This window comes from Janthinobacterium sp. SUN211, assembly GCF_030587315.1.
In the GTDB taxonomy this organism is placed as follows: domain Bacteria; phylum Pseudomonadota; class Gammaproteobacteria; order Burkholderiales; family Burkholderiaceae_D; genus Janthinobacterium; species Janthinobacterium kumbetense.
The window spans coordinates 115,344-169,913 of the sequence record NZ_JAPWIC010000007.1 but is presented as its reverse complement, the minus strand read 5'-3'; the positions used below and the strand labels follow the sequence as shown (position 1 = coordinate 169,913).

The window sequence follows — 54,570 nt, the reverse complement described above, 5'->3', positions numbered from 1 at the left end:
TCGCGCGGCGGTTTCTTTGCCCTGCGCCTGGCGGCCGAGCTGCCGCAACAGTTCGCCGCCGTCGCCTCGGTGGGGGCGCCCATGCCGGAACCGGTACGGCAGCATCACAAGAAGGCGGACAAGGTCGGCATGCTGCTGATACAGGGCACGGCCGACAAGGTGGTCGCGTATGGGGGCAAGGATGGCGGCTATCTGTCCGCCGAGGATACGTTCGATTACTGGCGCCAGTACAACGGCATCGAAGGTGCCAGGCCGCAGCCGCGTCTGCTTCCTGGCCCCGCGGGCGACGCCACGCAAGTGAGCTGGCTGGAGCAGGGCGCCGCTGGCGCCAGCGTGGCCTTGCTCACCGTCAAGGAAGGCGGCCACACGTGGCCGGGCGCCGATGCCTTCAACGTCGGCCTGCCCATCGGCAAGACCACGCGCGCCATCGATGCGAATGAGGTCATGTGGGAGTTTTTCAGCCGCCATCGCCGTTGACGCCATGCTAGGATGGCGGCGCATGGCGTAACCATCAGGCAACAGGAAAGGCAGACACAGTGGCATTATCAACAGCAGGCATCGCGGCCATGGCCGCGGCAATCTTTGCCAAGCCCGGCGCGGCCGTGGCGCAGGCGTATTCGCAGATGGAAAGGGAAACGCTGTATTTCCACTCGCCTGCCGAGCTGTGCGCGTATGCGGCCAGGCTGGAAGCCGAAGGGGCCGGCGAGGTGCTCCTGGCCGTGCATTACCCGGACATGGCCGGGCACTTTGCCCCGCGCCGTATCGCCCTCGACCCGGCCAAGTGCGGCGGCCTCACCTACCGTTACGTGTGCGAAGGCTGGGGCGTCATCCGCGTCTACCTGCGCCTGTCCAGCGGCAAGGGACTGGCGTCGCATGTGAGCGCAAATTCGCAAAAGCGCGCGGAAAAATGGCAGCCCCTTTACCCGGACTTTGGTCAGACCGATGCCTGGGACTGGGCCGCCGTGGGCCGCCATGAACGCCGCCTGATCCGCGTGCTGAAGCAGGCCGTGGCGTACGATGCGGCGGCGGGAGGCTCGGCATGACAGGCGTGACGCCCATCCACCCGGCCGCCATCTTTTGCCGTTCCCTGGCGCAGCTGTCCGCCATGCTGGACAAGACCGGCACCGCGCCGCACATGCTGGCGGCGCGCCTGCACCCCGACATGCTGCCGTTCGCCCAGCAAGTGCGCGCGGCCGTGAGCTTTTCCCTGCGCGGCTGCTGTCCGCTGGCGGGGCTGGCCGTGGCCGATTTCAGCGCCGCCGCCAGCCTGCAGGAACAGATCGCACACACCATGCGCTACCTCAAGGACATTCCCGTGGAGCGCTTTGACGGGCCGCCAGACCGCATCTGCCGCGACCGCGCCGGCTTCGCCGACATCGTGCTGCCGGCCGATGAATTCTTGCAGCTGTACATACTGCCGAATTTCTATTTTCACTTCAGCATGGCGTATGCGATTGCGCGCAGCGCCGGCGCGGCCATCGGCAAGGGCGATTTCGATGGCTATCACGCGTATGCGCCGGGGTTTTCATTCGAGCGGCCTGCCGCGCCGTAGTTCCTACAAGCCCGCGTCTTTCCACGACGCCAGTCCCAGCCGCTTCAACAGCCGGCCCGACAGCCCGCAGCTCCAGCAACTGATCTGGATTTGCCGCTGCCGTGCCGGGTCCGCATGCCAGGCTTGCACGGCGTAGTCGAGCAGGGCCTCGCTGAGGGCAGAGTTGTCGGCGACGGGCGGCAGGCGCGACATCAATTCAAGCACGCCTTGGGCAGGCTCCTTGATCTGCAGCAAACCGGCCAGCAGGGCGCGCAGCACGGCGCCGTCGATGTTGCTGCTCGCTTGCGTGAAACGCTGCTGCCAGCACGGGCTGCGCGCCCGCCACAGGGCCAGCAGCTCGGGCACGTCGGCCGCTTGCAGTTGCCCGATCAGCTCGTCCGCCTCGAGAAACAGGTCGAGGCGGTCGTATTCATCGTCGTCGCTGCACAGCAGTGCATCCAGCTCGTTTAACAGACTCATGCCACCACGTTCGTCGGTGTACCCCGTTCGAACGCTTCCACGTTGCCGATCAAAATGTCGGCCAGCTTCTGCATGGCTTCGCCGCTGGCCCAGGCCGTGTGCGGCGTGAGGATGAAGTTGGGCAGGCGCAAATTGAGCAGCGGGTTGTCGGGCGGAGGCGGCTCCTTGGACAGCACGTCGAAACCGGCGCCGGCGATCACGCCGTTTTTCAAGGCCTCCGCCAGTGCCGCTTCATCGACGAGGCCGCCCCGCGCCGTGTTGATCAATAGCGAGGTCGGCTGCATGCGCGCCAGTTCCTTTGCTCCGATGATGTTGCGCGTGGTGTCCGTCAGCGGCAGGTGCAGGCTCAGCACGTCGGAACCGGACAGCAATTCGTCGAAGCCCACTTCCTTCACGCCATCTTCATTGATGGGCGAACGGTTGTGCACGATCACCTGCATGCCGAAGGCGCGGCCCAGCTGGGCCACGGACTTGCCCAGCGCGCCGTAGCCCAGCAAACCCAGGCGGCTGCCGGCCAGGTCGCGGATCGGGTGACCGAACAGGCAGAAGCGGTCGGACGCCTGCCACAGTCCCGCTTCCACGTCCGCGCGGTAGGCAACGAGCTGGCGGCGCAGGGCCAGCATCAGCGCCAGGGTATGTTCGGGCACGGTGGCGCGCGCATAGTCGCGGATATTTGCCACGACGATGCCCCGCTCGCGGCAGGCAGCCAGGTCGAGGATATCCGTGCCGGTGGCGGCCACGGCGATCATTTGCAGGTCCGGCAACTGCGCCAGCTCGGCCGCGCGCAGTGGCACTTTATTCGTAATGGCGATGGTGGCGCCTTGCAGGCGAGCCACCGTCTGTTCGCTGCCCCTGGTGTGCGCATGTTCTTGCCAGCTGTGGGCGAAGGCGGGCGGGCGCACGGTGGCGATCAGGCTGTCGCGGTCGAGAAAGACGATGCGGTGCGGGTGCGGCGATGTGCTTGCTGCGGTCATGGCTGGGCCTCGGTCTGGGTGGCGCGCGCGCTGGGAAGGCTGCTCTTGCCTTTCAGTTGCGTGGCCGGGTGGTTGGTAAACATGTCGGCGACCCATTCGACAAACACGCGCACCTTGGCCGACAGATGGCGGTTGGGCGGATAGATCACGTGGATGGGCAGCGGGTCGGATTCCCATTCGCTGAGCAATTCCACCATTTTGCCTTGTTCTATCAGGGGCGCAAGCATGAAATGCGTCATTTGCACGATGCCCAGGCCCGCCAGGCCGGCGGCCGTGTAGGCATTCGAGTCGTTCAGGGCGATATGGCTGGGCATGGCGATCTGGATGCGGTCGCCGGCGCGCGTGAAATCCCAATCGAAGGTTTTACCGGTCTTGGCGGAGAAAAAATTCACGCCCCGGTGCTGCGCCAGGTCGTCCGGATGCAGCGGCGTGCCGTGCTGTGCCAGGTAGCCGGGCGAGGCGCACGTCATGAAGTGCAGCACGCCGACCCGGCGCGCGATCAGGTTCAGGTCGCCCAATTCGCCGCCGCGCACGGCGCAATCGACGCCTTCCTCGATCAGGTCGACGGGGCGGTCGCTGCAGCCCAGTTCCAGCGAGATGTCCGGGTAGCGGGCAAAGAAGTCGGGCAGGGCGGGGATGATCAATTCGCTGGCCAGGGCCGTGGGCGCATCCACGCGCAGCCGCCCGCTGGGGCTCAAACGCGTGCGCGACAGCGATTCCTCCGCCTCGCGCACGTCCGACAGGATGCGCACGCAGCGCTCGTAATAGGCGGCGCCATCGGATGTGATGCTGACGTGGCGCGTGGTGCGGTTGAGCAACTTAACCGACAGGCTCGCTTCCAGCGACTGGATCAGGGTCGAGACGGTGGCTTTCGGCAGCTGCATGTTTTCCGCCGCGCGCGTAAAGCCGCCCGCATCGACGACTTGGATGAAAACTTCCATGGCTTGCAGCTTGTTCACTTGATTCCTTATCACTTTATGCTTGATTATTCATAATCCTGAACAATCAATTCGTCATTGCACTCTTTATCAGATTGTAGATCAAGTCTATAGTTGTTGTACTGCAGCATAAATGTGATTGCCGCAGGAAGTTCACAGGAGAAAAATCATGGCTCATCGGAATGGAATCTTTGCAGTGCTCGCTCTCGCTATGAGCTCGCTCGCTTTGGCCGCGATGGTATCGACGGATGCATACTCGATGGCGGCGCAAAGCGAAGCCAGCGGTTATAGCGCCCTGACCCATGAAGTGGGCGGCGTCGCCCTGTTGTGCCTGAACGACACGGTGCTCGATGCTGCCGTGCAGCCGGTGGTGGCGCAATGAGTTTTGCCGACACCGCTGCCGAACTGGCACCTGGCCAGGCGCTGAAGATACGCGATATCCAGGTGCAGGGCGCGCAGGATGCGCTCGGCGCGCGTGTCTACACGGCCGGCGTGCCGGGTGCCAAGCAGCCGAACCTGATGGTCTTCTTCCATGGCGGCGGCTTTGTCGACGGCGACCTGGACGACGCGGACGACTTCCTGCGCTGCCTCGTGCTGAGCAACCCCGACCACGTGGTGCTGGCCGCGAACTACACCTTGGCCCGTGTGCGGCCATTCCCCGCTGCCGTGGAAGACGCGCATGCCGTGCTGCTGTGGGCAAAAAAGAACAAGTCCAAGCTGGGCTGGACGGGCAAGCAGATGGTGGTGTCGGGCATCGAGGCGGGCGCCAACCTGGCCGCCGTATGCGCGATGATGTCGCGCGACCGGGGCGGACCGCCCCTCGCGGGCCAGGTGCTGATCATGCCCATGCTCGACCCCGGCCTGTCGACCTGCTCGATGCGCTCCTTGCCGACCTGTCCCGACCTGGCCGAAGTGGCGGACCAGTGTGCCGCCGCCTACCGCGGCTACCTGCCGAATGCCGCTGACCGTACCCACCCGTACGCGTCGCCATTGCAGTCGAGCCGCCTGAAGAACCTGCCGCCAGCCTTGATATTGTCCAGCGAAGACGACCCATTGCGCGACGAGGCTGAACAATACGGCAGCAAACTGATCGCCTGCGGCATCAAGACGACCGTGCGGCGCATGGCCGCCGCGCCGCTGCAAGACGCCACCGCCCGCAATGAGTGCGCGTGCAAGGTACAGGTATTGAGCGAAATTAGCAGTTTCGTCGCCGGACTGGGGCAGGAGCCCGAGTCATGACGCCGCCATCCGCGGCACCGCAAAAAAACTTACACTAATCAGTTTACTTTTTGAGTTTTGGTTGCTACACTACGCAGTGTAGTTCCCTTCCTGCCTGAGTTGTGCGTTCGCACAGCCAGCTTCGTCGTCCCCGTCCGCTTTTAAGCAGCTGGCGGCCTGTTTACCTTTGATCGAGCGCCGTCGGGCGCCATGGCACCACCATTCACTTTTTAAGCTGGGTTGCTTCCTGCCGCCCATACCATTAGAAATTTTCATAAAACAGGGAAATAAAATGAAAAACGTTCAACAATTTTCCACTCTGCTGAAGCCCCTGGCTGCCTCGCTCGCGCTGGCAGGTCTGGTGGCCGTGAGCCTGGCCGGCTGCGATTCGGCCAACAGCAAGGTGCCCGACGCGCCAGCGGCCGGCGGCCCGCCCATCTCGGCCGCCGCCGTGGTGGAAAAACAGATCACGGAAACGCAGGAATTCTCGGGCCGCCTGGAAGCGATCGAGCGCGTGGAAATCCGCTCGCGAGTCGGCGGCTTCATCACGGCCGTCAATTTCAAGCCGGGCAGCGAAGTCAAAAAAGGCGACGTGCTGTTCGTCATCGACCCGCGCCCATTCCAGGCCGAAGTGTCGCGCGCCGAAGGCACGGCCGCCTCGGCCCGCGCCAAGGCGGAACTGGCCAAGCTGGAACTGTCGCGCGCTGAAAAGCTGCTGGCGGAAAAAGCCATCGCCCAGCGCGAATTCGATGAAAAGGCATCGGGCTTGAAAGAGCTGGACGCGAATGCCCGCTCGGCGCAAGCCGCCTATGAAGCGGCCAAGCTGAACCTGTCGTACACGCAGGTGCAGGCGCCGATCAGCGGCCGCGTCAGCAAGGCGGAAATCACCGTCGGCAACCTGATCGACGCTTCCGCCATCCTCACTTCCGTGGTGTCGACGGACCGCATCTACGCCAGCTTCGACGGCGATGAAGATACGTATCTGCGCGTGGCCGGCACGGCGCAAAAGGGCACGCCCGTCACCGTCAAGGTGGGCCTGGCCAATGAAACGGGCTTCCCGCATGAAGGCAAGCTGGAATTCGTCGACAACCAGCTCGATCCGGCCACGGGCAGCGTGCGCATGCGCGCCACCTTCGCCAACGCCGAGCGCCAGCTGGTGCCGGGCCTGTTCGCGCGCATCCAGCTCGACGGCGGCAATGGCCCGCAGGCGCAAAGCACGGCGCTGTTGATCAGCGACCGCGCCGTCGGCACGGATCAAAGCCGCAAATACGTGTACGTGGTGGGCGCCGACAACAAGGCCGAATACCGCGCCGTCAAGCTGGGCCCGAATTCGGACGGCTTGCGCGTGGTGCGCGAAGGCTTGAAGGCTGGCGAAAAGATCGTCGTCAACGGCTTGCAGCGCGTGCGTCCCGGCGCGCCCGTGACGCCGCAGATGGTGGCCATGGACTTCGACCCGACCGCGCCTGTCGCTCCCGCAAAACCTGAAGTAAAAGACGCCAAGATCGCCGCGAAAGCAGCATCGACTTCCAAGGAATAAACATGAATTTTTCCCGCTTTTTCATCGACAAGCCGATTTTCGCGGCGGTGCTGTCGATTGTCATATTCGTGGCCGGGCTGCTGTCGATTTTCGGCCTGCCCATCTCCGAATATCCCGACGTCGTGCCGCCATCCGTGGTGGTGCGCGCGCAATACCCGGGCGCCAACCCGAAAGTGATCGCCGAAACCGTGGCCGCGCCGCTCGAAGAGCAGATCAACGGCGTCGAGAACATGCTCTACATGTCCTCGCAAAACACGTCTGATGGCGCGATGATGCTGACCGTGACCTTCAAGATCGGCACCAACGTCGAGCAGGCCGAGACGCAGGTGCAGAACCGCGTGCAGCGCGCCTTGCCGCGCCTGCCCGAGGAAGTGCGCCAGATCGGCGTGACGACCGTCAAATCGTCGCCCAACCTGACCATGGTGGTGCACCTGGTCTCGCCGAACAAGCGTTATGACGACATGTATCTGCGTAACTACGCGGTGCTGAACGTCAAGGACCAATTGGCACGCTTGCCCGGCATGGGCGACATCCAGATCTTCGGCGCCGGCGACTATGCCATGCGCATCTGGCTCGACCCGCAAAAGGTAGCGGCGCGCGGCATGACGGCCAATGACGTCGTCGACGCCATCCGCGAGCAGAACGTGCAGGTGGCTGCAGGTGTCATCGGCGCCTCGCCGGCGAAAAACTCGGACTTCCAGCTGACCGTCAATACCCAGGGCCGTCTGCAGACGCCCGAGGAATTCGGCGCCATCATCGTGCGCACGAATGCCGACGGCGCCGTCACGCACCTGAAAGACGTGGCGCGCGTGGAAATGGGCGCCAACAGCTACTCGCTGCGTTCGCTGCTGAACAATAATCCGGCCGTCGGCATGGGTATTTTCGAAGCGCCGAATGCCAACGCGCTGCAATTGTCGTCCGACGTGCGCGCCAAGATGGACGAACTGAAGAAAGACTTCCCGCAAGGCGTGGAATACCGCATCGAGTACGACCCCACGCAGTTCGTGCGCTCGTCCATCGAAGCCGTGATCCATACCTTACTTGAGGCGATTGCCCTGGTGGTGCTGGTGGTGATCATCTTCCTGCAAACCTGGCGCGCCTCGATCATTCCGCTGCTGGCCGTTCCCGTGTCGATTGTCGGTACCTTTGCCGTGATGCTGGGCTTTGGCTTCTCGATCAACACGCTGTCGCTGTTCGGCCTCGTGCTGGCCATCGGTATCGTCGTCGATGACGCCATCGTGGTGGTGGAAAACGTCGAGCGCAACATCGAGGAAGGCTTGTCGCCGCGCGACGCCACCATCCAGGCCATGAAAGAGGTGAGCGGTCCTATCGTCGCCATCGCCCTGGTGCTGTGCGCCGTGTTCGTGCCGATCGCCTTCGTGCCAGGCTTGTCCGGCGAGTTCTATCGCCAGTTCGCGCTGACGATCGCCATTTCGACCGTGATTTCCGCTTTCAGCTCGCTGACCCTGGCGCCAGCCCTGTCGGCCGCGCTGCTGAAACCGCACGATGCGCCGAAAGACGCGCTGACGCGCGGCATGGACATGGTCTTCGGCCGCTTCTTCGCCTGGTTCAACCGCTTCTTCGGCCGCGCTTCGCACCGCTATGAAGCGGGCGTGAAGGGCGTGCTGGGCCGCAAGAGCGCGTCGCTGGGCGTGTATGCGCTGCTGGTCGTTGCCGCCATCTTCACCTTCAAGTCCGTGCCGGCCGGCTTCGTACCAGCGCAGGACAAGCAATACCTGGTGGGCTTTGCGCAATTGCCTGACGCCGCTTCGCTGGACCGCACGGAAGATGTCGTGCGCCGCATGTCCGACGTCATCAAGTCGGTGCCTGGCGTCGAATCGACCATCGCCTTCCCCGGCCTGTCGATCAACGACTTCACCAACGCGCCGAACGCCGGCATCGTGTTCGCCACCCTGAAACCGTTCGACGAACGCAGCAGCAAGGAATTGTCGGGCGGCGCCATCGCGGCCGAGATCAACAAGCGCCTGGGCGGTATCCAGGACGCCTTCATCATGGTCTTCCCGCCACCGCCCGTCAACGGCCTGGGTACCATCGGCGGCTTCAAGATGATGATCGAAGACCGCGGCAACCTCGGTTACGACGCGCTGTACAACGCCACCCAGTCGCTGGCCGCGAAAGCGTACCAGACGCCGGAACTGGCGGGCGTGTTCTCGGGCTACCAGATCAACGTGCCGCAGCTGTTCGCCGACGTCGACCGCGTGAAAGCCAAGCAGATGGGCGTGCAGCTGCAAACGATTTACCAGACCTTGCAGATCAACCTCGGTTCGCTGTACGTGAACGACTTCAACCAGTTTGGCCGCACCTACCAGGTGCGCGTGCAAGCCGATGCCGCGTTCCGTTCGCATGCCCAGGATATCGCGCAGCTGAAAGTGCGTAATGACAAAGGCGAAATGATCCCGCTGTCGTCGTTGATGCGCGTCAAGGATAGCTATGGTCCGGACCGCGTACAGCGCTACAACGCGTATGCTGCAGCCGATTTCAACGGCGGCGCCGCGCCTGGCGTGTCGAGCGGCCAGGCGCAAGCCGCGCTGGAACGCATCGCCAAGGAAGTGCTGCCGCAGGGGATTTCGTATGAGTGGACGGAGCTGACCTACCAGGACATCTTGTCCGGCAATACGATGATCTATGTCTTCCCTCTGTGCGTGCTGCTGGTGTTCCTCGTGCTGGCCGCCCAGTATGAAAGCTGGACCCTGCCGCTGGCCGTGATTTTGATCGTGCCGATGTCCATCCTGTGCGCCTTGCTGGGCGTCAAATTGACCGGTGGCGACAACAACGTGTTTACCCAGATCGCGCTGTTCGTGCTGGTGGGGCTGGCGTCGAAGAATGCGATCCTGATCGTGGAATTTGCCCGCGAACTGGAAGAGCATGGCCGCACCGTCGTGCAAGCGGCGCTGGAAGCGTGCCGCTTGCGTCTGCGTCCGATCCTGATGACGTCGATCGCCTTCATCATGGGCGTGGTGCCCCTCGTGTTCTCGCACGGCGCCGGTTCGGAAATGCGCCATGCGATGGGTGTGGCGGTCTTCGCCGGCATGCTGGGCGTGACCTTCTTCGGCCTGTTCCTGACGCCCGTGTTCTATGTATTGCTGCGCACCCTGGCGCAGCGTTTTGAGAAAAAACCAGCCGATGCTGCCGCCAAGCCTGCCGCCGCGCCAGCATTGAACCTGGAAGGAGATATATATTGAAAACCAAGGAAATCATCTGGCGCGTCAAGCCTGTGCTGACCGCCATGGCCGCAGCCGTGCTGCTGGCCGCCTGCGCGGCGCCGGAGTTCAAGCAGCCGCAGATCGAGACGCCGACGGCGTTCAAGGAAGTGCAGACGGCGGCGGACGGCACGCGCTGGAAGCAGGGCGTGCCAGCCGAGCGCCAGGCGCGCGGCGAGTGGTGGCTGGCCTTCAATGATCCGGCCCTCACAAGCCTGATCAGCGAAGCCACGCAGGCCAATGCCAACCTGGCCGTCGCCGCCGCCCGCGTCAAGCAGGCGAGGGCGATTGCCGGCATCGCCGAAGCGGACCGCATCCCGCAAGTGGGCGTGAACGTGGGCGGCCAGCGCAACCGCGCTTCCGCCGTGTCGCTCGGCTTGCCGAACGGCGCGCCGGTGGCCGCGACGAATGTCTACCAGGCGAATCTCACGGCCAGCTACGAAGTCGATTTGTTCGGCCGGGTGGCATCGAATGTCAGCGCCTCGCGCAGCGATGCGCTGGCCGTGGAAGCGACTTACCGCTCGGTGCTGCTGTCCTTGCAGGCCGACGTGGCGCAAACCTACTTCCAGCTGCGCGCCACGGATGCGGAACTGGCGACACTGGCCCAGACGGTGAGCCTGCGCGAGGAAAGCGTGCATGTGAACCAGCGCCGCTATGACCTGGGCGACATCGGCGAATTCGATTTGTCCCGTGCCCGCACGGAGCTGTCGACCACGCGCGCCGAAGCCATCGGCCTGCAGCGCCAGCGCGCGACCAGCGAACATGCGCTGGCCGTCTTGCTGGGTAAACCGGCCGCCAGCTTCACGGCGACCGTCAACCCGCTGCAGGACAGCGGCTTCCTGCCCGTGATCCCGGCCGGCATGCCGTCGTCCCTGCTGGAACGCCGTCCCGACATCGCATCGGCGCAGCGCACCATGGAAGCGTCGAATGCGCGCATCGGCGTGGCGAAATCGGCCATGTTCCCTGCGTTGACCTTGAACGCTTCCGGTGGCGGTGCGTCCGATACGTTCTCGGACATCTTCAAGTGGAGCAGCCGCTCCTGGCTGCTGGGCGCCCTGATGTCGATGCCAATCATCGACGGCGGACGCAATAAAGCTGCCGTGAGCCGCAGCGAAGCGCAGCTGGAAGAGTCGGTGGCGACGTATCGCCAGAGCGTGCTGGTGGCGTTCGCCGAGGTGGAAGACAACCTGGCCGGCCTGCGCATCCTGTCGGGCCAGACGCAGCAGATCGACGAAGCCGTCGTTTCGGCGCGCCGCTCGGCCGACCTGGCGCAAAAGCTGTACGACGCGGGCCGTTCCAGCTACCTCGATCTGCTGGACGCGCAGCGCAACCTGGCGGCCATCGAGCGCAATGCCGTGCAATTGCGCGGCAACCGCGCCGTCACCACGGTGGCGTTGATCCGCGCCCTGGGCGGCGGCTGGGGTGAGACGGAGCCGCAGGTGGCGGCCAACTGATTTCCGGCACCGCGGGCTGGCATGTCCGGCCCGCGGCAAGGAAAACATCGTCAAAACGGCGTCGTGCGCTTGCACGGCGCCGTTTTTTTGTTTTCAGCGAGTTGAATCCGTTTGCGGCAAGGCCGCGTAAGTACTCCTGCAATCACGCAAATGCAGTCATCCAGGAGATACCATCATGCGCACCTTTATTCCCGCAGCACTGTTTGTCACCGCCTTTACTTCCCTGCTGGCCGCCAGCGCCCCGTTTGCCGCCGACATGACGACCATGGTGGGCGGCCAGAGCATGTATCCCAGCAAGGACATCGTCGACAACGCCGTCAATTCGGCCGACCACACGACCCTGGTGGCTGCCGTCAAGGCGGCCGGCCTGGTCGATACCTTGAAAGGCAAGGGCCCGTTCACCGTGTTCGCGCCGACGAATGCGGCCTTCGGCAAGCTGCCGGCAGGCACCGTCGACACCCTGGTGAAACTGGAAAACAAGGCGACCCTGACGAAAATCCTCACCTATCACGTGGTACCGGGCAAATACGACTTCAAGGCGCTGGCGAAGGAGATCAAGATGCATGATGGTAAGGCGACCCTTCCCACGGCCAGCGGGGGCAAGCTGATGTTCGCCATGAACGGCATGCACAACATCGTCGTGATGGACGAGGGCGGCAATAGCGCCAACATCAGCACCTATGATGTGTATCAATCGAATGGCGTGATCAATGTCATTGACACGGTCTTGATGCCGAAATAAGCGGACGAAAGAGAGTACGAAATAGCGGACGAAAAAAAAGACAGGGAAGCCCCTGTCTTTTTTGCCTGCATGGCGCCGATTACTTGGCTGGCGCTGCTGCTGGTGCGGAAGCTGCCGCTGCGGCCGGAGCTGCTGGCGTTGCCGGTGCTGCCTTCTTCGCCTTGTGATGCTTGGCTTTCTTGTGCGCGGCCGGTTTGACGGCGGCTGGCGCTTCAGCCTTGGCTGCTGGTGCGACGGCGGCGGCAGAAGCTGCTGGAGCGGCCGGTGCTGCAGGTGCGGCTGGCGTCTGGGCGAAAGCGGCGGTGGCGAACAGGCTGGCGATCAGGGTGGCGATAACTTTTTTCATGATGAAATCCTATAAGGTAATGGTGCGAATAAAAATCGGGTGCTGATGGACTGGATTACTTGCTTGCTGCAGGCGCTGCTTCAGCGGTGGCCGACGCCAGTTTGGCATCTGCCTTGGCCTTGGTTTTTTTCGCAGTGTGATGCGCCTTGGCCTTGGTGGTGGCAGCTTCCGTTTTTGCGCTGGCGACTTCCGTTTTCGCGGCGACGACAGCTTTCGCTTCCTTGGCGTCCGCTTTCACGACGGCTTGCGCTTCCTTGGCATCCGCTTTCACGACGGCCTTGGTGTGGGCTGCTTCCACTTTGGCGGGAACCGAGGCTGCGGGAGCTGCTGGCGTTTGGGCAAAGGCAGCAGTTGCGAACAGGCCGGCGATCAGGGTAGCAATTACTTTTTTCATGGTGCAGTCCTCAGTGGTGGTTTGTCTGGTATGTCTGTTGGTGCCGGGATGATTCCCGTGTCACTGAGCATAAAACGCACCCCCGGACGCTTGCGTTGACGGTCATTACAATCGCTTACATCTGCGTGGCATCCGCGGCCAAAATGGCTTTCAGGATGTCTTCCGAACGGCGCTGCCCGTAGCCCTTGCCGTAGGCGCTCGATGCGATGCTCACCACCATGCGGCGCGCCGGTATCACGTAGATCTTGTTGCCGCCATTGCCCGAGGCGAAATGCACGGCGATCTTTTTCCCGGCCACGTCCTGCGTCTTCGCGTACCAGAAATAGCCGTAGCTGTCGGCATAGCGGTCGACGGCGCCGATGGCCACGCGCGGCGCCAGCGCTGCCTTGAGCCAGGCGGCGTCGATCACTCTCTTGTCGTCAAATACGCCGTCGTCCAGCACCATCTGGCCGATTTTTGCCGTATCGCGCGCGCGCAGCGACAGGTTGCCCTGGCCTTTAGGGTGGCGTGCCACGTCGCGGCCCCAGCTCCAGCGCGTGATGCCCAGCGGCGCGAACAGCGCCTTGGCGGCGTAGTCTTCCAGGTCGGCGCCGCTGGCGTTTTCCACCACGCGCCCGGCAATGTACGAACCCAGCGAGTTGTAGCGGTAGATGCTGCCCGGCTTTGTTGCGGCCGGCACGCCGCGCACGAAGGCGGCGGGCTCGGGCGCTGCATCGAGCTTGTCTTCATTGCCGGGCGAGTGTTCGTCTTCATCGAAGGCGGCCAGGCCCGAACGCATGGTCAGCAAGTCGTCGAGGACGACCTTGCCCGCCGGGCTGGCAGCGACTTCGGGCCAGTAGCCGCCCACCGTTTTTGTTGTCGCCAGCTGGCCGCGCGCCACGGCCGCACCGACCAGCAGCGCGGTGATGCTCTTGCCGGCCGAGCGGATGTCGTGCAGGGTGTCGGCCGTCTCGCCGTTGTAATAGCGCTCGGCGACGATGGCCCCGTCGCGCAGCACGACGACGGCACGCAAGTCGCCATGGCTGTCGCCATCCTGGGCTTGCAGGACTTGATCGAGGGTGGCGGGGGCGTTGTCCTGCGCCAGGACAGGGCACGTCAGGAAGAGGGCGCTCAATAGTGAAAACGGCAGGCGGCGCATGGACAGCTTTCGTGGCGATGGTCGGATTGCCAGTGTCGCCCAATTGCGCCGTTTTGTCGTGTGCAAGCTGGCCTGTTCGATGAAGTTTGCGTGAAGGCGCGCCGCACGAGCGCCAAGCAAAAAGGACAGCCGAAGCTGTCCCTGGTACGCGAAGTGGCCACGCAAGCGCAGACCCGGCGGATGCGCTTGCGTGGCTACATTTGGCTTACTTTGCCGGTGTGGCAGCAACTGCGGCGTCCGCTTTTGCCGCATCCGCTTTTACCTTGGCTTTGCCGGCCTTGTGATGGGCCTTGGCCTTGGTGGCTTTGGCGTCGGCCTTGGCGCTGGCGACATCGGCTTTCGCATCGGCTGCGACGACCGCTTCCTTGGCGTCCGCTTTCACGACAGCCTTGGTTTCCTTGGCCTCTGCCTTGGCGACGGCTTTCGTGTGGGCCGCTTCCGCCTTGGCGGGAACCGACGCTGCCGGGGCGGCAGGGGTTTGGGCGAAGGCTGCGGTAGCGAACAGGCCGGCGATGAGGGTAGCGATAACTTTTTTCATTTTATTTTCCTGGCAAGTGGTAAGTGATGGTGTGTCGATGATTACTTGGCGGCTGCTGGCGCTGGTACAGATGCTGGCGCTGCAGCGGTGGCCGAAGCCAGTTTTGCGTCGGCCTTGGCCTTGGTTTTCTTGGCTTTGTGGTGCGCCTTGGCCTTGGTGGCAGTTGCTTCCGTTTTTGCGCTGGCCACTTCCGTTTTCGCGGCGACGACGGCTTTCGCTTCTTTTGCATCCGCTTTCACGACGGCTTGCGCTTCCTTGGCGTCGGCTTTGACGACAGCCTTGGTGTGCGCCGCTTCCACTTTGGCGGGGACCGACGCTGCCGGGGCGGCAGGGGTTTGGGCAAAGGCTGCGGTAGCGAACAGGCCGGCGATCAGGGTAACAATTGCTTTTTTCATGGTGCAGTCCTCTGTGGTGGTTTGTCTGGTATGTCTGTTGGTGCCGGGATGATTCCCGTGTCACTGAGCAGAAAACGCGCCCCGAAAGGTTATGGTTGACCTTGTTTACACTTTCTTACAATCAGGTGATTTAAGCGACGTTCATTGAGGAAGGCGGCATGAAAATGCAAAAAGACAGCCGAAGCTGTCTTTTTGTGTGGCGCTGAAAATGCGCGGAGGGACTTACTTGGCTGCTGCTGCGGTCGCTTCAGTCTTGGCTTCGTCAGCCTTGGCTTTGGCTTTTTTCGCTTTGTGATGGGCTTTTGCCTTGGTGGCGGCTGCGTCGGCCTTGGCGCTGGCGACATCGGCCTTGGCATCGGCGGCGACGACTGCTTCTTTCGCATCGGCTTTGACTACGGCTTTGGTTTCCTTGGCTTCTGCTTTTGCCACTTCCTTGGTGTGCTTGGCTTCGGCCTTGGCAGGCACGGCTGGCGTTTGAGCAAAGGCTGCGGTAGCGAACAAGCCGGCGATCAGAGTAGCGATTACTTTTTTCATGGTGCAGTTCCTCGAGAAGTGGGGTTGTAGTTCAGGAGATGCATTTCCCCTGTCACTGTGCCAAAAACGCGCCGCACGGCAATCGCGTTGACAACGATTTGATCTAATTACAAACACTTACATTTGCCGGGGCAGGTGCTCTGTTAGCTGGCGTACCGCGCCAGGTGCCGCGGCGGCCTAGACTCAAGGCCACGCGCCGTTCCGGGGACGGTGTCAAGCTCAAATGTGGGCTGCGCCAGGAATTCGTCACCGGCGGCGGCCCGATCGACAGGGAGAAGACGATGCAGAACACATCCACGCCGGACGGCGCCTTGCCGGCCAGTTTCAGGGTCAGCCATGCGGACCGGGTCATCGACAGGGACAGCGGCGCCAGGAAGATCGACCTGGTGCGCTACTACGCGCTGGTGGGCAGGCTGATGCTCGTGCACCTGCGCGGCCGGCCCGTGTCGCTCGTGCGCGCGCCGGCCGGCGTGGGCGGCGAGCTGTTCTTCCAGAAACATGCGGAGTCGTCGGCCATGCCCGGCGTCAAACAGCTCGATGCCCGGCTGGACCCCGGACACCCGCCCATGCTGGCAGTGGCCAGCCTGCAAGGCTTGCTGGCGGCGGCGCAGTGGAATGTGGTGGAATTCCACACGCAAAATGCGCTGGCCAGCGCCTACGACACGCCGAACCGCCTGGTGTTCGACCTGGACCCGGGCAAGGGCGTGGCCTGGCCCGCCATCCGGGAAGCGGCCGTGCTGCTGCGGGCCTTTTTGACGCAGCTGGGCTTGCCCGCGTTCCTGAAAACCAGCGGCGGCAAGGGCTTGCACGTGGTCGTGCCGATCCGCCCGCAACACGACTGGGAGACGGTGAAGGCGTTTTCGCAAGCCATCGTGGCGCACATGGCGCAGCACATCCCGGCGCGGTTTGTCGTCAAGAGCGGTCCCGCCAACCGGGTCGGCAAGATTTTCATCGATTACCTGCGCAATGGCCGGGGCGCCACCACCGTGTGCGCCTGGTCGGCCCGCACGCGTTCGGGACTGGGCATTTCCGTGCCGCTGGCCTGGGAGGAGCTCGACCAGCTGAAGGCGGGCGACCAATGGAACGTGGGCAATGTCCACAGCCGCCTCGACGTGGGCAACGCGCCGTGGAATGGCTATGCGCGCAGTGCGAAGGGACTCGATGCGGCGATGAAAAAGCTGGCCTTCAGTCCTCTTGCCTGAACGGCAGGACGGCGCGCGCCAGCTGCAGCGCTTCCTCGATGGCCGCGTTGAGCAGGGTGATTTCGACGGGCTTGGTCAGGTAGCGGAAAAACCCCGCGGCCAGGCCATGCCGGATATCGCCCTTCATGGCATTCGCCGTCAGGGCGATGACGGGGATGTGCGCCGTGCGCGTATCGTTGCGCAGGATGCGCTGCGCCTGGTTGCCATTCATGCCGGGCAGGTTGATATCCATCAAGATCACGTCGGGGCGGCGTTCCAGCGCCAGCGCGATGCCCTGGCGCGCGTCGGTGGCCGAAATCAAGCGCAGGTGGGGCAGGAAGCTGACGATGTCTTCCACCAGGCGCAGGCTGGCCGGATTGTCTTCCACGTACAGCAGCAGCGCCTGGCCGCCGGCATCGTCCCCGGCGTCGACGGCATCGCCGGCGGCTACGGGCAGGCATTCCGTTTCCGCCTGCCCGGCGGGCGGCGCAGCCATCGTATCGAGTTCGATCCAGAACACGCTGCCCACGCCGAGGCAGCTGTGCACGCCCATGTTGCCTCCCATCAGCTCGACCAGGCGCTTGGTGACGACCAGGCCGATGCCCGTGCCTTCCTCGCTGCCCGCCTCCTGTCCCAGGCGGTTAAACGGCTGGAACAGCTCGGCCATCTGCGCATCGTCCAGTCCCTTGCCCGTGTCGCGGATGGCGATGCGCACGCGCTGCGCCTCGGGCTGCGAGACTTCCAGCTCCACCTTGCCGGCCGGACGGTTGTACTTGATGGCGTTTGACAGCAGGTTCAGCAGCACTTGCTTGAGGCGCGTATGGTCGGCCCTGAGCGTCAGCGCCTCGCAGGCTGGAAACACCAGGTGAATCTGGCGCTGCTGCGCCTGCTCTTCCACCATCACGCGCACTTCCTCGATCAGCGCGGGCAGCGTCACCGCTTCCATCGACAGGCTCAGACTGCCCGATTCGATCTTCGCCAGGTCGAGGATTTCATTGATCAGGGTGAGCAGGTGGCGGCCCGAGGTGACGATGTTTTGCACGAAGGTGCGCTTTTGCAGCGCGGTCGCGGGCAGGGCTTCATTGGCCAACAGCTGGGCGAAACCGAGGATGGCGTTCAGCGGCGTGCGCAATTCATGCGACATGCTGGTGAGAAAGCGGTCCTTCGCCTGGCTGGCCCGTTCCAGCTCGATTTTCTGTTCGTTCAGCGTGCGCTCGATGCGCTTGCGTTCCGTGATGTCGCGGATGGCCGACGAAACCAGCATGCCTTCCTCCGTTTCCAGCGGCGACAGGCTGATTTCGACGGGAAACTCGGTGCCGTCGCGGCGCAAGCCGTACAGTTCCAGGCCCGCGCCCATGGAGCGGGCGCGCGGCGCCGTGGAAAAGGCCTGGCGGTGGCGCGGATGGTCGGTCGCGTAGCGGGCCGGGATCAGCACTTCCACATTGCGCCCGAGCAACTCCGCGCGCGAGTAGCCGAACAGGCGTTCCGTTTGCGAGTTGACGAGCACGATCTCGCCATCGCCGTTGACGATGACGATGGCGTCCGGCGCCGATTCGAGCAAGCCGCGGAACTTTTGCTCGGCCCGGCGGCGGTCGCTGACATCGCGGATGGCGCTGATGACGAAGGTGCCGATCTCCGTCTGGATGGGCGACAGGCTGATTTCCACGGGGAATTCGACGTTGTCTTTGCGCAAGCCCAGCAATTCCAGGTCGGCGCCCATGGTGCGCGTGCGCGGCTGGTCGAAATAGCGCGCGCGGTGCCCCACGTGGGCATGGCGCAGGCGCTGCGGCAGCAGGCTATCGATTTGCCTGCCGCTCAATTCGCCTTCTTCATAGCCGAACAGATGCTGCGCCTGCTGGTTGGCCAGCACGATGGCGCCCGTCGCATTGACCATGATGACGCTGTCCGGCGTCGATTCGAACAGCACGCGGTAGCGCACGTCGACGAACTGGGCGTCGCGCGCCGCCTTCAGCAAGGTCGTGTCCTTCATGGTGGAAATCAGGTAGCGGGGGCCGTCCGGCGCGGTTTGCACGGCTTGGCAAGCCACGTCGACGTAGATGAGTTCGCCATCCTTGCGCCGCCGCAGCGATTCGCGGTCGTAGCTGCCGTGCAGGGCCAGCTGTTCGGCGATCAGCGGGCCTGCCTCGGCCTGTCCCGGCAGCGAGATCAGTTCCCACAGCGTGCGGCCCAGCGCTTCGTCGCTGGCATAGCCGAAAATGCGCTGCGCCCCCGCCGTCCAGCGCACGACGACATGGTCTTCGCTTGTGATGACAACGCCGCCAGGGGCGCCGCTGAGGATAAGCTGATCTAACTCGGCATCCATTTTTTCCGCACGCATGACAGGGCTTGCCGGGTGGCAGGCTGTGTGCATAACGTAGCGAGAAGCTTGACCAAAGTCAATGCATTTATCTTCCTGGCGATGCTGCCGCAGCGGGTGCGTGGTTCAGGCCGTCTTGCGCAAGTTCCCGCGCGCCATCGCTCAATCCCCTGCGCTGCCGGTGACGGGCAGGACGATGCCGCTGATATAGCTGGAACAGGCGGGCGAGGCCAGGAAGACGTAGGCGGGCGACAGTTCCTCGGGCTGGGCCGGGCGGCGCATGTCCGTGTCCGCGCCGAATTGCCGGATGTCCTCGGGCGACTTGTCGGCCGGGTTGAGCGGCGTCCACACGGGGCCGGGCGCGATGGCGTTGACGCGGATGCCCTTGTCCAGCAAGTTGCCGGCCAGCGCCATGGTAAACGCATGGATGGCGCCCTTGGTGGTGGAATAATCGAGCAAGTGCTTCGAGCCATGCAAGCCCGTCACGGAGCCCGTGTTGATGATGGACGCGCCGCGCTGCAAGTGGGGCAGCACGGCCTTGGCCATGTGAAAGTAGCCGTAGACATTGGTTTTCATGGTGAGGTCGAAGCGTTCCTCGCTCAGCTCCAGCAGCGATTCGGCGTGTTCCTGAAAGGCGGCGTTGTTGACCAGCACGTCGATATGGCTGAACTTGTCCAATACCTGGCTGACGGCTTGCTGGCAAAAGCCCTGGTCGCGCACGTCGCCGGCAATCAACAGGCAGCTCTGGCCTTCCGCTTCCACGTAGCGCTTGGTTTCGTGGGCGTCCGCGTGTTCGTTCAGGTAAATGATGGCGACGTCGGCCCCTTCGCGCGCATACAACACGGCCACGGCGCGGCCGATGCCAGAATCGCCGCCCGTGACGATGGCCACCATGCCGGCCAGCTTGCCGCTGCCGCAGTAGTCGGGCGCCAGGAAACGGGGTTGCAGCTGCATCTGCCCTTCGACGCCCGGCTTGTCCAGGTGCTGGGCGGGCAGGGGAGGCGCCGGCTGGCTGCGGCTCCCCGTCTGCACGGGGGATTTGCTATCCCGTTTGTCTGCCTTGGCGGCATCGCGGCCGTCTTGTTCCTGCTGGATGCTGCGCTGCAAATTGCCGGCGGACTGGTCCTTGTTCTCGTTCATGCTGGCCTCCCTGGAAACGACTATCCAGTATCGGCGCGGCACCCGCATCGAACGGTGCGCTTGCTAACAGAGTGGCGCAAACGGGTGCAAAGTTATATGATGGTTGACATAAATGTGGGAGGGCAGCATGAAAGTGAGCAGGGAGCAGGCGGCGCTGAATCGCGAGCGCATCGTGGAGGTGGCGGCAAGGTTGTTCCGCGAAAAGGGCTATGACGGCATCGGCGTGGCCGACCTGATGAAGAACGCGGGCCTCACGCATGGCGGCTTCTATGGCCATTTCGCGTCCAAGGAAGACTTGATGATCGAGGCGTGCCAGCATGCCTTGAATAAGTCGCTGGAAGGCTGGCGGGCCAAGGTCGCCAGCGACCCGCAGCGGGCGCTGCCGGCGATTATCGACAACTACCTCACCCCGAAACACCGCGACCAGCCCGGCGGCGGCTGCCCGGCGGCAGCCATGGGCGTCGACGTGGCGCGCATGTCGCCCGGCGCGCGTCCCGCGTTTACCCAGGCCACGCAGCAGCAGTTCGCCTTGCTGCAGGGCTTGCTGCCCGACGGCGCGCCGGATTGCACGCAGGAGCGGCGACGCCAGCAGGCCATCGCCACGTTTGCCGCCATGGTGGGCGCTATGGTGCTGGCCCGTTCCGTCGATGACGCGTCCCTGTCGGGGGAAATCCTCGATGCCGTGAAGGCGCAATTGCTGCAAGACTGATCCCGTGCCCCCTGTCAGCCGGCCTCGTCGCATGATAGGCTTCGGTTTTCAGATTTCGGGATCATTCATGCTGCTCTGGCTCAGGCAATACCGGCGTCCTCTGTTGGCCGGAGACATCACCGCCGGTATCGTGGTCGCCATGATGATGGTGCCGCAAGGCATGGCTTACGCGCTGGTGGCCGGCTTGCCGCCCGTGGTGGGCATCTACGCCAGCATCCTGCCGCCCGTGCTGTACGCCCTGTTCGGCAGCAGCATGACGCAATCGGTGGGCCCCATGGCCATCGTTTCCCTGATGACGGCCGCCGCCCTGGCGCCGCTGGCCGACCCCGGCTCTTCCCTGTATATCGTGCTGGCCGCCCAGCTGGCCTTCATCAGCGGCCTCGTCCTGCTGCTGTGCGGCGTGCTGCGCCTGGGCTTCATGGCCAGTTTCTTGTCGCGCCCCGTGATCAGCGGTTTCAGCAATGGCGCCGCGATATTGATCATCTGGGGGCAGATCACGCCGCTCCTGGGCGCTACCTGGCCCCATTGGCACACGCCGAGCCTCGTGCTTGGGCTGTCCGGCCTGCTGTTCCTGTGGCTGGCCAAGCGATACGCGTCGCGCCTGCTGAGGCGCTGCGGCCTGAACCCGGTGGCGGCCGACGTGGGCGCGCGCCTGGCGCCGATGGCGCTGGTGCTGGCCGGCATCGCGCTCGTCGCCTATGGCGGCCTGGAAGCGATGGGCGTGCAGACGACGGGCCACGTGCCCAGCGGCTTGCCGGGCCTGAACCTGGCCACCTCCGGCGCCCATTGGCGCACTTTGCTGTCGCCAGCGCTGCTGATCGCCTTCATCATCTTCCTGATGAGCATGTCCGCCGCCCAGACCCTGGCGCAAAAACGGGGCGAAAAACTGCATACCAACCGTGAACTGCTGGGCCTGGGCGCGGCCAACGTGGCCAGCGCGCTGTCGGGCGGTTTCCCCGTTACGGGGTCGATTTCGCGCTCGGCCGTCAATTTCCAGGCGGGCGCGAACACGCCGCTGGCCAGCATCATCACGGCCGGCTTGCTGGCGCTGGCGCTGGTGGCGCCCACGGGCTGGCTGGCCCTGCTGCCGCTGCCCGTACTGGCGGCCACCATCATCTTTGCCGTGTCCAGCCTGCTGGACTGGGATACCTTGAAACTGTCGTGGCGCTACGACCGCAGCGATGCGCTGGCCCTGCTGGCGACCACGGCCGGCGTGCTGGTGCTGGGCGTGGAAGCGGGCGTGGTGATTGGCGTGCTGTTGTCGATGGGCACCCTGATCTGGCGCGCCAGCCGCCCGCACATCGCCGTGCTGGGGCGTATCCCGAACAGCGAGCACTTCCGCAACGTGGAGCGCTATGAAGCGCAAACCTTGCCGGACGTCTTGCTGCTGCGAATCGATGCGGGCTTGTTCTTCGGCAATGTCGAGGCCGTGACGGAGAGGGTGGAAGACGAATTGCGCGGCCACCCGACGGCGCGCCACCTGGTGCTGGTGTTGTCAGCCGTCAACCAGATCGACAGCACGGCCTTGCTGGGCTTGATCGAACTCAACAGCGCGCTGGCCAAGCGCGGCATCAGCCTGAACCTGGCCGAAGTGAAGGGCCCTGTGATGGATCGCTTGCGCCAGAGCAGCTTATTGAAAGACCTGAGCGGTAAGCTGTACCTGAGCACGGCGCTGGCGACAAACGATTTGAGCGGGAAAAAGAGTGGAGAACCGGCATGACGATGGAATTGAATCTGCATGGCGAACCGCGCGCCGTTGACACCATCGCTGCGCTGGAACAGGCGCTGCAGGAGGCGCGAACTCTGGCCCAGTGCGAACTGTGGCTGACCCTGGCCACGGATGCGGAACAGGGCCCGGCCCTGTGCATGCTGCGCAATGGCGGCAACGCCTGGCTGATGTATCTGTCGGGGCAAGACGATCTCAGTTACCACTCGCTGGGCGACGAGGAGGCGGACGGCGGCTGCAGCTACCTGTTGGCCAATGGCCAGGTGGACGAGTATCCGGAAGCGTGGTGCGTGGAGGTGGAGGAATGCCAACGGGCGTTTGTTGCTTTCTTCAAGAAAGGCGGGGCGCGGCCGGCCGCCATCGCGTGGGAGGCGGATTGAGATGCCGCAAACCATCATCGCCGACATCGACAAGGACTTGCTGGCCGCGCTGGACGCCAGGGCAGAGTTATTGACGCTGCACGCCATCCTGCTGCGCTACAAGGCAAGCGGCGTGATGGCCGCGCAAGTGGCCGCCTTGCTGCAGGAACTGCGCCCGTCTATGGAGGACGGCGCTCAGGAAGGGCCGCTGGAAGACGTGATACTGGACGCCCTCGACATGGTGACGGGCTGGTGCACGCCGCAGTTGCGGGTATGGGGCGAGCCAGGAGACGAGCATGCATCCTGACAAGTTCAAGCAGGTGGCGGGGCTGCCGTCCGCCGAACGCCATGCCTATTTTGTGCGCAAGGTGGCCGATACGCAAGAAGTGTGGGGCTTGCACCATGACGGCTGGGCCACGGCGCAGCTTGACGGCAAGATCGCCATCCCATTCTGGCCGGAAGCGGCATTCGCGCAAGCGTGCGCCAGCGGCGACTGGGTGGATTTTCAGCCGCGTGCCATCGGGCTCGATGATTTTCTGGCTAAATGGCTGCCCGGCATGGCGGAGAATAAGCAGCTGGCTTTCGTGTTTCCCGTGCCGCAAGGCCGCGCCAGCATCGCGGCGCCTGCCGATTTGCTGAGCGATGTGCAACATGAATCAGAGCAATATGAATGAGGGCAAGGAACGCCTGGACGCCTGGTACGACGGCTCGGCCATCTGCCTGATCGCCGTCGGCGCGCAAGGCGACCCGCTGGACCTGGGCGGCGACGAGGTGCGCGCCCTGATCGCGAAACTGCAGCAATGCCTGGCCGAGTCCGAAGCCGGCCAGGACTGAAGGCTCAGGCGGCCGCCAGCGCCTTTTCCATCGCCACGCTGGCCAGGCTGATGCCGCTGGGGTGCGCATACGCTTCCTCGCGCAAGGAAATAAACCCTGCGGCCCGGTAAAACGGCACGGCATTGAGCGATGCGGACAGGTGCAGACGCGCAATGCCGTGTCCGCGCGCCAATTGCTCCAGCGCCGCCAGCAGCCGCTTGCCGATGCCGAGTCCCGCGCGCGCCGGATCGACGAACACGGCCTCCACTTCCTGCTTGTCCGCATCGAGCATGGCGTAGCCGGCAATGGCTTCTCCCTGCATCGCCACGACGCCACCACCCGCGGCCAGCATGGCGGCATACGCCCGCGGCACAGGTGTAGCCGTCCACGCAGTAATTTGCTCCGGCGCATAATGCGTGGCGCAACTGACGCGCACGGCCACCGCGCGCAGGGCCCACAGGGCGCCGATGTCGGAATCAAGGGCGGGGCGCAGGGTGATGGTCATGGACGCTTTCCGGGCAAAAGGCCATGCTAGCGCAATGGCTGGCAGCACGCCAGCAAGAGTTCATGCCGCGCTCAGCCAGCAGATGACCGGCGGCGCCTGGGTCATATAGAAAGACATGGCAATCGCCAAAAGATTGCCCTAAGGAATAGACTTGCCCCTGCAGTTGACGTTATCATGTTTTTGTAAGTGTCGGTGGCTGAGCAGTCAGCGCATAGTTGAAACATGGTGACAGGCGGGGGTGAGCATGGGCATGGCGAAGGATGCGTGAGGTGCCTGGCGGCGGGCTGGGCAGGGCAGCGGTGCGCCGCTGTGGCTGCGCATTGCTGCTGGTATGCTGTGTTGCCGCGGCCCCTGCCGCCGTGCCGGCCGCGACGCCGGCCTCGGCGGCGCCGCACCAGGGGCAGCGCGTGCTGTTCCTCAACGCTTACGATTACGGCCGCGCCGGCGTGGAATCGTACACGCGCACCTATGTGGCCGCCATGGCCGCCGCGGGCCTGGCCAGTGAAGACATCATGGTCGAGCACCTGAACCTGAATACCCAGGGCGACCCGGCGCTGCGCAATGAGATGCGTGATTTGTTGCTTTTAAGATACACCAAGATGATGGGCCGCAAGGCCGACCTGATCATCGCCATGCAGCAGCCGGCGCTCGATTTGTTGCTGTCGGACCTGGCGCCGCTGGCGCGCGGCGTGCCCGTGCTGGCGATTAACACTTCGGGCAAGGCCTTGCCGGCCGGCAGCCCGTCTTCCATCTGGCAGCAAAAGGCGAACGTCGATTTTGCCGGCACGCTGGCGCAAGCCATGGCGCTGTTCCCGGAGACCAAAACCATCGTCATGGCCGTCGGCGCCAGCGAGGCCGACCAGGCCCTGAAGCGCAACATGCAGCAGGCGGCGCAGGCGTGGCAGGGCAAGGTGGCCATGCGCTACCTCGATGACCTGACCCTGGAACAGATGCGCGCGGCCGTGGCGCGCTTGCCCGCCGATACGCTGCTGGTGGCGGGCAATGTCAACCGCGACGTGGACGGCAACATCGCCACGCCGGTGCAGTTTGCGGCCCAGCTGGCGCGGCTGGCCAATGTGCCCGCCTTTGGCATGTATAACGCGACGGTCGGCAAGGGCATCCTGGGCGGCTCCATCCTGCACATCGAGCGGGCCGCGCAGCAGGTGGCGCAGATGTCGCTGGCCGTGTTGGCCGGCAAGGCGCCTGCCGCGCCGGGCGCCCTGCTGCCGCCGGCGCACCCGGTGCCCATGTATGACTGGGAACAGCTGCAGCGCTGGGATGCGGATATCAGCCGGCTGCCGCCGCACACCCTGTTCTTCAACCGCCCGCCGCAGCTGTGGCACGAGCACCGCGTCGCCGTGCTGTCGGCCGGCGCCGTATTTCTCGCCATGGCGTGCATGCTGAGCGCCTTGCTGCTGCAGCGCCGCCGCCTGCGCCGCGCCGAGAGCGATGCGCGCGAAAGCGAGCAGCGCTTCCGCATCCTCGTCGAGCATGCGCCCGAAGCCATCGTCGTGTATGACCTGGACCTGGACCGCTTCATCGACGCCAACAGCAGCGCGCAGCGCATGCTGGGGATGTCGCGCGAAGCGCTGCTGGCGCGCGGGCCGTTCGACCTGTACACGGGCGAGCAGCCCGATGGCCTGCCGCTGGGACTGATGATGGAAGAGCATCTGCGCCGCGCCATGCTGGGCGAACCCATCCTGGTCGAGCGCAATGTGCGGCGCGCCGACGGCAGCATCTTTCCCTGCGAAGTGCGGCTGGTGCGCTTGCCGATGGAAGGGCGGCGCCTGGTGCGCAGCGGCATCGTCGACATTTCCGAGCGCAAGCACAGCGAGCAGGAATTGCTCGGCTACCGCGACCACCTGGAAGAGCTGGTGCAGCAGCGCACGGCGGCACTGTCGGTGGCCGTCACCGAGGCCGAATCGGCGAACCGCGCGAAAAGCGTCTTCCTGGCCAACATGAGCCACGAATTGCGCACGCCCTTGAATTCCGTGATCGGCTTTTCGCAGATGATGGCCGATTCGAGCAGCATGTTCGAGGAAGAAAAGCATAACCTGGCCATCATCAACCGCGCCGGCCATCATTTGTTGACCTTGATCAACGATATCCTCGAATTGTCGAAGATCGAGGCGGGCCGCATGCAGCTGCAAGCGGGGCCCGTGGACTTGAACGGCTTGCTCGACGAGGTGCTTGAGATGGTGCGCATGCGCTCCGGCGACCAGGGCATCGCGCTGCGGCTGGAGCGTTCCGGCGTGCCGCCGCTGGTGCGCCTCGACGGCGCCAAGCTGCGCCAGGTGCTGCTCAATTTGCTGTCGAACGCGCTCAAGTTCATCGAGCAGGGCAGCGTGACCCTGTCGCTGGCCTGCCAGGCAGACAAGGATGGGCAGGTGGCGCTGGCGTTTGCCGTGCGCGATACGGGCAGCGGCATCGCGCAAGAGGACCTGGAACGCATCTTCGAACCGTTCGTGCAGGCCGACAGCGCCGTGGCGCAGGCCGGCACGGGACTGGGGTTGACCATTTCACGCGAATTCGTGCGCCTGATGGGCGGCGAGCTGCGCGTCGAATCGACCTTGGGGGCCGGCTCCGTGTTCCACTTCGACTTGCGCGCCCCCTGCGTGCAGTGCCCTGCCGCCGCGCCGGCGGCGCCGGGCCGCGTGGCGCGCCTGCCGGCGGGCCAGCGCGGGCGCACGGTGCTGCTGGTCGACGATGACGACAACTGCCGCAAGCTGCTGGCCGGCTTGCTGGCGCCGCTGGGCTTCCAGCTGCAGGAGGCGGCGGGCGGCGTGCAGGCGCAAGCCATGCTGGCGGCGCAGCGCTACGACATGGTGCTCAGCGACTGGCGCATGCCGGACATGGATGGCCTGGCGCTGACGCGCTGGCTGCGCGCGCAGCCGGCGCTGGTGCAGCCGCGCCTGGTGATCATGACCGCCTCCGCCTTCGAGGAAGAAAAGCAGGAGGCGCTGGCCGCCGGCGCCGACGGCTTCCTGCGCAAGCCGATCGAGCAGGAACACCTGTTCGCCATGCTGGAGCAGCAACTGGGCGTGCGCTTCCAGCGCACCGCCGCCGCGCCGCCGCGCGTGCCGGCGGCCGCCTTCGACCTGCAGCAGGCGCTGGGCCAATTGGGCGCGGCCGAACGGCAGGCGCTGCTCGAATCCGTGCGGGCCCTCGACTTGCGGCGCAGCGCCATCGTGCTGGCCGGCGTGGCGACCAGCCTGCCGCAGCTGGCCGCGCACATCGCCGCCATGCTGGAACAGCATCAGTACCAGCCGCTGTGCGCCTTGCTGGCGCAGCTGGCCAGCGAACCGCAGGGCGAAGACGCATGACGGTTCACGCATCCAAGGGCGCGCGCCTGGGCGGCGTCTCCATCGTGCTGGCCGTCAGCGTGGCGCTGACCTTTGTCGTCACTGCGCTGCTGCTGGTGTTTGCCGTGCTGTTTTACCAGTCCGAACGCGAGCAGCGCTGGCAGCAGCTGCACCGCAGCCTGGCCCTGAGCGCGGACCAGCTGGCCGTGGCCATCGAACTGCCCTTGTGGAATCTCGATGAAAAGCAGATGCAGGCCATCATGCGCAGCACGCTGGGCAAGCGCGACCTGGTGGCCAGCTCCCTGACGCCGGGCATCGGCAAGGAAGCGCTGGTCCTGCGCCGCACGGCGGCCGGCGCCATCGGCAGTTTTGCCTCGCTGTCCGCGGAACCCGGCTGGCTGGTGCAGCGGCGCCCCGTGACGATCGGCGGGCAAGTCATCGGCAACGTGGCCGTGTATGCGACGCCGGCCCTGCTGCACGCGCAGCTGCGGCAACGCGCGCTGGGCATCGGCGCCATGATCGTGGCGCTCGACGTGATCCTGGTGGCCAGCATCTGGCTGCTCATGTGGTGTCTGATGCTCAAGCCCCTGAAGGCGATCGGCCAGTATGCGGCCGGTGTTCAGGCAGGGCAGAGCGAAGCGGCCGGCACGCCGCCGAAAGCGTGGTTCCTGGGCGAGCTGCGCACGCTGTACCGTTCCATCCGCGACATGGTGGCGCTGCTCGACAGCCGCTACCGCGCCTTGCAGCGCAGCGAGGAGCGCGTGCAGATGGCCACCGGCGCGGCCAGCATCGGCATCTGGGACTGGAACGTCATCAACGATGCCTTGCAGTGGGATGAGCAGATGTATGCGCAGTTCAAGGCCGATGCGGACAGCGCGATGGCGCCGGCGGCGATCTGGCGCGCGGCGCTGATGCCGGACGACGTGCCGGCCGCCAAGGAGGCCCTGCGCGCCGCGCTGGGCGCCGGCCAGGCCTTCACGCACGAGTACCGTATCCTGTGGCCCGATGGCGCCATCCGCTACATCAAGGCCGATGCCGTGATCTTCCGCGACGGGCAGGGGCGGCCCATGCGCCTGGTGGGTTCGAACTACGACATCACGGCGCACCGCGAGGCCGAACTGGAATTGCTGCGCCACCGCCATCACCTGGAAGAACTGGTGGCCGAGCGCACGAGCGCCCTGTCGGTGGCCGTCAGCCAGGCGCAGGCGGCGAACCGCGCCAAGAGCACCTTCCTGGCGAACATGAGCCACGAACTGCGCACGCCCTTGAATTCCGTGATCGGCTTTTCGCGCCTGATGGCCGCCTCGCCGAACATGCAGGACGATGAAAAGCGCAACCTGGCCATCATCCACCGCTCCGGCAATCATTTATTGACGTTGATCAATGAAATCCTCGAACTGTCGAAGGGCGAGGCGGGGCGCCTGCACGCGCAGACGGCCGTGGTGGCGCTGGCGCCCCTGCTGCAGGAAGTGATGGACATGCTGGGCATGCGCGCCGAGCAGCAGGGGCTGGCCTTGCGCCTCGATTGCGCCGACGTGCCGGCGGCCGTGCTGCTCGACGCGACGCGTTTGCGCCAGGTGCTGCTGAACCTGATGTCGAACGCCGTCAAGTTTGCCGGCGGCGGCGAGGTCGCCTTGCGCGTGCGCGGCGAGCGGCGCGATGATGCCACGTGGCGCCTGTCGTTCGCCGTCAGCGACACGGGCATCGGCATCGCCCCGGAAGACCAGCAGCGCATCTTCGAGCCTTTCGTGCAGGCCGACAGCGCGGGACCGAAGGATGGCACGGGCCTGGGCCTGGCCATCTCGCGCGAATTCGTGCAATTGATGAAAGGCGAACTGACGGTGGAATCCATGCCGGGGCAGGGCGCCACCTTCCGTTTCAGCATACCCGCGCAGGCGGCCGAGGCACCCGTGGCGGCGGCCGTGCCGCTGCCCGAGGCGCCGGCGCCCGAGGCGCCGCCGGCATTGCGGGCGCAAGACTTGCTGCTGCTGGCCGGGGAAGAGCGCGCCGCCTTGCTGGTGGCGCTGCGCGAATTGAACCTGGCCAGGGTGGCCCTGCTGCTAGGCGCCTTGCCGCCGGCGGCCGCGCCCGTGCTGGCGCCGCTGCAGGCGATGCTTGACCAGCATCAATACCGGCAGCTGTGCGACTTGCTGGAGAATGAGGGCGCGCTGGCGCACGCTTGAAAAGTGTGGGCTGACAACATCGGATTCGCTGAAAAGACGGACTAAGTGCCGCCGATGGATGGTGCTAAATTGCAATAAAGATTATGATGATAGTACGTAGTTCATCGCAAAGAAATGTCTTGTCCAGCGCGGCAACGGACCGCCGCGCCTCATCCAAAGCTGAGAGAACTGCTACATGCACCGCGATTTTTCGGAAGTGAATTCGAAGGGCGAAGTACTGATCGTTGAAGATACGCCGGCTTCGCTGAAGCTGTTGAGCGATTTGCTGGGCGGCGCCGGCTATGCGGTGCGCCAGGCGCCGAACGGCGAACTGGCCCTGTGGACGGCCCAGGCGCGCCCGCCCGAGCTGATACTGCTCGACGTGCGCATGCCCGGCCTCGACGGCTTTGAAGTGTGCCGCCGCCTGAAGGAGATACCGTCGCTGCGCCAGGTGCCGGTGATCTTCCTGTCGGCCCAGTACGACACGGACGACAAGGTGCGCGGCTTCGCGCTGGGTGCCGTCGATTTCATCGCCAAACCCTTCCAGGCCGAGGAAATCCTGGCCCGCACGGACGCCCACGTGCGCCTGGCGCGGGCGCAGCTGCAGCTGGCGCAGGAGCGCGCCAACCTGGAACGGCGCGTGGCCGAACGCACGGCCGAACTGGAGCAGGTGGCCAGCACCTTGGCGCGCGAAGTGCAGATCCGCCGCGCCAATGAAGAATTGCTGCGCCTGTCCGGCCAGGTCTTCGAAGCGACGCAGGACGCCATCCTGATCACCGATCCGGCCGGCGTCATCGTCACGGCCAATCCCGCCTTTACGCGCATCACCGGCTACGCGGCGCAGGAAGTGGTGGGCACGGACATTTTGCGCCTGCACGCCGAATACACGGGCGAGGCGGTGCTGCTGGCCCTGCGCCAGGGCTTGCGCAGCAGCGGCTGCTGGTCGGGCGAGGTGCAGACGCGGCGCAGGAGCGGCGACACCTATCCCTGCCTGCTCAGCGTCTCCACCGTGCACGGCCCCGACGGCGCCGTCGTCAACTACATCGGCGTCTTCCTCGACATCAGCGAGCGCAAGGCGGAGCAGCATCTGATCGATTTCCTCTCCTACCACGACGCGTTGACGGGCTTGCCGAACCGCGTTCTGCTGCGCGAGCGCTTCGAACAGGCGCGCGCGAACGCCCTGCGCGACGGCCAGCAGGTGGTGCTGATGTGCCTGGACCTGGACCGCTTCAAGAACATCAACGATTCGCACGGCCAGGCCGTGGGCGACAAGGCGCTGCAAGTGGTGGCGCGTTTCCTGTCCGGCTGCGTGCGCGAAGGCGACACGGTGGTGCGCCAGGGCGGCGACGAATTCCAGATCCTGCTGCAGGACGATGCCCTGCTGGGGCGCACGCTTGCGCTGGCGCAAACCATCCTGGCCGGCTTGCGCGAGGAACTCAGCGTCGATGGCGAGCGCCTGGCGCTGACGACCAGTATCGGCATCGCCATGTGCCCGGCCGATGGCGACAGCCTCGACGACGTGCTGCGCCACGCCGACACGGCCCTCGTGCGCGCCAAGGAAATGGGGCGCGACCATTACGCCTTCTTCACGGAGCGCATGGGCAGCGACATCCGCGCCCGCCTGGCGATGCAGCAGCAGCTGCGCGGCGCCATCGGCCGCGATGAATTCGAAGTGCACTACCAGCCGCAGATGTGCTTGCGCACGGGCGCCTTGCTGGGCGCGGAAGCCTTGCTGCGCTGGGATAACCCGGTGCTGGGCAAGGTGCCGCCGGGCCTCTTCATCGCGCTGGCCGAGGAATATGGCTCGATCACGGCCATCGGCGAATGGGTGCTCGAAAGCGTCTGCGCGCAAATCCGCACCTGGCACGACGCGGGCCTGGGCAGCATCAAGGTGGCCGTCAACCTGTCCGGCAAGCAGTTCGCGCAAGACCGCACGGTGCCGTTCGTCGAGGCGGCCTTGCGCAAATACGCCATCGCGCCCGCCTGCCTGGGCATCGAAATCACGGAAAGCACGGTGATGGGCGATCCGGACAAGGCGGTGGCGGCCCTGACGCGCCTGAAGGATATCGGCGTGGGCATTTCGCTCGACGACTTCGGCACCGGCTATTCCAGCCTGGGCTACCTGAAACGCTTCCCCATCGACGTGCTGAAGATCGACAAATCGTTTGTCGACGACGTGACCACCAGCAGCAGCGATGCGGCCATCGCCCGTTCCGTCATCTCGCTGGCGCACAACCTGGACATGCGCGTCATCGCCGAAGGCGTGGAAACGCGCGCACAGGTGGATTTTTTGACGGAGCACGGCTGCGACGAAATGCAGGGCTATTATTTCAGCCGCCCCCTGGCCGCGGAAGCCTTCACGGCGCTGCTGCGCGAACGGCGTGTGCTGACGGTGGCGTCGGCAGCCGTGTCGGCATAAGCACACCCCGCGCCGCGCCTGCATTGTAATTGCACTGATATGGTGCGGGCGCCGCAATGCGGTGCATGATTCTCACGTTTCTTCCCTTTGACGCTGGCATGCATCCTGCTTTGTAGATCGTTATTTACACGATTGCAGTGCATGCCAGATAGCCCACATTTCGCAACGCCTACTGCCGCCAGCGCGCACAGCGCCTGGCAGGCGCATTTGCGCCTGGGCTTTGCGCTGCACGATGGCGTCAGCCGCCTCGTCGAGCGCACGCACAGCGGCCCCCTGCGCGTGCAAAAGCCCCTGTATCCGGAAGGCGATGCCGTCTGCCACGCCATCATCATCCATCCGCCCGGCGGCGTGGTGGGCGGCGACCAGCTGGCCGTCGACGCCACGGTGGGCGAGGGCGCGCACGCCTTGCTCACGTCGCCGGGCGCCGCCAAGTGGTACCGCGCGAACGGCCATGTCTCGGGCCAGCACCTCGTGCTGCGCGCCGGCAGCGGCGCCGCCATCGAGTGGCTGCCGCAGGAAAGCATCTTCTTTGACCAGGCTTGCGTGCGCCTGCGCCACGAGGTGGAACTGGCGCCGGACGCCCGCTACATCGGCTGCGACATCGTTTGCCTGGGCCGCAGCGCCTCGGGCGAAATGTTCAACACGGGCAGCATCAGCCAGCAGGTGCAGATACGCCGCGGCGGCAAGCTGCTGTGGTGGGAGCAGGGCGTGCTGGCCGCCGGCGGCGCCCTGATGGTCAGCCCGCTGGGACTGGGGGGCCACACGGTGTGCGCCACCCTGATCGCCGTCGGCATGCCCGTTTCTCCCGCCGTGCTGGCGGCCGTGCGCGAGATCGCCGTGCCGGCCGGCGCCGCGTTTGGCGCCACACACATGAAAGCGCTGGTGGTGGTGCGCCTGCTGTGCGGCGACAGCGAGGCGGCGCGCCGCATCATGCTGGCCGCCTGGCAGCTGCTGCGTCCCGCCATGCTGGGACGCGACGCCGTCGTGCCCCGCATCTGGAACACTTAATCAGGAAAGAAGCGCAAGGAAAACCATGGACCTGACTCCCCGCGAAAAAGACAAGCTGCTCATTTTTACGGCCGCGCTGCTGGCCGAACGGCGCCTGGCGCGCGGCTTGAAGCTCAATTATCCGGAAGCGGTGGCCCTGATCAGCGCCGCCATCATGGAAGGGGCGCGCGATGGCAAGTCGGTGGCGCAGCTGATGTCGGACGGCACAAAAATTCTGTCGCGCGCCGACGTCATGGACGGCATCGCCGAGATGATCCCCGATATCCAGGTGGAAGCGACCTTCCCCGACGGCAGCAAGCTGGTGACCGTGCACCACCCGATACCGTAGTTTTGATTGCATGGCAGGGCGCCATCCGCGCCGTGCCTGTGTGGTGCCGGCGATCCGCCGGCCAGCGTAGAGCGCTTTGACGAAGGAAAATATTATGACCCCAGGCGAATACAAATTGGAAGAAGGCGAAATCAGCCTCAATGCGGGCCGCGCCACGGCTACCGTGGTGGTGGCCAACCGGGGCGACCGGCCGATCCAGGTGGGCTCGCATTTCCACTTTTTCGAAGTCAACCCGGCGCTGGCCTTCGAGCGCTGGCGCGCCTATGGCATGCGCCTCAATATCACGGCCGGCACGGCCGTGCGCTTCGAACCGGGCCAGCAGCGCACGGTGGAGCTGGTGGCGCTGGCGGGCGAGCGCAAGGTCTACGGCTTCAATGGGGCAGTGATGGGTGAACTGCAAGACACTCCACCGGGAAAGGATTGAGATGGCCAGCATTCCCCGCAGCGCGTATGCCGAAATGTTCGGCCCCACCAAGGGCGACCGCATCCGCCTGGCCGACACGGAACTGTTCATCGAGATCGAGCATGACTATGCGATCTACGGCGAAGAAGTGAAATTCGGCGGCGGCAAGGTGATCCGCGACGGCATGGGCCAGTCGCAGCGCTGCGCGGCCGAGGTAATGGACACCGTCATCACGAATGCCGTCATCCTCGACCACTGGGGCATCGTTAAAGCCGATATCGGCTTGAAAAACGGCCTGATTTTCGGCATCGGCAAGGCGGGCAACCCGGACATCCAGCCCGGCGTCACCCTCCCCATCGGCGGCGCGACGGAAATCATCGCCGGCGAAGGCATGATCGTCACGGCCGGCGGCGTCGACACGCACATCCACTTCATCTGCCCGCAGCAGATCGAGGAAGCGCTGATGAGCGGCGTGACCACCATGCTGGGCGGCGGCACGGGACCGGCCGTGGGCACGGCCGCCACCACCTGCACGCCGGGGCCGTGGCATTTGCACGCCATGCTGGCCGCCAGCGACGCCTTCCCGATGAACCTGGGCTTCATGGGAAAAGGGAATGTCAGCTTGCCGCTGCCCCTGGAAGAGCAGGTGCGCGCGGGCGCCATCGGCTTGAAACTGCACGAAGACTGGGGCAGCACGCCGGCCGCCATCGATAATTGCCTGTCGGTGGCCGACCGCATGGATATCCAGGTGGCGCTGCACAGCGATACCCTCAACGAGGGCGGCTTCCTGGAACACACCTTGGCGGCCTTCAAGGACCGCACCATCCACACGTTTCACACGGAAGGGGCGGGCGGCGGCCATGCGCCCGACATCATCGCCGCCGTCGGGCAAGCCAACGTGCTGCCCTCGTCGACCAACCCCACGCGCCCGTTCACCGTCAACACGCTCGACGAGCACTTGGACATGCTGATGGTGTGCCATCACCTGGATCCGGCCATCGCCGAAGACGTGGCGTTCGCCGAGTCGCGCATCCGCCGCGAAACCATCGCCGCCGAAGACATCCTGCACGATATCGGCGCCATTTCCATGATGTCGTCCGACTCGCAAGCCATGGGGCGGGTCGGCGAAGTGATCATGCGCACCTGGCAGACGGCGCACAAGATGAAGGTGCAGCGGGGCGCGCTGGCGCCCGACACGGCGCGCAGCGACAATTTCCGCGCCAAGCGCTATATCGCCAAGTACACGATCAATCCGGCCATCACGCATGGCATTTCGCACGTGGTGGGCTCGCTCGAGGCGGGCAAGATCGCCGACATCGTGCTGTGGAAGCCGGCCTTCTTCGGCGTCAAGCCATCGATGATTTTAAAAGGCGGCATGATCGCGGCCGCGCAGATGGGCGACCCGAACGCCTCGATTCCCACGCCCCAGCCCGTGCACTACCGCATGATGTTCGGCGCCTTCGGCGGCGGCCTGAAAAAGTCGTTTACGTTTGTCTCGCAGGCGGCCTACGAGCTCGATATCGGCCATCAGCTCAAACTGAATAAATCCGTCATCGCCGTGAAGAACATGCGCGGCTTGCGCAAGGCCGACATGGTCCACAACAGCGCCACGCCGCACATGGAAGTGGACCCGGAAACCTACGCCGTGCGCGCCGACGGCCAGCTGCTCGTGTGCGAGGCGGCATCCGTGCTGCCGATGGCGCAGCGTTATTTTCTATTTTAGGCGGGAGACAAGCATGCTCACTTTGCATACCAAACTGACGGCAGACGACCATCGCGCCGCCGTCGCCCAACTGGTGCTGCCCTACGACCAGCGCGAAAAATGCCGGCTGCGCGCCGTGCTGTCGAATGGCGAGGATGTCGCCGTGTTCACCGTGCGCGGCACGGTGCTGCGCGACGGCGAACGCATGACGGGGCCGGAAGGAACGGTGGTGCAGATCGTCGCCGCGCGCGAACCGACCTATCTGGTGCAGTGTGCGGATGCGCATACCTTGCTGCGCTGCGCCTTCCACCTTGGGAACCGCCACACGCAGGCGCAGGTGGGCGACGGCTTTTTGCGCATCCGCAAGGACGTGGTGCTCAAGGAGATGCTGGAAGGCTTGCAAGCGACTGTGACGGAAGAAAGCGCGCCGTTCGAGCCGGAGGCGGGCGCGTATGGCGGCGGCCATGGCCACCACGACGGCCACGGCCAGCATTTGCTGGCACCCGTGCCGCTGCGGCAAAAGATCCACCGCCCCGGTGATACGCCGGGCGCGCCAGGCGCCGCATGATGCAGGCATCGGCCCTGCTGCATTTGCTGCAGTTCGCCAGCCCGGCCTTGCCGATCGGCGCCTACAGCTATTCGCAGGGGCTGGAAGCGGCGCTGGAGTCAAACCTGGTGACGGATGCGGTCACGGCGCGCGAATGGATCGCCCGGCATCTGGCGCAGGTGGTGGCGCGCTGGGAGGCGCCCCTGTGCTGGCGCTTGATGCAAGCCTTCGAAGCGCAGGATCTGCACGCCGTGCAGCGCTGGAGCGAGCGTTTCATCGCTTCGCGCGACACGGCGGAATTTCGCGCCGAAACCATCCAGATGGGATATTCGCTGACCAAATTGCTGGCCGAGCTGGGCGTGGCCGACGGCGTGCTGATCGACATGCTGCAGGGCCAGCCGGAGGCGGCCCTGCCCACGGCGTATGCGTGCGCCGTGGCGGCGCTGGCCATTCCGCGCGAGCAAGCGCTGCTGGCCATGCTGTTCGCGTGGGCGGAAAACCAGGTGCTTGTCTGCGTGAAATCCGTGCCGCTGGGGCAGGTGGCGGGCCAGCGGCTGCTGCTGTCGCTGCGGCCGGACCTGGAAGCGGCGGCCTTCACGGCGCAAACCTTGCAAGACGACGAGATGGGCAACTGGGCGCCTGGCCTGTCGCTGCTGTCGATGCGGCACGAAGTGCAGTACAGCCGACTGTACCGCTCCTGAACACTACCACGAGAGACTACAACATGACATCGATTACCTCAAACCCCCTGCGCGTAGGCATCGGCGGCCCCGTCGGCTCGGGCAAGACGGCCCTGTGCGAAATGCTGTGCAAGGGCATGCGCGAGCGCTACGACATGGCCGTCATCACGAACGACATCTATACCAAGGAAGACATGGAAATCCTGCTGCGCGCCGATGCCTTGCCTGCCGAGCGCCTGATGGGCGTGGAAACGGGCGGCTGCCCGCACACGGCCATCCGCGAAGATGCGTCGATCAACCTGGAAGCCATCGCGCGCATGCAAGCAGACTTTCCGAATCTCGACTTGATCCTGGTCGAATCGGGCGGCGATAACCTGGCCGCCACCTTCAGCCCGGAATTGTCGGACTTGACGATTTACGTGATCGACGTGGCTGGCGGCGAAAAGATCCCGCGCAAGGGCGGGCCTGGCATCACGCGTTCCGATTTGCTGATCATCAACAAGACGGATCTGGCGCCCTACGTGGGCGCCAACCTGGACATCATGGCGCAGGACGCCAGGCGCATGCGCGGCGAGCGTCCCTTCGTGTTCACCAACCTGCGCAGCGGCGACGGCGTGCAGGTCGTTATCGATTTTATCCGCGAGCAAGGTTTGCTCGATCAACCAGGCAAGGAGCTGCAATGAGCGCAAGATTGATGAAGAAAACGGCCGCCGTGGCGGCGCTGTGCCTGCTGGCCTTGCCCGCCATGGCCCATCCCGGTCATGGCGAGAACGCCGGCTTCCTGGCCGGTTTCGCCCATCCGTTCACGGGCATTGACCATTTGCTGGCCATGCTGGGCGTGGGCATCTGGGGCGGCCAGCAGCGCGGCGGCCTGGCCCAGCCCGCCACTTTTCTCGGCATGATGCTGCTGGGCGCGCTGGCCGGCATGGTGGGATTGACGGTGCCGGGGCTGGAAACGGGCATCGCCGCCACGGTGGCGCTGGTGGGGCTGGCCATCGCGCTGGCGCTGGCCTTGCCGAACTGGCTCGGCATGGGCCTGGTGGGCGTGTTTGCCTTGGCGCATGGCAATGCGCATGGCCAGGAATTGCCGGCCGCCTCGGCCGCGTGCGGCTTCATGCTGGCCTCGGCTGTCTTGCTGGGTACGGGACGTTTCCTGGGCCAGGTATTGGCCGAGCGCATGCTGCGCGTGGCCGGCGTGGCCTTGACGGCCGCCGGTGTGGTGTTGATGGGACTGAATTAAGAACCGGGACGGCGCTCCGACAGCACGATGGGCGCCGCCTTTTCCGGGTGCAAGCCCTGGTGGCCCGCATACACGGCGGCGATGGCGGCCATGTCGGCCTCCTTGTCGCCCGTCAAATATAAATGGTCGACGACGCCCAGCACCTTGTTCGGGTAGTCGATGTACACCAGCAGCAAGGGTACCTTGGCCGCCACGGCCAGGTGATAAAAGCCGCTTTTCCAGTTCGGACGGTAGCTGCGCGTCGCTTCCGGCGTGATGGCCAGCCAGTACCAGTCGGCGGCCAGCATGCGCTCGGCCTGGCGCTGAATGGTGCCGCTGGTGGTGCTGCGGTCGACGGGTTCACCTCCCAGGTAGCGCAGCACCTTGCCCATGGGGCCGCGGAACAGGGAATCCTTGGCCAGCCAGCGGAAGGGCAGCGACAGCGCCCATTTGCCGAACAGGCCCACCATGAAATCCCAGTTGGACGTGTGCGGGTAGACGACGGCGATGCCGCGCGGCCCCGGCAGGGGACGGAAGCGCATGCGCCAGCCAAACAGGTGCAGCACGCGCAGCGCGCAACGCTGGTGCCAGGTCGGCAAGTCGCCCGCTTGTACAAATAAATCGTCCATTGATACCCTTCAGTGACACTGTTCTTAATGGGATGGCGCTGGTGGCCATTTTCCTTGAAGCAAAATTCTGCGCAGGCATTCTATACGGGGCTGGCGATGGCGACAAGCAGCCGAGGCCGCTATTCATGCGGTGTCGGGGCCGTTGCTGCTGCTATTTTAACGATGCTTGACCTCCGTGTCGGGCACTAAATGCGCACAATGTGGTCAAAACTTCATGCAGTGTTGATCCACCCGACAGGGAGCCATGGCATGAAAAACAGCATCGACGAGGTGAATGGGGAGAATGTGCGAACGGATAAGGTGATGGCCGAGCTCGTCGAGCGGGGCGTTGCTTTTCACCACGCACTGGGGCGGACGGTGGCGACAGCGTATTTGCGCGAGCACGCGGTACCGGTCGAGGTGATACGCCGTGTCTTCAGCAGCGTGCAGGCGCGCCGTCCGGCCCGGCCGGCGCGGCGCCGATGGCGCTGAAGGTGAGGGAACGGCGCGGCGGCGTCAATAAAGAAGCGAAAAAAGCGGCGGACGCGGCGATCGTCACGCAGTCAGTGCGTTGGTATCGTCGCGTCCGCCGCCAGGGGGGAATAGGCGGCGCAGTGCCGCTCAGGGGGCTTTCAGGGTGCCGCTCAGCTTGCCGTTCAGGCTTGTGCCGCCAGCGCCGGGTAGTCCGTGTAGCCGGCAGCGTCCGGCGCGTACAGGGTGTCCGGGTTCAGCGGATTCAAGGGCGCGTCGCTGTGCAGGCGGGTGGGCAGGTCGGGGTTGGCGATGAACCACAGGCCAAAGGCGACGGCATCGGCTTCGCCCTTGGCCAGCAGGGCTTCGGCCGCCGCCTTGTCCATTTTTTCGTTGGCGATGTACACGCCGCCGAACTCCTGCTTCAGATACGGGCCCAGGCGGTCTTCGCCCAGCGCTTCGCGGGCGCAGATGAAAGCGATGCCGCGCTTGCCCAGCTCGCGTGCCACGTAGCCGAAGGTGGCGCGCGGGTCCGAGTCGCCCATGTCGTGCGCGTCGCGGCGCGGCGCCAGGTGCATGCCCACCTTGTCGGCGCCCCAGACTTCGATGCACGCGTCCGTGACTTCCAGCATCAAACGGGCGCGGTTTTCAATCGAACCGCCGTAGTTGTCGGTGCGCAAGTTGGTGCTGTCTTGCAGGAACTGGTCGAGCAAATAACCATTGGCGCCATGGATTTCCACGCCATCGAAACCCGCTTTTTTCGCATTTTCGGCGCCCAGGCGGTAGGCTGCCACGATGCCGGGAATTTCTTCCGTATCGAGCGCGCGCGGCGTGACGAATTCCTGTTTCGGACGTACCAGGCTGACGTGGCCGGCCGGCTTGACGGCGCTGGGCGCCACGGGCAAGTCGCCATCGAGGAAGACTGGGGCGGAAATGCGGCCCACATGCCACAGCTGCAGCACGATCAGGCCGCCAGCGTCATGCACGGCCCGGGTGATGTGTTTCCAGCCTTCCACCTGTTCCTCGGACCAGATGCCCGGCGTGTCGGCGTAGCCCACGCCTTGCGGCGTGACGGCCGTCGCTTCCGAGATGATCATGCCGGCCGAGGCGCGCTGCGTGTAGTACTCGGCCATCAGGGCGTTGGGCACGCGGCCCGGATTGCCGGCGCGCGAACGGGTCAGCGGCGCCATGATGATGCGGTTTTTCAGTTGCAGACTGCCAATGGTGATGGGGTCGAATAAAGTTGCCATGATTGTCATTTCCTTGTTGGGGCCGCTCGGGCGGCGTTGAGACGGAGTTATCGAGATGAAAGCTGTGCTTACAAACCTTGCTGCATGTGATCGAGAAAGGCCTGGATGGTGGCTTCGTTGCGACTGAAGAAACTCCATTGGCCCACCTTGGTTGCGGAAATCAGGCCCGCCTTTTGCAAGCTGGCCAGGTGCGCCGAGACCGTCGATTGCGACAGGTTCAGGCGGCGGTCGATCAGGCCGGCGCACACGCCCAGGTGCAGCGGGTGGTCCTGCTCCTGGAAATGCTGTTCCGGCTCCTTGAGCCATTGCAAAATCTGCCGGCGCACCGGATTGGCCAGCGCCTTGTGGATGGCGTCGATATCCATATTGTTTCTCCTGAACATACAATTCGCTTTTCAGCGATGTATATATCGTATTTTCCAAATTTTAATATCGCCATATTACGATATAAATGAAAAGCGTGCTGGCGGCGCGCGTTTTTGAACGGATTCAGGCGGGAAGAGGATTGCGCTGCAGCACGGCCGGGCCCGTCAACACGATGCGCACGAGGTCCACCTGGCGCTGGGCGCCGGCCTTGGCGGTGGCGCTCTTGATCTGCGTGCGCGCCGTGTGGATGGAAATGCGCTGGCGTTCGGCGTATTCCTGCAGGGAATAGCCGTTGACGAGCGCTTCCGTCAAGCGCGCCTCGGCCACCGTCATGCCATAGAAATTGCGCAGGGTGGCGGCCAGGGAGGTGATCAGGTCGCTGCTATCGCTGAGAAAGACGGCGATGGCGCTGGCCGAGCCGAACGGACTGTGCCAGGAGGGCAGGGGCGTGACGCGCAGGCGCAGCTGTTCGCCCGTCAAGCCGCTCAGGTTGAGCACGCCGCCGGGACCGCCAGCCGCCGCCGTGCCCGTTTGCGCCGCCTCGTGCAGCATGCGCCGCAGCGCGCCGTTGTCCGCTTCACGCGGGCAATACAGGGGCGCGCCTTCGCGCAACTGCAGCAGCCGCGTCGCAGCCGTCATGGCCAGCGCCCGCTCGTTGGCGTACAGCAATTGCGACGTGGCGTCGAGCAGCAGCACGCCAAACGGCAGCAATTCCAGCACCTGGGTGGAACTCCGGGACAGCACTTCCAGCCGGCGCAGCTTGCGTTGCAGGGCAAAGGCCGTCTGCAAATGCGGCATCAGGCTGCGGATCAGCGCCAGCTCGCCCGCCTCGTAGGCGCCCGCCCGTTCGCGGCGCACCACGGTGACGTTGGTGGAGCGCTCGGCGCGCAATTCGACGATGGCCGCCGCCGTATAAAAGATGTCTTGCGGGCGCAGCCAGTCCGTCCAGTATTCGGTTTTCTTCAGGCAATGGTCGGGAAACAGCATGGAGCCGGTGACGACGGCGCCTTCGTGGTGCAGGGTGGCGTCTTCCAGCCAGACATTGCGCGCGCCGTAATAGCTGGCAAAGCTGGCCATGGCATCCGTTTCGAAGCCATAGGTGGCGGACAGGCCGCTGCCGGGCAGCTGGACGTCGACCGAGCGGTTGTTGAAATCATTGGCCCAGATCAAGCCCGCGTGCGATTTCAACTGGCGTGCAAAGGCGGCAAGGAAATCTTGCCATTGGATATGTTGTGTGGCCGCTTCATAGATCAGGGTAATCAGTGCCTGGCTGGCGACGGCGAGCGATGGCGTCATTGGCGATCCTCATGGCGGCAAGCGGTGGACAAGGCATGGCGCGGGCGGCCTTGGCAGCGGCCGCCCGGCTTCCCTAGCGCGATTCCAGCCAGCTTTTGCCGCCGGAAGTGCACGTGCTGAGGCTGGCGTACTGGCTCACATAGTTATAACCGCTGCCGCAGCCCCCTTCGCCGGATTTGACGGGGCCGTAGCAAGCGCCTTCATAGCTGAGCTTACCATTGACGGTGGTGCTTTTGACACAGAAATTGTAGTTGCTGGCCACGGTGTTGTTGGGCAAGGTGGTGCCGTTGTTTTGCCCGCAGCCGAGTTCCTTGCTCACGGAGCGCGCGTAGTCGACCATTTTCTGGTACGTGCCGCTGTAGTAGGTATCCGCCATGGCCTTTTCGCCCTGCTTGCAGGCGGCGATCACGCTGTCATAGCCGGAATCGGCCTGGGCGTAGTTGCCCGATACCTGGATGCCGCAGGCGCTGGCCTGCTTGCGTTCCGTATCGCTGATCAGATTGTTGTATTGGCAGGTGGACGAGGTGCCGCCGCTGGCGCTGGTGGAGCCGCCGCCCGAGCCACTGTCGGCGCTGCCGCCGCCACCGCAGGCGGACAGCATGAGGCAGCCGAGCAAAGTGACGGCAAAGGTGGTTGGATTTGCTTGCATGATTTTCCCTGTGGACGGTGACTTGCCACCATGTGTCTGGTGGTATCTTTGCTACAAGGAATTGTATCGGGCATGTTTTTTGGAAACATCACCCATTTGGGGTATGCGCCGGCGGCACGGAGTGGGGTAGGGCGGCCGGCTGGCCGCCCCGGCGGGGATCAGGCGAAGTGGAACAGCAGCAAGGCGATGACGGCAGGCACCGTTTGCAGGTAGAGGATGCGCGTCATGACGGTGGCCGCGCCCCATGCGCCGGCCACGGCGATGCACGCCAGGCCGAACACGGTAAATGCATGGGCAATGGCCGCGTCCGGGTGAAAAAAGCCCAGCGCCAGCGCCGCGACGAGAAAACCGTTGTAGCAACCCTGGTTCGACATGGCGGGACGCACGATCTCCGCTTTTTCCTTCGACAGGCCAAACACCTTGCGTCCGCGCGCATCGAACAGCACGGTTTCCAGCAGCACGATATGCACGTGCAGCAGCAGGATGAGGGCGGTAAGAATCTGGGCCAGAAGTAGCATCATTGTTCCCGAGAGTGAATGGATGCGCCAATTATGCGGCCATCAGCATGTTTTTTGGCAACTTTCGATTGGAGCGGCCGCACTAGAAAAATGTGCTGGCGGCAAGCCTTTTCACCCGGTGGTATACTTTTCCTTTTGCTCCTGTGGGGACGACCCCGCTCGATGACGGGGCTGCATGGCGGGGACGACCCTGCCGCCTCAGGAGAAAAGTATGGCGTGGATCATTCTGGTATTGGCGGGCTTGCTGGAAATTGGCTGGGCCATCGGCCTCAAATATAGTGCCGGCTTCACCCGCCTCGTGCCATCCGTCTTGACGGCCATTTCCATGCTGGGCAGCGTGGTGATGCTGGGTCTGGCGCTGCGCACCTTGCCGCTGGGCACGGCGTACGCCATCTGGACGGGCATCGGCACCGTCGGCACGGCCATCTTCGGCATCATGGTGCTGGGCGAGCCGGCCAGCGCCGCGCGCATCGCCTGCATCGCCCTGATCGTGTCGGGCATCCTGGGCTTGAAACTGCTCAGCCCCCAATAAAGGATGCCAGCATGAGTCTCGCCATGACGTATTTCTACCTTGCCATCGCCATCATCGCCGAAGTGATCGCCACCAGCGCCTTGAAGGCGTCCGAGGGCTTCAGCCGCTTGTGGCCCAGCGTCATCACCGTGGTTGGCTACAGCATCGCTTTCTGGTGCCTGTCCCTGACCTTGAAGGTCATTCCTACCGGCATCGTGTACGCGATCTGGTCGGGCGTGGGCATCGTGCTCATTTCCGCCGTCGGCTGGTTCTGGTTCAAGCAAAGCCTGGACACGCCAGCCTTGATCGGCCTGGGGCTGATCATTGCCGGCGTGCTCGTCATTAACTTGTTCTCCAAGTCGGTCGGGCACTAATCAAAAGCTGCTGGCAACCCGCGCCAGGTAATACCACTCGGCATTGGCCGCCGCGTTGACGTCCGGAAACAGGATATAGGCGTCGAATTCGGCCGTCACGGGCGTGCCGTCCGCGCGCACGCCGATCTGCTCGCCCTGTTTGACCTTGTCAAAGCTGGACCAGGTCTTGATGAAGCGGTCGCTTGCATGCAGTTTGTCGTGCACGACGACCATGTTCAGCGCTTCCATGTCAGCGTCGGCGACGGCTTCCGGTTGCGGCGCGTCAATGAAACCGAGGAAAGCCAAGGTGTTCATGATGGCGCGGTAAGCGACATCCGGCGCGGCCGGGTCCGCATGCTGGCCGCATTCCAGGGTGAGCGCATAGCCGCCCGTCGAGCGCATGTATTCGGTCGTGCCCACGCCGTAGCGCAAGACCAGGCCCACCTGGTCGCTATTGCCCAGGCGGCGCTGCACGCCCTGGCCATACGCATGCAGCCAGCCATCGACGAAGCGGCGCACACCCAGGCGGCGCGCCAGCGCGCGTTCCTTTTCTTCATGTTTAAAAGGTTGCAGCGGTCCATCATTGTTGCGCGGCCCCACCATGACGAAGGGTTGGCTGTCGGCATTGAATGAGTGCAAGTCGAGCAGCACGTCGTGCTGGCCCAGCAGCGGGCACAGCCAATTGGCGATGCGGTCTTCGAAATCTTGCGGATCGTCGTTCGGGAACAGGTTGCGGTTCAGGTTGCGGTCGCCGCTGCGCACGCCCTTGGCGTAAGCGAGCGGGTTGGTGATGGGCACGAAAGTGACGCTGCCGGCCACGATGGACAGGGCGCCGCTGTCGAGTTCAGCCATCACGCGGTGGATGCCCTTGGTGCCGCAGGTTTCATTGCCGTGCACGGCGCCGGTGACGATCAGGCGCGGGCCGCTGCCCTGGCCCGTGTAGTTGATGGACTTGAAGTGGAGTGCGCTGCTCATGCTGGACATATCCTATTGGTATCAGGGAAGGGAAAGCGGGGTCGGCATATTTTAGCGGGATTCGCAGCGGCACCCGTAAAAATGTCGCCAGGAATGTACCCATCGCCCATCCCGGCATGGCATGATCGGCGCCAATGTTGTTTTCCCTTGCCGATTCCATGACCAGTACGTCCCATCCTTCCCGCCTGTACGGCCTCGACACCTTGCGCGCGCTGGCCATCGTGCTGGTCTTCATGAACCATTATTTGTTGTTCGTCAGCGAGGGCGGGGCCTTTGGTTTCTGGGGAGAAATCGGCTGGACGGGCGTGGACCTGTTCTTTGCCCTCAGCGGCTACCTGATCGGCAACCAGATCTTTGCGGCCTTGCGCAGCGAGCAAGGCTTTTCCTTGCCGCACTTCTATGCGCGCCGTTTCCTGCGCACCTTGCCCAGTTTCTATGCCGTGCTGGCCCTGTATTATTTGTGGCCTGCGTTTCGCGGCGATAGCGCGCTACTTCCCCTGTGGAAATTCCTGACGTTTACGCAAAACATCAATCTGACGCCGGGCACGGCGTTTTCCCATGCGTGGTCCTTGTGCGTGGAAGAGCAGTTCTACGTGCTGCTGCCGGCCGTGGCGCTGGCGATCGCGGCTTGCCGCAAGTCGCTGCTGTGGGCGTGGGTGGCCGTGGCCGCCAGCTTTATCGTCGGCATGCTGCTGCGTGCTTATCTGTGGGATGAATACGTGCACGTGCCGCGAGGCGGCCTCGGCTATTACAAATACATTTATTACGCGTCGTGGTGCCGTTTCGACGAGCTGGTGGCGGGCGTGGCGCTGGCGCTGCTGAAAAACTACCACCCTGGCGCCTGGCTGCGCCTGACATCCTATGGCAATCGCACCTTGCTGGCGGGAATCTTTGGCACGGCGCTGATGTTTTATGTGTTCCTCGCCGATCACTATGGTTATTGGGTGACGGTGTTCGGTTATCCGGCCCTGGCCGCCAGTTTTACCTTATTGCTGATCGCCGCGCTGAGTCCTGCCAGTGTTTTATATCAACTGCGCGTGCCGGGCGCGGCCAGCCTGGCCCTGTGGTCGTATGCGATTTATTTGCTGCACAAGCAGCTGTGCATTCTGCTGCGGCCCTTGTTGCAAGACTTTGGCTACGGGCCGGACGGTGCGCCGGCGATACTTGCCAGTATCGCTGTCAGCATCGTCACGGGCTGGCTCTTATATAGATTGGTGGAAACGCCGTTCATGCGATTGCGGGCGCGCTATGTGCCTGCCAATCACGCGTGACGATTACATGTCGATCACATCCAGTCCCCGCGGCGTACCCACCAGCAGTTCCAGGATGGCATGCACGCGCAGGTTCGTCTCTTCATGTTCCGTGTTGAAGATCAGGGCGCGCAGGCCAGGCACGGCTTCCATGATGTGCTCGCTGGCGTAGGCATTGATCAATAACAAGACCAGGTCCGTGGCGCCCGCGCCGGGCTGGCGCCGCAGCCGGTCGTGGATCACGTTCAGCAGCGCGCGCTGCATGCGCGGCGTGGGATTGGTGATGTAGGCGAAGACGCTCGGCGTGTTGGCAATGGCTGCGCAGAGGCGCTGTTCCATCTCGTCGGGTTTTACGTCGGAGGCGATATCGAAATACGCAGCATCCCAGCGCGTGCGCGCATACGGGTGGCCGGGCGGGAAAGAGTCGGCCGTTTCAAAACCGCAGATGCGGCTCAGGGTTTTCAGCCAGGCGAATAGGGTGGAGTTCATGCCGCGATTCTAGCGGCATTCCGCGTGTGCCGGGCCCTCTCTATATAAAGGGGGCTGACGCCCCGAGAAATGATTAAAGTTTCCTGTAAAAGAGCCCTTGTCATTCTGGGAAAGCCTCTCTATAATGCTGGTCTTCGGGGCGGTTAGTTCAGCTGGTTAGAATACTTGGTCGACATCCAAGGGGTCGGGGATTCGAATTCCTCACCGCCCACCAGAATTTAGCAGTAAGCAGTTTTCAAGAGTTTTAAGCTGGCGCAAGCCGCAAGCGGTCATTTGAAATACAATGATCAACAAAAGTTTTACGGGCGGTTAGTTCAGCTGGTTAGAATACTTGGTCGACATCCAAGGGGTCGGGGATTCGAATTCCTCACCGCCCACCAGAATGCAGTTAGAGAGAAAGGTAAAACCGGTTATGACACCGCGAACTACTACCAAGCTTTGGGAGTGACGCTAGTCGAACGGGTTTCCTTTGTCTTAAGAAAGTGAAAAACGCGGCTAGTCCGCGTTTTTTTGCGTCTGCGTTTTCCTTTCAGTTATTTACCCATCACATTGCAGTTTTACCTGGCGCCAGCGCCGATATGGAGATCAATATGCTTACAATCCGACTTCCCGATGGTTCCGCCCGTCAATTTGACGGTCCGGTCACCGTGGCCCAGGTTGCGGCCAATATTGGTACCGGCCTGGCCAAGGCTGCCCTGGCCGGCAAGGTCGACGGCAAGCTGGTCGATACTTCCTATCTGATCGAGCAAGACGCGGAACTGGCGATCGTGACGGACAAGGACGCCGATGGCCTGGAAGTGATCCGCCACTCGACGGCCCACTTGCTGGCGTATGCCGTCAAGGAATTGTTCCCGGAAGCGCAAGTGACTATCGGTCCCGTGATCGACAACGGTTTTTACTATGACTTCGCCTACAAGCGCCCGTTCACGCCGGAAGATCTGGTCGCAATCGAAAAGAAAATGGCGGAACTGGCCAAGAAGGATGAGCAAGTCACACGCAAGGTGGTCGCGCGCGACGAAGCCATCGAATACTTCAAGGGCATCGGCGAAGCTTACAAGGCGGAACTGATCGGTTCGATCCCGGCCGACCAGGAAGTGTCGTTGTATTCCGAAGGCAAGTTCACGGACTTGTGCCGCGGCCCTCACGTGCCATCGACGGGCAAGCTGAAAGTCTTCAAGCTGATGAAGCTGGCTGGCGCCTACTGGCGCGGCGACTCGAAAAACGAGATGCTGCAGCGTATCTATGGCACGGCCTGGGCCAAGAAGGAAGACCAGGAACTGTATCTGCACAACCTGGAAGAGGCGGAAAAGCGCGACCACCGCAAGCTGGGTAAGCAGCTCGATTTCTTCCATTTCCAGGAAGAAGCGCCAGGCCTGATCTTCTGGCACCCGAAAGGCTGGTCGATCTGGCAGCAAGTCGAGCAATACATGCGCAATGTGTACCAGGTCAACGGTTACCAGGAAGTCAAGGCGCCGCAAATCCTCGACCGTGGCCTGTGGGAAAAAACCGGTCACTGGGATAATTACCGTGAAAACATGTTCATCACGGAATCGGAAAACCGCGCCTATGCGCTGAAACCGATGAATTGCCCTGGCCATATCCAGATTTTCAACAATGGCATGCGCAGCTACCGCGACTTGCCATTGCGCTACGGCGAATTCGGCCAATGCCACCGCAACGAACCGTCGGGCGCCTTGCACGGCATGATGCGCGTGCGCGGCTTTACGCAGGATGATGGCCACATCTTCTGCCTGGAAGAGCAGATCGCCGGAGAAGTGACGGCGTTCCACCAGCAGGCGATGGATGTGTACACGGCTTTCGGCTTTACGAATATCGACGTGAAACTGGCGCTGCGCCCGGATAACCGCATCGGTACGGAAGAGTCGTGGGATTTCGCCGAGGAATCCCTGCGTTCGGCCCTGCGCGCCTGCGGCGTGGAGTGGACGGAATTGCCGGGCGAGGGTGCATTCTATGGTCCGAAGATCGAATACCACCTGAAAGACAGCCTGGGCCGCGCATGGCAAGTGGGCACCGTGCAGATCGATCCGTCGATGCCGGGTCGCCTGGGCGCCGAATATGTGGCCGTGGACAACACGCGCCAGGTGCCCATCATGCTGCACCGCGCGATCGTCGGTTCGCTGGAACGTTTCATCGGCATCCTGATCGAACACTATGCGGGCGCCATGCCGCTGTGGTTGTCGCCGGTGCAAGTGTCGGTGTTGAATATTTCCGACGCTCAAGCCGATTATGTACAGGAAGTTACAACAAAACTGCGCAAAGCGGGGCTGCGCGTACAGGCTGATTTGCGTAACGAGAAGATTACCTATAAAATACGTGAACATTCCGTACAAAAATTGCCTTACATCTTAGTAATTGGCGACAAAGAGCGGGATGCGAATACAGTGGCCGTGCGGGCGCGGGGCAATGTCGATCTGGGCGTCATGTCCGTCGATGCCCTGATTGAGCGACTCAAACATGAAGTCGACACCAAGGCCTGACGAGGAAACTCGCTGCACGACCGTCTTACAAGATTTTTAAAGGAAATTACAATAGCTACTGACAAGTCACATCGCATCAATGGCGAAATCACTGCCCCTGAAATGCGTTTAAGCGGGGTCGATAACGAGCCACTCGGTATCGTAAGTTTGGCTGAAGCCTTCCGCCTGGCGGAAGAGGCAAACGTCGACCTGGTGGAAATTGCGCCTACCGCGCAGCCACCGGTGTGCCGTTTGATGGACTACGGCAAATTTAAGTATTCGGAGCAAAAGAAAGCTCACGAAGCCAAATTGAAGCAAAAGATCATCCTCGTGAAGGAAGTCAAATTCCGTCCGGGGACTGATGATGGTGACTACAATATCAAGTTGCGTAATCTCATCAAGTTCCTCGAAGATGGCGATAAAACCAAGATCACCTTGCGTTTCCGCGGTCGTGAGATGGCGCATCAGGATATTGGCTTCCGCATGCTGGAACGTCTGAAAGCCGATCTGGAGCCGTACGGCCAGGTCGAGCAGTTCCCGAAGATGGAAGGCCGCCAAATGATCATGGTTCTTTCGCCTAAGAAGAAGAAGTAAGATACAATAGCGTTTTACTGTGGGTGGAAACTGCTCGCGCCGGCATTGGCGCGGTGTCAAGCCCCAGGCAGAATTTGCGCGGCCCGGTCAGCAATGTCCGGGCCGCGTGAACTGTAGTGGACTCGCATCCGCTGCACAACATGTGAAAGCAGGCATCTAAGCGCAGCGTCGTGTTGCCACCTGCAATCCTGTTATAAATGGAGCTGTCCGTAAGAGGACAGATTGCTATGCCTAAAATGAAGACCAAAAGCTCCGCGAAAAAACGTTTTCGCGTGCGTCCAGGTGGAACAGTCAAGTCGGGTCACGCGTTCAAACGCCACATCCTGACCAAGAAAACCACCAAAAACAAACGTCAGTTGCGCGGTACCCGTAACATCAACGCATCGGATGTCACATCCGTCATGCGCATGATGCCGACTGCTTAATCTCACACTCAATTTAAGGAGTTACTATGCCTAGAGTAAAACGTGGGGTTACAGCTCGTGCCCGTCATAAGAAGATTCTTGTTCAAGCTAAAGGCTACCGTGGTCGCCGCAGCCGTGTATACCGTGTTGCCAAGCAAGCAGTTATGCGCGCTGGCCAATACGCTTACCGCGATCGCCGCAACAAGAAACGCGTTTTCCGCCGCCTGTGGATCGCCCGTATCAACGCCGCTTCCCGTGAGCATGGCGTAACGTACAGCGTATTCATGAACGGCTTGAAAAAAGCAAATATCGAACTGGACCGTAAAGTCCTGGCCGATATGGCTGTGATGGACAAGCCAGCATTCGCTGCGATTGTCAACGCAGTTAAAGCAAAAATCGCTGCGTAAGCATCGGTCATTGCACAACGTCATCCGTAGGGTGACGTCATAAAGAGCGGGGCAGGGGTTTTAACACCTTATGCCCCGTTTCCGTTTTTGATTGTTGGATTTTAGATAACTGAGTCCAGAATTGATGTCCAAAACAGGAAATGCCGCATGAACTCCCTAGAAGAACTCGTCGTCTCGGCCCAGGCTGACTTTATCGCCGCCGCAGACGCTGCCGCACTTGAAAACGCCAAAGCCCGCTACCTGGGCAAGACTGGCCAGATTACTGAAATGATGAAGGGCCTGGGCAAGCTGGACCCGGACGCGCGCAAGGCGCAAGGCGCCTTGATCAACGCCGTCAAAGTGCAGATCGAGGACGCGCTGACGGCGCGCCGTGATGCGCTGGCCGATGCCCAGATGCAAGGCCGTCTGAACGCCGAAGCGATCGACGTGACCCTGCCAGGCCGTGGCCGCATGCCCGGCGGCATCCATCCCGTGATGCGCACGTGGGAGCGTGTCGAGGAAATCTTCCGCTCCATCGGTTTCGACGTGGCCGACGGCCCCGAAATCGAGAACGACTGGACCAACTTCACGGCGCTCAACAGCCCGGAAAACCATCCAGCCCGTTCCATGCAAGACACTTTCTACATCGACGGCAACGATACCGATGGCAAGCCCTTGCTGCTGCGCACGCACACGAGCCCGATGCAGGTGCGCTATGCGCGCACGCACACGCCGCCGATCAAGGTCATCGCGCCGGGCCGCACCTACCGCGTCGACAGCGACGCCACCCATTCGCCGATGTTCCACCAGGTCGAAGGCCTGTGGATCGCCGAAGACATCAGCTTTGCCGACCTGAAGGGCGTGTACCTGAACTTCGTCAAGGCATTCTTCGAGACGGACGATTTGCAAGTGCGCTTCCGCCCATCGTACTTCCCGTTTACGGAACCGTCGGCCGAGATCGACATCGCCTTCGGTTCGGGCCCGCTGAAAGGCCGCTGGCTGGAAGTGTCGGGCGCCGGCCAGGTGCATCCGACCGTGGTGAAGAACTTCGGCCTCGATCCCGAGAAATTCATCGGTTTTGCTTTCGGCTCCGGCCTGGAACGCTTGACGATGTTGCGTTACGGCATCAACGACCTGCGCCTGTTCTATGAGGGCGACTTGCGTTTCCTGAAGCAGTTCAACTAAGCATTGTTCCGTTTGATTCATGGCGCTTGAGCGCCTGTGCGCTCGCGCTGTGAGCTTTGACCCTTTGAAGGCTTGATTATGCAATTTTCCGAAAACTGGCTCCGTACCATGGTCGATCCGAAGATGACTTCGGACGAACTGGCCCATCTGCTGACCATGTCCGGTCTCGAAGTCGAGGACGTCGATCCTGTCGCGCCCCCGTTCTCGAACGTGGTGGTGGGCCTGGTCCTGGAGATGGAAAAACATCCGAACGCGGACCGCCTGAATGTGTGCCAGGTCGATGTCGGCACGGGCACCATGCTCAACATCGTTTGCGGCGCGCCGAACGTGCGCCCTGGCTTGAAAGTCGTATGCGCCATGGCCGGCGCCGTGCTGCCGCCTGGCGCCGATGGCAAGCCGTTTGAAATCAAGGTGGGCCAGCTGCGCGGCGTCGAGTCGCAAGGCATGCTGTGCTCCGCGCGCGAATTGAAATTGTCGGAAGAAAACGCCGGCTTGCTGGAATTGCCGGACGACGCGCCGATCGGCCAGAATTTCCGCGATTACTTTGCGCTCAACGACTTGAAATTCACCATCAAGTTGACGCCGAACAAGGCGGACTGCCTGTCCGTGCTGGGCGTGGCGCGTGAAGTGTCGGCCTTGACGGGCGTGCCCCTGAATGCGCCGCAGTTCCGCACCGTGCCTGTCACCAGCGATGAAGTGTTGCCAGTGAAAGTCAGCGCGCCGGACCTGTGCGGCCGTTTCACGGGCCGCGTCATCCGCGGCTTGAACGCCCGTGCCGCTACGCCGGACTGGATGAAGCAGCGCCTCGAGCGCAGCGGCCAGCGTCCGCTGTCGGCCCTGGTCGACATTTCCAACTATGTCATGCTGGAACTGGGCCGTCCCAGCCACGTGTTCGATCTGGCAAAGATCCACGGCAGCCTCGACGTGCGTTGGGGCAAGGCGGGCGAATCCGTCAAGCTGTTGAACGGCAATACCATCGCCGTCGACGAGTGGCTCGGCGTCATTGCCGATGAGCAGGAAATCGAATCCTTGGCCGGCATCATGGGCGGCGACGCTAGCTCCGTATCGGACGATACGGACAGCATCTACCTGGAAGCGGCCTTCTGGTGGCCGAACGCCATTCAAGGCCGCGCCCGCCGCTTGAATTTCTCCACCGATGCGGCGCACCGCTTCGAGCGCGGCGTCGATTTCGCCACCACCGTCGAGCACATCGAGCGCATCACGGCCCTGATCGTGGAAATCTGCGGCACGCCAGCCACGACCGTCGGCCCCGTCGACGACCACGTGGTGAACTTGCCGCAACGCCAGCCTGTGTCGATGCGCACGGCGCGCGCGCAAAAAGTCATCGGCGTGCCGCTCAACGATGAGTTGATCGCCGATATCTTCACGCGCCTGGCCCTGCCATTCACCCTGGCGGACGGCGTGTTTTCCGTGACGTCGCCCAGCTACCGTTTCGACATCGAGATCGAGGAAGACTTGATCGAGGAAGTGGCGCGCGTGTACGGCTTTGAAAACATCCCGACCTTGCCGCCCGTGGCCGCGAACGTGATGCAGATTGCACCAGAAAATACCCGCTCCTTGTTTGCGGTACGTCATGAGCTGGCCGACCTGGGCTTCCAGGAAGTGGTTAACATGAGCTTTGTCGATACGGCATGGGAGCGCGATTTCTCGGGCAACACGAATCCGATCAAATTGCAGAACCCGATCGCCAGCCAGATGAGCGTGATGCGCTCCTCGCTGATTGGCAGCCTGATCGCCAATGTGCGTTATAACCTGAACCGCAAGACGAACCGCGTGCGCATCTTCGAAGTGGGCGCCATCTACCAGCGCGACGACAGCGTGGAAAACGGTCCCCTGTCGGTGGCCGGTTACGCCCAGCCGAAGCGCGTGGCGGCCATGGCTTACGGCGCGGTGGCCGACGAGCAGTGGGGCCAGGCTGCGCGCACGGTCGACTTCTTCGACGTGAAGGCGGACCTGGAAGCGCTGTTCGCGCCGCTGGTCTTGCGTTTCAGCAAGGCGGAACATCCGGCCCTGCATCCGGGCCGTTCGGCCAACGTGGAGCTCGATGGCAAGGTCATCGGTTTCATCGGCGAACTGCACCCGCGCTGGATGCAAAAGTATGACTTGCCGCTGGCGCCCGTGCTGTTCGAAGTCGACGCCGCTGCCCTGACGCAACGAGTCGTGCCCGTGTACCAGGAAATCTCGAAATTCCCTGGCGCCAGCCGCGACCTGGCCGTGGTCGTCAAGCAATCGGTGGCCGTGCAGGATCTGCTCGACAGCTTCCACGCCGCCGCCAAGTCGAACCCGGCAGCGCGTATCGTGCAAGCCATTGTTTTATTTGATGAATATCGTGGAAAAGGTCTGGAAGCGGATGAAAAAAGCCTTGCTTTCCGGATTAGCTTGCAAGATACTCAAAACACCCTGCAAGACGATGTCGTCGATGGCCTGATGGCTGTCCTGGTCGATGCGGCCAAGCAGGGCCACGACGCGAAACTGCGTTCGTAATTACCGGACTGGCCGTCGCCTTGCGTGACGGCCTTTCCGTCGTCAACCGTAGACGAGCTTGCCATGTGGCGGGCTCGGGCGCACAGAAAAGGCAGGGCAGGAAAATTAATAACAGCGACGTTGATTCCGCCGTACTGCAGTCCGCACTGGCCGCAGATCTGCATCGGGCCATGCTGGTTGCCAAAGTGCGCCAGGAAGCGGAAAAAGATTTACCCACCTTGACCAAGGCGGAACTGGCCGAACTGTTGTTCGAGCAAGTGGGCCTGAACAAGCGCGAAGCGAAGGATATGGTCGAGACCTTTTTCGACGAGATCCGCAATGCG

57 protein-coding genes, 2 tRNA genes and 1 pseudogene (2 of these 60 running past the window's edge) are annotated in these 54,570 nt (G+C 63.5%); 40 read left to right on the top strand and 20 right to left on the bottom strand.

Annotated elements, in window-relative coordinates:
- From O3301_RS22600 to O3301_RS22590, 3 genes are all read left to right on the top strand, one after another.
- Nucleotides 1-477, top strand: partial view of a PHB depolymerase family esterase gene (locus O3301_RS22600; protein WP_305057551.1) — the 3' portion only. 399 nt of this gene lie to the left of the window's left edge; 477 of the gene's 876 nt are visible here — the last part of the coding sequence; its start codon lies off the left edge, out of view; it ends in the stop codon at nucleotides 475-477.
- Between the two features lie 89 nt (nucleotides 478-566).
- On the top strand, nucleotides 567-1,043 hold the full coding sequence (locus tag O3301_RS22595) for a hypothetical protein (protein WP_305057550.1): 477 nt from the start codon (nucleotides 567-569) through the stop codon (nucleotides 1,041-1,043).
- Entirely contained in the window at nucleotides 1,040-1,552 is a 513-nt protein-coding gene (locus O3301_RS22590; protein WP_305057549.1) for a DUF1993 domain-containing protein, read from the top strand. Before O3301_RS22595 ends, O3301_RS22590 begins: the two co-directional genes overlap by 4 nt.
- 3 nt (nucleotides 1,553-1,555) lie before the next feature.
- On the opposite strand, the gene O3301_RS22585 is transcribed toward O3301_RS22590, so the two are convergent.
- From O3301_RS22585 to O3301_RS22575, 3 genes are read right to left on the bottom strand one after another with little or no spacing between them, the layout of a single operon-like run.
- Nucleotides 1,556-2,011 carry a hypothetical protein gene (locus O3301_RS22585; protein WP_305057548.1) on the bottom strand — a complete coding sequence of 152 codons (456 nt, stop codon included), beginning with the start codon at nucleotides 2,009-2,011 and terminating at the stop codon, nucleotides 1,556-1,558.
- Entirely contained in the window at nucleotides 2,008-2,985 is a 978-nt protein-coding gene (locus tag O3301_RS22580; protein ID WP_305057547.1) for a D-2-hydroxyacid dehydrogenase, read from the bottom strand. The genes O3301_RS22585 and O3301_RS22580 overlap by 4 nt, the downstream gene beginning before the upstream one ends.
- Nucleotides 2,982-3,944: a LysR family transcriptional regulator gene (locus O3301_RS22575; protein WP_099667375.1), complete on the bottom strand. Its 963-nt coding sequence runs from the start codon at nucleotides 3,942-3,944 to the stop codon at nucleotides 2,982-2,984. The genes O3301_RS22580 and O3301_RS22575 overlap by 4 nt, the downstream gene beginning before the upstream one ends.
- Nucleotides 3,945-4,119: 175 nt before the next feature.
- Here O3301_RS22575 and O3301_RS22570 point away from each other — a divergent pair, with 175 nt between their 5' ends.
- The 6 genes from O3301_RS22570 to O3301_RS22545 all read left to right on the top strand — a co-directional run bounded on the left by O3301_RS22570 (nucleotide 4,120) and on the right by O3301_RS22545 (nucleotide 12,095).
- Complete coding sequence (locus tag O3301_RS22570) at nucleotides 4,120-4,305, top strand: hypothetical protein (RefSeq protein WP_289904478.1); 186 nt, start codon at nucleotides 4,120-4,122, stop codon at nucleotides 4,303-4,305.
- Nucleotides 4,302-5,162, top strand: a complete 861-nt coding sequence (locus tag O3301_RS22565) for an alpha/beta hydrolase (protein ID WP_251348172.1) — start codon at nucleotides 4,302-4,304, stop codon at nucleotides 5,160-5,162. Before O3301_RS22570 ends, O3301_RS22565 begins: the two co-directional genes overlap by 4 nt.
- Before the next feature lie 271 nt (nucleotides 5,163-5,433).
- A complete protein-coding gene (locus O3301_RS22560; protein ID WP_099667377.1) occupies nucleotides 5,434-6,678 on the top strand; it encodes an efflux RND transporter periplasmic adaptor subunit in 1,245 nt (414 codons plus the stop codon).
- Nucleotides 6,679-6,680: 2 nt separating this feature from the next.
- Complete coding sequence (locus O3301_RS22555) at nucleotides 6,681-9,881, top strand: efflux RND transporter permease subunit (protein ID WP_099667378.1); 3,201 nt, start codon at nucleotides 6,681-6,683, stop codon at nucleotides 9,879-9,881.
- A gap of 44 nt (nucleotides 9,882-9,925) precedes the next feature.
- Nucleotides 9,926-11,353, top strand: a complete 1,428-nt coding sequence (locus tag O3301_RS22550; RefSeq protein ID WP_305057609.1) for an efflux transporter outer membrane subunit — start codon at nucleotides 9,926-9,928, stop codon at nucleotides 11,351-11,353.
- A 175-nt stretch (nucleotides 11,354-11,528) separates the two neighbouring features.
- The gene (locus O3301_RS22545; protein ID WP_369812229.1) at nucleotides 11,529-12,095 is read left to right on the top strand and encodes a fasciclin domain-containing protein; all 567 of its coding nucleotides are present in this window, start codon (nucleotides 11,529-11,531) and stop codon (nucleotides 12,093-12,095) included.
- Between the two features lie 79 nt (nucleotides 12,096-12,174).
- Here the strand turns inward: O3301_RS22545 and O3301_RS22540 are convergent, their stop codons facing one another.
- The 6 genes from O3301_RS22540 to O3301_RS22515 all read right to left on the bottom strand — a co-directional run bounded on the left by O3301_RS22540 (nucleotide 12,175) and on the right by O3301_RS22515 (nucleotide 15,440).
- Nucleotides 12,175-12,441 carry a hypothetical protein gene (locus O3301_RS22540; protein ID WP_152257397.1) on the bottom strand — a complete coding sequence of 89 codons (267 nt, stop codon included), beginning with the start codon at nucleotides 12,439-12,441 and terminating at the stop codon, nucleotides 12,175-12,177.
- A gap of 55 nt (nucleotides 12,442-12,496) precedes the next feature.
- The gene (locus tag O3301_RS22535; RefSeq protein ID WP_099667380.1) at nucleotides 12,497-12,835 is read right to left on the bottom strand and encodes a hypothetical protein; all 339 of its coding nucleotides are present in this window, start codon (nucleotides 12,833-12,835) and stop codon (nucleotides 12,497-12,499) included.
- A gap of 115 nt (nucleotides 12,836-12,950) precedes the next feature.
- Nucleotides 12,951-13,973 (bottom strand): serine hydrolase, encoded by a 1,023-nt coding sequence (locus O3301_RS22530; RefSeq protein ID WP_305057546.1) that lies wholly within the window; start codon nucleotides 13,971-13,973, stop codon nucleotides 12,951-12,953.
- Between the two features lie 205 nt (nucleotides 13,974-14,178).
- Nucleotides 14,179-14,511, bottom strand: coding sequence for a hypothetical protein (locus tag O3301_RS22525; RefSeq protein WP_289904483.1), 333 nt, complete (start codon nucleotides 14,509-14,511; stop codon nucleotides 14,179-14,181).
- A gap of 41 nt (nucleotides 14,512-14,552) precedes the next feature.
- On the bottom strand, nucleotides 14,553-14,906 hold the full coding sequence (locus tag O3301_RS22520; RefSeq protein WP_289897372.1) for a hypothetical protein: 354 nt from the start codon (nucleotides 14,904-14,906) through the stop codon (nucleotides 14,553-14,555).
- Nucleotides 14,907-15,128: 222 nt separating this feature from the next.
- Nucleotides 15,129-15,440: a hypothetical protein gene (locus tag O3301_RS22515; protein WP_099667384.1), complete on the bottom strand. Its 312-nt coding sequence runs from the start codon at nucleotides 15,438-15,440 to the stop codon at nucleotides 15,129-15,131.
- Between the two features lie 293 nt (nucleotides 15,441-15,733).
- On the opposite strand from O3301_RS22515, the pseudogene ligD reads away from it, so the two are divergent.
- A pseudogene (gene ligD, locus O3301_RS22510) lies at nucleotides 15,734-16,642 on the top strand (non-homologous end-joining DNA ligase); the annotation flags it as partial.
- Here the strand turns inward: ligD and O3301_RS22505 are convergent.
- Nucleotides 16,626-18,959, bottom strand: coding sequence for a PAS domain S-box protein (locus O3301_RS22505; protein ID WP_305057545.1), 2,334 nt, complete (start codon nucleotides 18,957-18,959; stop codon nucleotides 16,626-16,628). The pseudogene ligD and the gene O3301_RS22505 overlap by 17 nt on opposite strands.
- Nucleotides 18,960-19,100: 141 nt before the next feature.
- Nucleotides 19,101-20,078, bottom strand: coding sequence for an SDR family oxidoreductase (locus O3301_RS22500; RefSeq protein ID WP_305057544.1), 978 nt, complete (start codon nucleotides 20,076-20,078; stop codon nucleotides 19,101-19,103).
- A 127-nt stretch (nucleotides 20,079-20,205) separates the two neighbouring features.
- On the opposite strand from O3301_RS22500, the gene O3301_RS22495 reads away from it, so the two are divergent.
- The 6 genes from O3301_RS22495 (at nucleotide 20,206) to O3301_RS22470 (ending at nucleotide 23,706) form a co-directional block, all read left to right on the top strand.
- Entirely contained in the window at nucleotides 20,206-20,787 is a 582-nt protein-coding gene (locus O3301_RS22495; RefSeq protein ID WP_305057543.1) for a TetR/AcrR family transcriptional regulator, read from the top strand.
- A 67-nt stretch (nucleotides 20,788-20,854) separates the two neighbouring features.
- Complete coding sequence (locus tag O3301_RS22490) at nucleotides 20,855-22,507, top strand: SulP family inorganic anion transporter (protein ID WP_305057542.1); 1,653 nt, start codon at nucleotides 20,855-20,857, stop codon at nucleotides 22,505-22,507.
- Nucleotides 22,504-22,893, top strand: a complete 390-nt coding sequence (locus tag O3301_RS22485; RefSeq protein ID WP_305057541.1) for an Imm1 family immunity protein — start codon at nucleotides 22,504-22,506, stop codon at nucleotides 22,891-22,893. Before O3301_RS22490 ends, O3301_RS22485 begins: the two co-directional genes overlap by 4 nt.
- Before the next feature lies 1 nt (nucleotide 22,894).
- Nucleotides 22,895-23,179, top strand: a complete 285-nt coding sequence (locus tag O3301_RS22480) for a hypothetical protein (protein WP_305057540.1) — start codon at nucleotides 22,895-22,897, stop codon at nucleotides 23,177-23,179.
- Nucleotides 23,169-23,546 (top strand): DUF2750 domain-containing protein, encoded by a 378-nt coding sequence (locus O3301_RS22475; RefSeq protein ID WP_305057539.1) that lies wholly within the window; start codon nucleotides 23,169-23,171, stop codon nucleotides 23,544-23,546. The genes O3301_RS22480 and O3301_RS22475 overlap by 11 nt, the downstream gene beginning before the upstream one ends.
- The gene (locus tag O3301_RS22470) at nucleotides 23,524-23,706 is read left to right on the top strand and encodes a hypothetical protein (RefSeq protein ID WP_305057538.1); all 183 of its coding nucleotides are present in this window, start codon (nucleotides 23,524-23,526) and stop codon (nucleotides 23,704-23,706) included. The genes O3301_RS22475 and O3301_RS22470 overlap by 23 nt, the downstream gene beginning before the upstream one ends.
- A 4-nt stretch (nucleotides 23,707-23,710) precedes the next feature.
- Here the strand turns inward: O3301_RS22470 and O3301_RS22465 are convergent, their stop codons facing one another.
- The gene (locus tag O3301_RS22465; protein ID WP_305057537.1) at nucleotides 23,711-24,190 is read right to left on the bottom strand and encodes a GNAT family N-acetyltransferase; all 480 of its coding nucleotides are present in this window, start codon (nucleotides 24,188-24,190) and stop codon (nucleotides 23,711-23,713) included.
- A gap of 260 nt (nucleotides 24,191-24,450) precedes the next feature.
- On the opposite strand from O3301_RS22465, the gene O3301_RS22460 reads away from it, so the two are divergent.
- From O3301_RS22460 to O3301_RS22410, 11 genes are all read left to right on the top strand, one after another.
- Nucleotides 24,451-27,513 carry a PAS domain-containing hybrid sensor histidine kinase/response regulator gene (locus O3301_RS22460; RefSeq protein ID WP_305057536.1) on the top strand — a complete coding sequence of 1,021 codons (3,063 nt, stop codon included), beginning with the start codon at nucleotides 24,451-24,453 and terminating at the stop codon, nucleotides 27,511-27,513.
- On the top strand, nucleotides 27,510-29,675 hold the full coding sequence (locus O3301_RS22455) for a HAMP domain-containing sensor histidine kinase (RefSeq protein WP_305057535.1): 2,166 nt from the start codon (nucleotides 27,510-27,512) through the stop codon (nucleotides 29,673-29,675). The genes O3301_RS22460 and O3301_RS22455 overlap by 4 nt, the downstream gene beginning before the upstream one ends.
- A gap of 175 nt (nucleotides 29,676-29,850) precedes the next feature.
- Nucleotides 29,851-32,073: an EAL domain-containing protein gene (locus O3301_RS22450; protein ID WP_305057534.1), complete on the top strand. Its 2,223-nt coding sequence runs from the start codon at nucleotides 29,851-29,853 to the stop codon at nucleotides 32,071-32,073.
- Between the two features lie 141 nt (nucleotides 32,074-32,214).
- Complete coding sequence (locus tag O3301_RS22445; RefSeq protein WP_305057533.1) at nucleotides 32,215-33,081, top strand: urease accessory protein UreD; 867 nt, start codon at nucleotides 32,215-32,217, stop codon at nucleotides 33,079-33,081.
- A 25-nt stretch (nucleotides 33,082-33,106) separates the two neighbouring features.
- On the top strand, nucleotides 33,107-33,409 hold the full coding sequence (locus tag O3301_RS22440; RefSeq protein ID WP_034751936.1) for an urease subunit gamma: 303 nt from the start codon (nucleotides 33,107-33,109) through the stop codon (nucleotides 33,407-33,409).
- A gap of 94 nt (nucleotides 33,410-33,503) precedes the next feature.
- Complete coding sequence (locus O3301_RS22435) at nucleotides 33,504-33,833, top strand: urease subunit beta (protein WP_251348197.1); 330 nt, start codon at nucleotides 33,504-33,506, stop codon at nucleotides 33,831-33,833.
- Nucleotide 33,834: 1 nt separating this feature from the next.
- Entirely contained in the window at nucleotides 33,835-35,535 is a 1,701-nt protein-coding gene (gene ureC, locus O3301_RS22430) for an urease subunit alpha (protein ID WP_305057532.1), read from the top strand.
- 13 nt (nucleotides 35,536-35,548) lie between these two features.
- A complete protein-coding gene (ureE, locus tag O3301_RS22425) occupies nucleotides 35,549-36,082 on the top strand; it encodes an urease accessory protein UreE (protein WP_289904505.1) in 534 nt (177 codons plus the stop codon).
- On the top strand, nucleotides 36,082-36,762 hold the full coding sequence (locus tag O3301_RS22420; RefSeq protein WP_305057607.1) for an urease accessory protein UreF: 681 nt from the start codon (nucleotides 36,082-36,084) through the stop codon (nucleotides 36,760-36,762). The genes ureE and O3301_RS22420 overlap by 1 nt, the downstream gene beginning before the upstream one ends.
- A gap of 23 nt (nucleotides 36,763-36,785) precedes the next feature.
- Nucleotides 36,786-37,424, top strand: a complete 639-nt coding sequence (gene ureG / locus O3301_RS22415) for an urease accessory protein UreG (RefSeq protein WP_251348200.1) — start codon at nucleotides 36,786-36,788, stop codon at nucleotides 37,422-37,424.
- Nucleotides 37,421-37,981: a HupE/UreJ family protein gene (locus tag O3301_RS22410; protein WP_289914223.1), complete on the top strand. Its 561-nt coding sequence runs from the start codon at nucleotides 37,421-37,423 to the stop codon at nucleotides 37,979-37,981. The genes ureG and O3301_RS22410 overlap by 4 nt, the downstream gene beginning before the upstream one ends.
- On the opposite strand, the gene O3301_RS22405 is transcribed toward O3301_RS22410, so the two are convergent.
- The gene (locus O3301_RS22405; RefSeq protein WP_305057531.1) at nucleotides 37,978-38,589 is read right to left on the bottom strand and encodes a 1-acyl-sn-glycerol-3-phosphate acyltransferase; all 612 of its coding nucleotides are present in this window, start codon (nucleotides 38,587-38,589) and stop codon (nucleotides 37,978-37,980) included. The two genes, O3301_RS22410 and O3301_RS22405, sit on opposite strands and share 4 nt — an antisense overlap.
- Before the next feature lie 249 nt (nucleotides 38,590-38,838).
- On the opposite strand from O3301_RS22405, the gene O3301_RS22400 reads away from it, so the two are divergent.
- Nucleotides 38,839-39,060, top strand: a complete 222-nt coding sequence (locus tag O3301_RS22400) for a hypothetical protein (RefSeq protein WP_077406246.1) — start codon at nucleotides 38,839-38,841, stop codon at nucleotides 39,058-39,060.
- A 164-nt stretch (nucleotides 39,061-39,224) separates the two neighbouring features.
- Here the strand turns inward: O3301_RS22400 and O3301_RS22395 are convergent, their stop codons facing one another.
- The 5 genes from O3301_RS22395 to O3301_RS22375 form a co-directional block, all read right to left on the bottom strand.
- Nucleotides 39,225-40,289 (bottom strand): alkene reductase, encoded by a 1,065-nt coding sequence (locus O3301_RS22395; RefSeq protein WP_099667401.1) that lies wholly within the window; start codon nucleotides 40,287-40,289, stop codon nucleotides 39,225-39,227.
- Between the two features lie 68 nt (nucleotides 40,290-40,357).
- Complete coding sequence (locus O3301_RS22390) at nucleotides 40,358-40,654, bottom strand: helix-turn-helix transcriptional regulator (protein ID WP_092714515.1); 297 nt, start codon at nucleotides 40,652-40,654, stop codon at nucleotides 40,358-40,360.
- Between the two features lie 124 nt (nucleotides 40,655-40,778).
- Entirely contained in the window at nucleotides 40,779-41,951 is a 1,173-nt protein-coding gene (locus O3301_RS22385) for a helix-turn-helix transcriptional regulator (RefSeq protein ID WP_289904510.1), read from the bottom strand.
- A 73-nt stretch (nucleotides 41,952-42,024) separates the two neighbouring features.
- A complete protein-coding gene (locus O3301_RS22380; RefSeq protein ID WP_305057530.1) occupies nucleotides 42,025-42,600 on the bottom strand; it encodes a hypothetical protein in 576 nt (191 codons plus the stop codon).
- Between the two features lie 158 nt (nucleotides 42,601-42,758).
- The gene (locus O3301_RS22375) at nucleotides 42,759-43,121 is read right to left on the bottom strand and encodes a DUF1304 domain-containing protein (RefSeq protein ID WP_369812228.1); all 363 of its coding nucleotides are present in this window, start codon (nucleotides 43,119-43,121) and stop codon (nucleotides 42,759-42,761) included.
- Between the two features lie 208 nt (nucleotides 43,122-43,329).
- On the opposite strand from O3301_RS22375, the gene sugE reads away from it, so the two are divergent.
- A complete protein-coding gene (gene sugE / locus O3301_RS22370) occupies nucleotides 43,330-43,650 on the top strand; it encodes a quaternary ammonium compound efflux SMR transporter SugE (RefSeq protein ID WP_034783172.1) in 321 nt (106 codons plus the stop codon).
- Nucleotides 43,651-43,673: 23 nt separating this feature from the next.
- A complete protein-coding gene (locus O3301_RS22365; RefSeq protein ID WP_070217979.1) occupies nucleotides 43,674-44,003 on the top strand; it encodes an SMR family transporter in 330 nt (109 codons plus the stop codon).
- Here the strand turns inward: O3301_RS22365 and O3301_RS22360 are convergent, their stop codons facing one another.
- Complete coding sequence (locus O3301_RS22360; RefSeq protein WP_369812227.1) at nucleotides 44,004-44,966, bottom strand: succinylglutamate desuccinylase/aspartoacylase family protein; 963 nt, start codon at nucleotides 44,964-44,966, stop codon at nucleotides 44,004-44,006.
- Nucleotides 44,967-45,115: 149 nt separating this feature from the next.
- On the opposite strand from O3301_RS22360, the gene O3301_RS22355 reads away from it, so the two are divergent.
- Nucleotides 45,116-46,228 carry an acyltransferase gene (locus O3301_RS22355; RefSeq protein WP_289904513.1) on the top strand — a complete coding sequence of 371 codons (1,113 nt, stop codon included), beginning with the start codon at nucleotides 45,116-45,118 and terminating at the stop codon, nucleotides 46,226-46,228.
- A 3-nt stretch (nucleotides 46,229-46,231) separates the two neighbouring features.
- Here the strand turns inward: O3301_RS22355 and O3301_RS22350 are convergent, their stop codons facing one another.
- Nucleotides 46,232-46,696, bottom strand: coding sequence for a hypothetical protein (locus O3301_RS22350; protein ID WP_289904514.1), 465 nt, complete (start codon nucleotides 46,694-46,696; stop codon nucleotides 46,232-46,234).
- Nucleotides 46,697-46,833: 137 nt separating this feature from the next.
- On the opposite strand from O3301_RS22350, the gene O3301_RS22345 reads away from it, so the two are divergent.
- From O3301_RS22345 to O3301_RS22305, 9 genes are all read left to right on the top strand, one after another.
- Nucleotides 46,834-46,910 (top strand) — tRNA-Val (locus O3301_RS22345).
- A gap of 89 nt (nucleotides 46,911-46,999) precedes the next feature.
- Nucleotides 47,000-47,076, top strand: a tRNA-Val gene (locus O3301_RS22340).
- Between the two features lie 210 nt (nucleotides 47,077-47,286).
- Entirely contained in the window at nucleotides 47,287-49,194 is a 1,908-nt protein-coding gene (thrS, locus tag O3301_RS22335; RefSeq protein WP_102294334.1) for a threonine--tRNA ligase, read from the top strand.
- Nucleotides 49,195-49,206: 12 nt separating this feature from the next.
- Nucleotides 49,207-49,767, top strand: coding sequence for a translation initiation factor IF-3 (gene infC / locus O3301_RS22330; protein ID WP_205711303.1), 561 nt, complete (start codon nucleotides 49,207-49,209; stop codon nucleotides 49,765-49,767).
- A 227-nt stretch (nucleotides 49,768-49,994) separates the two neighbouring features.
- Nucleotides 49,995-50,192: a 50S ribosomal protein L35 gene (gene rpmI, locus O3301_RS22325; protein ID WP_038493025.1), complete on the top strand. Its 198-nt coding sequence runs from the start codon at nucleotides 49,995-49,997 to the stop codon at nucleotides 50,190-50,192.
- Between the two features lie 26 nt (nucleotides 50,193-50,218).
- The gene (gene rplT, locus O3301_RS22320) at nucleotides 50,219-50,578 is read left to right on the top strand and encodes a 50S ribosomal protein L20 (protein ID WP_010399214.1); all 360 of its coding nucleotides are present in this window, start codon (nucleotides 50,219-50,221) and stop codon (nucleotides 50,576-50,578) included.
- A gap of 147 nt (nucleotides 50,579-50,725) precedes the next feature.
- Nucleotides 50,726-51,742, top strand: a complete 1,017-nt coding sequence (pheS, locus tag O3301_RS22315) for a phenylalanine--tRNA ligase subunit alpha (protein WP_034751917.1) — start codon at nucleotides 50,726-50,728, stop codon at nucleotides 51,740-51,742.
- Nucleotides 51,743-51,820: 78 nt separating this feature from the next.
- The gene (gene pheT / locus O3301_RS22310) at nucleotides 51,821-54,247 is read left to right on the top strand and encodes a phenylalanine--tRNA ligase subunit beta (protein WP_305057527.1); all 2,427 of its coding nucleotides are present in this window, start codon (nucleotides 51,821-51,823) and stop codon (nucleotides 54,245-54,247) included.
- Between the two features lie 170 nt (nucleotides 54,248-54,417).
- Nucleotides 54,418-54,570 carry the 5' portion of an integration host factor subunit alpha gene (locus tag O3301_RS22305; RefSeq protein WP_010399205.1) on the top strand. The gene runs 195 nt beyond the window's last position, so 153 of the gene's 348 nt are visible here — the first part of the coding sequence; its start codon is at nucleotides 54,418-54,420; the stop codon falls past the right edge of the window.

Excerpts from the sequence above, each read along its gene's own strand:
- O3301_RS22475 (WP_305057539.1), top strand. The coding sequence starts at position 23,169 with ATGCATCCTGACAAGTTCAAGCAGGTGGCGGGGCTGCCGTCCGCCGAA.
- O3301_RS22585 (WP_305057548.1), bottom strand. The coding sequence starts at position 2,011 with ATGAGTCTGTTAAACGAGCTGGATGCACTGCTGTGCAGCGACGACGAT.
- O3301_RS22525 (WP_289904483.1), bottom strand. The coding sequence starts at position 14,511 with ATGAAAAAAGTTATCGCTACCCTCATCGCCGGCCTGTTCGCTACCGCA.
- ureC (WP_305057532.1), top strand. The coding sequence starts at position 33,835 with ATGGCCAGCATTCCCCGCAGCGCGTATGCCGAAATGTTCGGCCCCACC.
- O3301_RS22420 (WP_305057607.1), top strand. The coding sequence starts at position 36,082 with ATGCAGGCATCGGCCCTGCTGCATTTGCTGCAGTTCGCCAGCCCGGCC.
- O3301_RS22450 (WP_305057534.1), top strand. The coding sequence starts at position 29,851 with ATGCACCGCGATTTTTCGGAAGTGAATTCGAAGGGCGAAGTACTGATC.
- O3301_RS22545 (WP_369812229.1), top strand. The coding sequence starts at position 11,529 with ATGCGCACCTTTATTCCCGCAGCACTGTTTGTCACCGCCTTTACTTCC.
- O3301_RS22495 (WP_305057543.1), top strand. The coding sequence starts at position 20,206 with ATGAAAGTGAGCAGGGAGCAGGCGGCGCTGAATCGCGAGCGCATCGTG.
- O3301_RS22490 (WP_305057542.1), top strand. The coding sequence starts at position 20,855 with ATGCTGCTCTGGCTCAGGCAATACCGGCGTCCTCTGTTGGCCGGAGAC.
- O3301_RS22395 (WP_099667401.1), bottom strand. The coding sequence starts at position 40,289 with ATGGCAACTTTATTCGACCCCATCACCATTGGCAGTCTGCAACTGAAA.
- O3301_RS22445 (WP_305057533.1), top strand. The coding sequence starts at position 32,215 with ATGCCAGATAGCCCACATTTCGCAACGCCTACTGCCGCCAGCGCGCAC.
- O3301_RS22360 (WP_369812227.1), bottom strand. The coding sequence starts at position 44,966 with ATGTCCAGCATGAGCAGCGCACTCCACTTCAAGTCCATCAACTACACG.
- O3301_RS22590 (WP_305057549.1), top strand. The coding sequence starts at position 1,040 with ATGACAGGCGTGACGCCCATCCACCCGGCCGCCATCTTTTGCCGTTCC.
- O3301_RS22455 (WP_305057535.1), top strand. The coding sequence starts at position 27,510 with ATGACGGTTCACGCATCCAAGGGCGCGCGCCTGGGCGGCGTCTCCATC.
- O3301_RS22390 (WP_092714515.1), bottom strand. The coding sequence starts at position 40,654 with ATGGATATCGACGCCATCCACAAGGCGCTGGCCAATCCGGTGCGCCGG.
- O3301_RS22520 (WP_289897372.1), bottom strand. The coding sequence starts at position 14,906 with ATGAAAAAAGCAATTGTTACCCTGATCGCCGGCCTGTTCGCTACCGCA.
- O3301_RS22380 (WP_305057530.1), bottom strand. The coding sequence starts at position 42,600 with ATGCAAGCAAATCCAACCACCTTTGCCGTCACTTTGCTCGGCTGCCTC.
- O3301_RS22410 (WP_289914223.1), top strand. The coding sequence starts at position 37,421 with ATGAGCGCAAGATTGATGAAGAAAACGGCCGCCGTGGCGGCGCTGTGC.
- O3301_RS22465 (WP_305057537.1), bottom strand. The coding sequence starts at position 24,190 with ATGACCATCACCCTGCGCCCCGCCCTTGATTCCGACATCGGCGCCCTG.
- O3301_RS22375 (WP_369812228.1), bottom strand. The coding sequence starts at position 43,121 with ATGATGCTACTTCTGGCCCAGATTCTTACCGCCCTCATCCTGCTGCTG.
- O3301_RS22440 (WP_034751936.1), top strand. The coding sequence starts at position 33,107 with ATGGACCTGACTCCCCGCGAAAAAGACAAGCTGCTCATTTTTACGGCC.
- O3301_RS22550 (WP_305057609.1), top strand. The coding sequence starts at position 9,926 with ATGGCCGCAGCCGTGCTGCTGGCCGCCTGCGCGGCGCCGGAGTTCAAG.
- O3301_RS22405 (WP_305057531.1), bottom strand. The coding sequence starts at position 38,589 with ATGGACGATTTATTTGTACAAGCGGGCGACTTGCCGACCTGGCACCAG.
- O3301_RS22535 (WP_099667380.1), bottom strand. The coding sequence starts at position 12,835 with ATGAAAAAAGTAATTGCTACCCTGATCGCCGGCCTGTTCGCAACTGCT.
- O3301_RS22350 (WP_289904514.1), bottom strand. The coding sequence starts at position 46,696 with ATGAACTCCACCCTATTCGCCTGGCTGAAAACCCTGAGCCGCATCTGC.
- ureE (WP_289904505.1), top strand. The coding sequence starts at position 35,549 with ATGCTCACTTTGCATACCAAACTGACGGCAGACGACCATCGCGCCGCC.
- sugE (WP_034783172.1), top strand. The coding sequence starts at position 43,330 with ATGGCGTGGATCATTCTGGTATTGGCGGGCTTGCTGGAAATTGGCTGG.
- pheT (WP_305057527.1), top strand. The coding sequence starts at position 51,821 with ATGCAATTTTCCGAAAACTGGCTCCGTACCATGGTCGATCCGAAGATG.
- pheS (WP_034751917.1), top strand. The coding sequence starts at position 50,726 with ATGAACTCCCTAGAAGAACTCGTCGTCTCGGCCCAGGCTGACTTTATC.
- O3301_RS22565 (WP_251348172.1), top strand. The coding sequence starts at position 4,302 with ATGAGTTTTGCCGACACCGCTGCCGAACTGGCACCTGGCCAGGCGCTG.
- O3301_RS22500 (WP_305057544.1), bottom strand. The coding sequence starts at position 20,078 with ATGAACGAGAACAAGGACCAGTCCGCCGGCAATTTGCAGCGCAGCATC.
- O3301_RS22560 (WP_099667377.1), top strand. The coding sequence starts at position 5,434 with ATGAAAAACGTTCAACAATTTTCCACTCTGCTGAAGCCCCTGGCTGCC.
- O3301_RS22580 (WP_305057547.1), bottom strand. The coding sequence starts at position 2,985 with ATGACCGCAGCAAGCACATCGCCGCACCCGCACCGCATCGTCTTTCTC.
- rplT (WP_010399214.1), top strand. The coding sequence starts at position 50,219 with ATGCCTAGAGTAAAACGTGGGGTTACAGCTCGTGCCCGTCATAAGAAG.
- thrS (WP_102294334.1), top strand. The coding sequence starts at position 47,287 with ATGCTTACAATCCGACTTCCCGATGGTTCCGCCCGTCAATTTGACGGT.
- O3301_RS22595 (WP_305057550.1), top strand. The coding sequence starts at position 567 with ATGGCCGCGGCAATCTTTGCCAAGCCCGGCGCGGCCGTGGCGCAGGCG.
- O3301_RS22435 (WP_251348197.1), top strand. The coding sequence starts at position 33,504 with ATGACCCCAGGCGAATACAAATTGGAAGAAGGCGAAATCAGCCTCAAT.
- rpmI (WP_038493025.1), top strand. The coding sequence starts at position 49,995 with ATGCCTAAAATGAAGACCAAAAGCTCCGCGAAAAAACGTTTTCGCGTG.
- O3301_RS22480 (WP_305057540.1), top strand. The coding sequence starts at position 22,895 with ATGCCGCAAACCATCATCGCCGACATCGACAAGGACTTGCTGGCCGCG.
- ureG (WP_251348200.1), top strand. The coding sequence starts at position 36,786 with ATGACATCGATTACCTCAAACCCCCTGCGCGTAGGCATCGGCGGCCCC.
- O3301_RS22540 (WP_152257397.1), bottom strand. The coding sequence starts at position 12,441 with ATGAAAAAAGTTATCGCCACCCTGATCGCCAGCCTGTTCGCCACCGCC.
- O3301_RS22555 (WP_099667378.1), top strand. The coding sequence starts at position 6,681 with ATGAATTTTTCCCGCTTTTTCATCGACAAGCCGATTTTCGCGGCGGTG.
- O3301_RS22515 (WP_099667384.1), bottom strand. The coding sequence starts at position 15,440 with ATGAAAAAAGTAATCGCTACTCTGATCGCCGGCTTGTTCGCTACCGCA.
- O3301_RS22365 (WP_070217979.1), top strand. The coding sequence starts at position 43,674 with ATGACGTATTTCTACCTTGCCATCGCCATCATCGCCGAAGTGATCGCC.
- O3301_RS22355 (WP_289904513.1), top strand. The coding sequence starts at position 45,116 with ATGACCAGTACGTCCCATCCTTCCCGCCTGTACGGCCTCGACACCTTG.
- O3301_RS22485 (WP_305057541.1), top strand. The coding sequence starts at position 22,504 with ATGACGATGGAATTGAATCTGCATGGCGAACCGCGCGCCGTTGACACC.
- O3301_RS22385 (WP_289904510.1), bottom strand. The coding sequence starts at position 41,951 with ATGACGCCATCGCTCGCCGTCGCCAGCCAGGCACTGATTACCCTGATC.
- O3301_RS22505 (WP_305057545.1), bottom strand. The coding sequence starts at position 18,959 with ATGCGTGCGGAAAAAATGGATGCCGAGTTAGATCAGCTTATCCTCAGC.
- O3301_RS22400 (WP_077406246.1), top strand. The coding sequence starts at position 38,839 with ATGAAAAACAGCATCGACGAGGTGAATGGGGAGAATGTGCGAACGGAT.
- O3301_RS22530 (WP_305057546.1), bottom strand. The coding sequence starts at position 13,973 with ATGCGCCGCCTGCCGTTTTCACTATTGAGCGCCCTCTTCCTGACGTGC.
- O3301_RS22470 (WP_305057538.1), top strand. The coding sequence starts at position 23,524 with ATGAATCAGAGCAATATGAATGAGGGCAAGGAACGCCTGGACGCCTGG.
- O3301_RS22460 (WP_305057536.1), top strand. The coding sequence starts at position 24,451 with ATGCGTGAGGTGCCTGGCGGCGGGCTGGGCAGGGCAGCGGTGCGCCGC.